Source organism: Micromonospora andamanensis (genome assembly GCF_016863495.1).
Classification (GTDB): domain Bacteria; phylum Actinomycetota; class Actinomycetes; order Mycobacteriales; family Micromonosporaceae; genus Micromonospora; species Micromonospora andamanensis.
The window spans coordinates 1-57,671 of the sequence record NZ_BOOZ01000023.1 but is presented as its reverse complement, the minus strand read 5'-3'; the positions used below and the strand labels follow the sequence as shown (position 1 = coordinate 57,671).

Below are 57,671 nucleotides of genomic sequence, written 5' to 3'. Positions count from 1 at the left end.
CTACCTGCGTACCCGCCGGGTGATGCCGCTGATCGTGGCACACGCCCTGCTCGACATCGTCGCCTTCCTCGGCTACGCCCTGCTCCCTCGCGAATGGTTCACCTGGCTCTGACCTCCCGCCGTCGCCGGCCTCCGCCGGCCCCGCCCGTCGGCGTTGATCAAGAAGCTCGCGTCTGCCCCACAGGCGTGTCGTGACGCGAACCTCTTGGTCAACCGGCTCTGGTCAGGCGCTGGGGGCGGTAGCGGGTGACGGCTCGGGCGGCCAGGCGCTCGGCCGCTGCCGAATCGCCGGCCGCCGCGGTCAACGCCGCCATTCCCGGCAGCAGCCGGGACGCCAGCCGCAGTGCCAGCCAACCACCCGCCTGCGCGGCGAGCGGGGCCGCCAGTCGCCAGGCCGCCTCCATCGCCCGCAGCCCGGGCTCCTCTGCCGGCCCCTGAGCCGCTCGCGCCGCCGCCACCGCTGATCCGGCGCTTGCGACGTCCGGGTGCACCTGGGTCAACGTCAGCAACTCGGCCGCCCGATCCGGATGTGCCGGATCATGGCCGTACGCCGCCGCCAGGTGCAGCACCAGGTTCGCCTGCGACCAGAGCACCGCCGCCAGCTCGACCACCGGCGCGAAGACCCCGGTCAACGCGGCGCCCGCCCCACCGACCCCCGCCTGCCGGACGAAGCGCCGCGTGGCCAGCCGGGCCAGCCCGTCCGCACCCGCCCCCGGATACAACTCCCGCAGCCGCCGGACCCACTGGGCCGCACCGGGCCCGAGGACCTCCACAGCGGTCAGGGCCAGCAGCTCCGGAGCGAAGCCCGGGTGGTCGAGCATCCGCGCAACGTGCACCCGCACATCCGATTCCGGTGTACGCCCCGAGATGTCGCGCCCGGTGCCGACGTCGAGCGGTACGCCCCCGGCCGCCGACACCACGTCGGCACTGTCCGACGCCCCGAATTCGGACCCGCCCGCCGCGCCCGTGGCCGTTCTACTCGTGCCGGCTCCGCCCACAGCCACCACGTCCGTGGCCGCCGTGCTCGTGCTGGTGTCACTGGTGGCTGGGTCGCTGGTGGTGGTGTGGTCGGTGGTGTCACTGGTGGCTGCGTCGCTGGTGGCTGGGTCGCTGGTGGTGGTGTGGTCGGTGGTGTCACTGGTGGCTGCGTCGCTGGTGGCTGGGTCGCTCGTGGCCACGTTGCTGGTGGTCGTTCTGCGGGCAGCCTTCTTCGTGGCCTTCCGGGTCGCCTGGACAGGAGCTGTCCCGGTAGCGGTCGCCGCCTCCCCGGTAGTGGTCGCCGCCGGAGCAGCCGCGTCCGGGGTGGTAGCCGCGTCGGGCACCGCTCGCCGCCTGGCCTTCCTCGGCTTCTCGACGCTTGCCGGCTCGGGTGCCTGCTCGTCGCTCGCCCGAACCCTTCTCCGCGCTGACGTCGCCTTCGCCGCCTTCCGTGCCGGGGCCGTCCCGTCGCCGGCCACTGCGCTGTCGGCCGTTTCGCCGCCCACCTGTCCGGCGTTCGTGCCGGTGTCCGTCGTCCCGGTTTCGACGGGCCGGACGCCGTCTGTCCGGGCGACTGTCGCGCTGTCGGTGCTTCCCGGGTCAACCTCCGGGGTGTCGACGGCGCGGGAGTCGGTGGTCGGGACGTCGGCGCCGGAACCGGCAGCTCCGCCCCCGGCGTCGGCAGGTCCGGTCACCGCCGGCACGGTCCTGCTCGCAGCCGCCTTCCTGCGGGCGGTTCGAGCGGCGGCCGGAGTGGCGTCCGAGCCAGCGACGTCCGCCGCTGCCGCCGGCTTCCCGGGACCACGACGACGCGCCGCAGGCACCGGCGTCGCGGCTTCGATCTTCCCGCCGGCCGGCGACGCGGTGTGCTCGCTTCGGCCACCGACCCCGGTTCCGGTGGTAAAGGGCGGCACCGGCGTGCCCGGAGGCCCGGGCACGGCCGGCCCGGACTGGCGCGGCAGCGGTTGCTCCGGTACCGGTGGCGGCTGGAAGACCACGCTCGGCGCCGCCTTCGCTCGCCGAGGGCGGGCCCCGGCGGAGTCCTCCCGCTCCTCGGAAGGTGGCGGTGCCGGCGCTGGAGGCGGCGTGAAGGTCGCCTTCGGGGAGCGTCGACGGGCTCCCTCAGCAGGCTCACGGCGGTTCTGCTCGCTGGGCGGCTGCTCCTGCATGTCGATGGAGCGTAGTCCTGATCACAGCAACGCACAGCGGGAGACGTCCCGGACCCTGGCTGCGGCTCGTTCCGGTAGTCGCTTTGCTCCCGGCCGGGCGCGGCCTGTATCCTCGGGCGCGGTGGTCTGCGGGCCACCTGGGAGACTTCGCCTAGTCTGGTCTATGGCGCCGCACTGCTAATGCGGTTGGGGTCTTAAAGCCCCTCCCGGGTTCGAATCCCGGAGTCTCCGCGCGAAGGCCGGGTGTGTAGACTGGCCGAGCACCAGCGCCCGTAGCTCAACGGATAGAGCATCTGACTACGGATCAGAAGGTTAGGGGTTCGAGTCCCTTCGGGCGCGCAAGATCATAAGGGGTCCGAGCTGCGGGAACGCGGTTCGGGCCTTTTCTGTTGTTGGACCTGTTTGGACGGTGGGTGTCACGTGGGCGCCATTCGGGTGTCATCACGTTCCGTGACGATGGGTTCCGTCGGGGGTTGGTGACCTGTGGCTTCTTTTCCTTGGCGGATGCCTTGCGGGCTGGAGTATGTGCCGCCGATCGCGGCTGGGGTCGGTTGCGGCGGCCCTTCTTGCGGATCTTGGCGCGGGTGCGGTGGGCGGCGGCGAGGACCAGGTGGGCGGTGGCGTCGGCGCAGCGGCGTTGGGCGTGGGGTAGGACGCTGGTGTAGGTGTCGGCGGTGATGACGATGCTGGAGTGTCCGAGCATGTCCTGCAGGGTCTTCAGATCAGCGCCGGCTTCGTGGGCCAGCGAGGCGGCGCCGTGGCGCAGGTCGTGCAGCCGGACCGGCGGGATGCCGGCGCGTTTGACCAAAAGCCGAAACCGACCGCTGGCATAGCCGGGGTGCAGGGGAGTGCCGTCCTTGCGGACGAACACGTAACCGGACTCGACCCATGTCTTCCCGCCCGCCTTCCGGCGGGCTTGCTGGTCTCGTTGGCGTTCTCGGTGGTCGCGCAGAACCTTGACGGTGCGCTTATCGAGGGCGACCGGGCGGCGTCCAGCGGCGGTCTTGGGGTCGCCTTCGATGACCTGGTAGCCGGCGGTGGTGCGGTTGCGTTCGACGTACAGCACCCCGCGGTCGAGGTCGATCTCGGTCCACCGCAGTCCGCACATCTCACCGCGGCGCAGGCCGCGTAGGGCGGTGAGCCACCAGAACGCGAACAGTGGGTCGTCGACCACGGTGTCGAGGAACGCGCCGAGCTGCGGGGCGGTCCACACCGCGACGGTGGGGTGTTCGCCGGTGGCCTGCCAGGCGTGGACACGGTCGTCGGTCCACACCTGGGCGTGGGGTTTGCGGTAGCCGACGACGGTGATGTGCCGGGCCGGGTTCGCGGCGATCAGGCCGTGTTTGACGGCGAGGTTGAGCGCGGCGCGCAGGGTGGTGCGCAGGTGCTGCATCGCCGAGGCTGACTGTGGCAGTCCTTTGGTGTTGGTGGTGCGGGCGATCTGGTCGAAGACGGTGCGCAGTAGTCGGGCGTCGAGGTCGGCGAGCCGGTACGGGCCGAGGTGGGGGATCAGCACGCGTTCGACGTCTCGGGTGTAGTGCAGGCGGGTGGTCGGCCGGATCCGGGTGTGCTGCTCCAGCCAGTGCCGCAGCCACCGCTGCACGGACCAGCCGCCGGCGGTGCGCTGCTCCTCGGTCGCGGCCAGCCACTCGTCGCGCGCCCGGCGGGCCGCCGCCTGCGACGGGTAGCCGCCTCGGCGGACGCGTTCGGATCGGCCGAGCGCGTTGCGGGCGGAGCAGTGGAAGTACCAGGTGCCGTGGTTGCGGTCGCCCAGGTTCGGGCAGCGCTGTTCCAGCCGTCGGCCGCTGTCGTTGCGGCACCCGCACCGTTTGAAGATCACACCTGACGTCGCCATGACGGCACCTTCCTCGTGGAGTCACCTCTTTACCGATGCCGGTCTGCCGGCTGGTACGGGTCCGTCAGCCGATAGTCGCCAGCTTCCGACCATCAGCGCGCCCTGCCCGCGGGATGAGCCGTCGCTCGGCCGGCAGAGCGGCGGGTTGCGGCACTGGTGTGCTCCGGTGTCGAGGGCCGGTTCGCCGCCGCCTGCGCTGATGGTGGTGTGTGCCGCTGCTGACACCGGGTCGTCAACCATCGGCCGCCCTGCTGGCAGTGTGTTGTTCAACCCGGACCGGCAGGCCACGCCGACGGCGATCGCGTTCGCCGCGGCGGTGCTGGTGCTGCCGTATTCGCTGGTGGGGCCGTTCGCGGGGGTGTTGCTGGACCGGTGGAGCCGCCGGACGGGGACCGTGGTGACCAATCTGGTCCGGGCGGGTGTCGTGCTGCCGATCGCCGCGATGATCTTCTTCGGGTCGGAAGGGCCGCTGTTCTTCGTCTCGACGCTGGTGGTGATCGGTTTGGGCAGGCTGCTGCTGTCGGGACTGTCGGCGGCGACTCCGCATGTGGTGCCCGGCCAGGGGTTGGTCACCGCCAACGCCGGTCGGCGGTACGGCGGGGTCGGTGGCGTACTCGCTCGGGTTGGGCTGCGCCCTGCTTCTGCTGCAGACCGCCTTCCCGGCTGGCGACGCCGGTTACGCCGCCATCGCGCTGCTCGCGCCAGTCGGCTACCTGGCGTCGGCCGCGCTGGCTCGGTTCTCCTTCGCCCGGCTCGAGCTAGGTCCTGACGGTTCCCTGCCGCATCGCCCGGGCCTCGCGGGAGAGGCGGTTGCGGTGGTCCGCGGCATGGCCGACGGGATACGCCACCTGGGGCGGGCGCGCGGCGCCGCGTACGCGATGGGGGCTCAGGCGGGGTTCCGGCTGTTGTTCGGGGTTCTGGCTTTGGCGATGCTGCTGCTTTACCGCAACCGGTTCGCCGGCGATGATCTCGACGGCGTACCGGCGCAGTTGGGTCTGGTCTTCGCCGCGGGCGCGGGCGGGGTGTTGCTGGCGGCGGCGGTGACTCCGGCGGTGGCCCGCCGGGTCGGGGGGTGGCGGTGGGTGGTCGGGCTGCTCGCGGCGGTGGCGGTGGCGTTGCCGGTGTTCGGGTTGCCGTTCGAACCGCTGCTGCTGGTGGCCGTCGTCCTCGTCGTCAACGTCGCCGGGCACGGCATCACTATCGTGGTGGACACGAGTGCAGCACGAGTGTGCCGACGCGTTCCGGGGGCGGGTGTTCGCGGTCAGCGACACGACGTTCAATCTCGCCTACGTGCTCGGCATGGTGGCCGCGTCCCGGTTCATCCCGGACGACGCGCGTTCACCGGTGCTGCTCGGTGTCGCCGCGGCCGGCTACGGGTGCCTCGCGGGTCGGGTACGCAATTGCCGCCGGCCGGTGGGCTCGCGAAGCAGGGGCGACATCGCCCTGTCAGCCACGGGGATGCCGGGCGCCAAGCGGTAGCCCGTCGGCCGCGCCTGCCGCCGGTAAAGACGACGGCCACGGCGGAAGGTGCCGCCGTGGCCGTCGTCTGTCGTCTCACCCGTGCCGCGCCCTGCGCGGGGCGGGTCAGCTCTTGAAGGCGTCCTTGATCTTCTCGCCGGCTTGCTTGACGTTGGCGCTGGTCTGGTCGCCGCGGCCCTCGGCTTCGAGCTGCTCGTCGTCGGTGGCCCGGCCGGCGCCTTCTTTCAGCTTGCCGGTGGCCTCTTCGGAGGCGTTGCTGATCTTGTCGTCGATACCCATGGAGCCTCCCGCGTCTCGTGGTGGCGCTACACCGGCGTCAGTACCCTCGGCGCCGGGCCTGAACCACCGTCGGCAGGTCAGGTGTTGAGGCCGTGCGCCTGGTGGGTGCGGCTGCCGGTCGATGTCGGGTTCGAGGTAGATCGCTGTGGCGGTGGGCAGGACCCGGCGGATGCGGGCCTCGGCGTCGTCGATGGTGGCGGCGACGTCGGCTCCCGGTCGGCGGTGCCGATGGCGATCTTCGCCGCGACGAGGAGTTCGTCCGGGCCGAGGTGCAGGGTGCGCAGGTGGATGACGCGGTCGACGCCGGGGTGGAGATCAGCTCGGTGTGGATCGCGGTGACCTCTTCGGGCAGGGCGGCCTCACCGATGAGCAGGCTCTTGGTCTCGACGGCGAGGATGACGGCGATGGGCGACCAGCAGGACGCCGATGCACAGGGTGGCGATGCCGTCGAAGAAGGCGTTGCCGGTGAGCACGCTCAGGCCGATGCCGGACAGGGCGAAGAGCAGGCCGAGGAGGGCGCCGGCGTACTCGAGGAGGATCACCGGCAGTTCCGGGCTGAGGGCGTGATGGCCCTGGCCGCGATCGACCGGGTCGGCCTGTCGCACCGCTCCGGGCACCATCCGCACCAGCTTTCCGGCGGGGAACGGCAGCGGGTGGCGATCGCCCGCGCGCTGGCCAACGAGCCGGCGCTGGTGCTGGCCGGCGAACCGACCGGCGCGCTGGACACGAAGAACGGTCAGGCGGTGCTGCAACGGCTGCACCCGGAAGGCACCACCATCGCGGTCATCATCCACGACCGGCAGACCGCCGCGTCGATGCCGCTCTGCGTGGAGATCGTGTGGACCCGGACGGCCGCGGATCGCCTACGCAGCACCGCCGAGTTCGCCCAGGCCGACAAAGACCAGGACGCGTGCGAGCGCGAGGCGTTCCGCGAGGCCATCGCCGGCTACGGCAACGACTGACCGAAACGCTACGGATCAGAACATCAGGGGTTGGAGTCCCTTCGGGCGCACTTCACGGTCAAGGCGGTGACCAGCGTAAACGCGGGCTGCGGCCGTGATCGCCGTGATGCGGGCGTGCGGTGCGGGGTCGACCCTGCCGAGTTGTCCGCGACGGACAATCAGGGCTTCAGCGCATCGTCCATCGGGTTCGGCCGTTCCCGGTGGAGTCCAGGGATCGGGTCACCAGGTGCAGACACTTCAACGCGCCTACTCGTTGGGGAAGTGGCTGCGGCTCTGTGACCAGGCTGGCGAGAAAAGGGACCAGGAGCCGGCCAGGAGCGGAATTGTCAGGTTGCTACCAGAAAGCCATGCCACACTTCGATCACCGCTGGCACGAGGAGGAGTACGACCCGATGGGCGACGGCAAACGTCCGAGACCATTGGCCCGCCGCTGCGGGCCTGATTCGCCCGGCTTCACCCGCATCAGGTGCGTAGCCCCGTGTGGGTGCTGAGTCTCCTCCTGGGGCTGCTGGTGGTGTTGGCGATCACCGCGGCCACCGGTTACTTCGTGGCGCAGGAATTCGCGTACATGGCCGTCGACCGGTCGCGGCTCAAGGCCCGCGACGCGGCGGGTGATCTTGCCGCCAGGCGGGCGTTGGACGTGACCCGACGGACCTCGTTCATGCTGTCCGGTGCCCAGCTCGGGATTACCGTGACCGCTCTGCTGGTCGGCTACGTCGCCGAACCGTTGATCGGCGAGTCGGTCGGTGTCGCCCTCGGCGGGGTCGGCGTCCCGACCGGCGTCGGCGTCGCCATCGGTACGGTGGCCGCGCTGCTGCTCTCGACCTTCGTGCAGATGCTGTTCGGTGAGCTGTTCCCCAAGAATCTCGCCATCTCGCGGCCCGAGCCGGTGGCCCTCTGGCTTGCCAGATCGACCCAGATCTACCTCCGGGTGTTCGGATGGCTGATCGCCTTCTTCGACAAGTCCTCCAATGCCCTGCTGCGCCTGTTCGGCATGGAACCGGTGCACGACGTGGAGCACGCCGCCAGTCGCCGCGACCTCGAACACATCGTCAGCGATTCCCGCGACTCCGGGGACCTTCCCGCCGAGCTGTGGATGCTGCTCGACCGGGTGCTCGACTTCCCTGACCGCGACGCTGCCCACGCGATGGTCCCGCGGGCCCGGGTGGACGTCGTGGAGCCCGGCCTGACCCCCAAGGAACTGTGGACCAAGATGGCCGGCGGCCACTCGCGCTACCCGGTGCTCGACGACCGCGACGGCGTGATCGGGGTGGTGCACCTCGCCGACCTGCTCGCCGTCGACCGGGGCGGTGCCGGCACGGTGGCCGACATCATGCGGCCGCCGGTGCTGGTCCCGACCTCGATGCCACTGCCCCGGGTCGTGCAGATCCTGGCCGAGCGGAAGGCCCAGCTCGCCTGTGTGCTCGACGAGCACGGCGGGTTGGCCGGCGTGGTGACCGTGGAGGACCTTGCCGAGGAACTGGTGGGGGAGATCGAGGACGAGCACGACGACGCCACGGCACCCATGTCGCCGGCCCGGCCGGCCGCGGCGGACGGCACCTGGGAACTGGTCGGCACCCTGCCGCTGGACGAGGTCGAGCGCACCATCGGGCATGACCTGCCCGAATCGGACAGCGAGACCCTCGCCGGTCTGGTCATCGAACTGCTCGGTGAGTTGCCCGCTCCCGGCGCCGTGGCTCGGCTCAGCCTCGGCGAGGTCAAACTGGCACTTGAGGTGGTGGAGTTGGAGCGGCACGTCCCGTCGCTGGTTCTGCTGCGGACGGAGGAGAACCGCTGATGGGTAACCCGTGGGTGGTGGTGGCTGTCACCGTCCTGCTGATCGTGCTCAGCGCCTTCTTCGTGGCCGCCGAGTTCGCGTTGCTGGCGGTCCGTCGGCACCGCCTCGACGCGCGTTCCGCGCACAGTCGGTCGGCCCGGGCGGCGGTGCGCAGCTTCGACGAGCTGACCGTGCTGCTGGCTGGCTGCCAACTCGGTATTACCGCCTGCGCGCTCGGGCTCGGCGCGGTCACCAAACCGGCCGTCAACTACGCGCTGACTCCGCTGTTCCTGTCCTGGGGCGCACCCGGTTGGACGGCCGACGCGGCCGGTTTCGCACTGGCGTTGCTGGTCGTGACCTTCCTGCACCTGGTCATCGGGGAAATGGCCCCCAAGTCGTACGCCATCGCCCACCCGGAGAGAACCGCCATCGCCCTGGCGATGCCGATGCGTGCCTTCATGTGGTTCACCCGTCCGGTGCTGCGTGCCCTCAACGCCAGCGCCAACTGGTGCCTGCGCCGGGTCGGCGTCGAACCCCGGGATACCATCGCCACCGGCCAGAACGCCGCCGATCTGCGCCACCTGGTCGAGCACTCAGCCAACGTCGGCGCGCTCGACGCGTCATACTCCGCGCAGCTGACCGATGCCCTCGACCTCGACCAACTCACCCTGGCCGACCTCACCAACCCGGAACGTGAGCTGACCGCGGTGAGAGCGGACGACACTGTGCTGACGGTCCGCACGGTGGCCCGCGACACCGGGCACCTGCGGGTAGTCGTCCTGCGCGACGGCGCGGCCGTCGGCGTGGTCCACGTCCGCGACACGATGGACCAGCCGGACAACCAAACCGCCGGCGAGGTGATGCGCAACGTCCTCGTGCTCGACGGCTCGACGCTCGCCTACGAGGCCCTGGCCATCATGCGGACCACCCGCCACCACCTCGTGGTGGTCACCACCCCGAACGGACCGGCGGTGGCCACCCTGACCGACGTGGTCGAGCGGCTGCTCCGAACCCCTGCCGCGGCCCGCTGACCCTCCCACCCGTCCGGTGGCCGGGCCGGTAGCGCACACCACAGCGTGCGGCGTGGCGCCGGAAGCCCGGCGGCACCACGCCGCGAGGGAGCTACTTGCCCCCGGCGAGGGCGACCAGGGCGTTGGCGGTGCGGAAGTACGGGTTGCGGCCGAGGTCGCCGACGGTGGTGACGTTGAAGGCGTCCTTGAGCAGCTTGGCGTCGCCGTCGCTGACCCCGGCGAGGGCGGACACCGGGGCGTCGACGATCTCGGTGAGGGTCTTGTCCTGGTAGGCCTTGTCGACCAGCTTGGTGAGGTCGGCGGTGACGGGCATGCACACTCCTTCGAAGTCCCGATCGGGCAATCCGACCGGTCATGGACAAACCTGCCGAATTAGATCATGGAGCGAGTGCAGGGATCCACTGTGGATCCCGATCGGTTCACGCCTCTTCGTCGCCGCCCTCGTCGTCACCGAAGGAGTCGAAGACCTCCTCGGCGACCATGCCGCCGGCGAAGCCGAGTGCGGCGCCGCCGACCACCCCGGCGGCGACGGCGCCCATGCCGGGGCCGCCGTGCCGCTCGTGGTGCTCCTCCTTGTAGTGCCCGCCGGGGTGGCCGTACCCGGCGTGGCCGTAACCGGGAGCGCCGTAGGCGGGTTGCCCGTAGCCGGGCGGCGGGGGCGGGGGCGGGTAGCCGGGGGTGCCGTAGCCCTGGGCGGGCGGGGCGTAGCCGTGGCCGGCGTGCAGGCGCTGGTATCCGTCGAGGGCCTGACGGACCCAGCCGTCGACCTGCGCGGCCCAGTCGACGCGGTCGGCGTCGGCGTGCGCGGCGTGGTAGCGGCCGAAGGAGTCGTGGCCGCCGGTGAACAGGCCGCCGCGCTTGTCGAACTCCAGCACGACGTCGACGCCGTGCTCGTTGGCGACGAAGGTCAACTCGACCTCGTTGACGGTGTGGGCGTACTGCGGGGCGGCGTAGTACTCGATCTCCTGGTAGAACGGCAGGCTCTGGTGCAGCCCTGAGATGTGCCCGCGCTCCAGGTCGGCGCCCTTGAACGGGAAGCCGAGCCTGCCGAAGGCATCCAGGATGCGCTCCTGCACCGGCAGCGGGTGCACGTAAACCGGGTCGAGGTCGCCCTTGTCGACCGCGCCGCGGATCGCCACCTCGGTGCGCAGGCCCATGGTCATCCCGTGCAGGTGCTGCCCGCACAGGTCGGTCACCGGGGTCTCCCACGGCATCGCCACCTGCAACGGCAGCGACAACTGCTGGCCCTCGCGCAGATGCAGGCCACCCGCGACCTGAACACGGTGGAACTCGACGAGCGCGTCGTAGTCCTCCTCCGCGCCGTCGACCTCCACCCGGGTGACCAGCCCGACGGTGATGTGGTCGATCTCCACATCGTGGCTTCCGCCGGTGAGGTTCATCTGCCCACCCAGCATCAGCCCCGGGCGGGTGCTCGGATTCGACAGGACGGTATCGACGCTGGGGCCGCCGACCCCGAACGCGCCCAGCATCTTCTTGAACACCACGAACCTCTCTCTCGACGCACACCGAACGCGCGACACCCGGATCCGATCGAACTTCCACGCGAAACCGTTATGCCGCAACGAGATCAACGACGTCCATAATGGAAGTCGCCGCGCCGGGAAGCTACCAACGCCGCCTGAGAAGTAGCTGAGTGTATTCGTTAGGTTACCGTCGGGAAGGGTTTAGGAACTCGTCTCGTCCTCGCCGGCCTCATGCCTGTTGCCGGGCGTCGGTGTGGCGCGCAGTCGTACCCGGGTGATGGCCCGCCCGGTCACCTCCGCCACCTCGGCCGTCAGGCCGGGTAGTTCGATCACCTCGCCGTGCGTCTTCGGGATGTGGCCGAGGTAGGCCAGGACCAGGCCCGCCACGGTCGTGTAGTCCCCGGTCTCGAGTGTGTCCTCGTCGAGGTCGATGCCGATGTCGGTCAGGTCGTGCAGCGGGAAGCCGCCGGGCAGCAGCAGCGCCCCGTCCGGCTCTCGTACGACGGCCTGCACGTCCCGGTCGGTCTCGTCGTAGATCTCCCCGACGATTTCCTCGACCAGGTCCTCCATCGTCACGATCCCGTCGATGGAGCCCCGCTCGTCCACGACGAGGGCGAACTGCTGCCGCTGGGCACGCATTTCCCGGATCGCCTCGGTCACCTTCAACGTCTCCGGCAGATACACCGCCGGGCTGGCGTACTGGGCGACCGGGCCTTCCTGGTCGAGCAGGTCCCGCAGGTGCACCACCCCGACGGTGTCGTCCAGGCCGCCGCGACCCACGACCGGGGCTCGGGTCTGTCCCGACTTACCCAGCTCGCGCAGCGCCTGCGGTGCCGTCAGCGACGCGGAGAGGGTGACCACCTCGCGACGCGGGACGAGGATCTCCCGCAAAATCCGTTCGGCGACCTCGAAGGCGCCAGAAATGATCATCCGGTGTTCGGGAGTGAGGTTGCGCTGCGCGGCGACCATGTCCCGCAACTCCTCGGTGGTGACCTCCTCCCGCCGCGCGCGGGGGTCACCGCCGCTCAGGCGTACGACCGCGTCGCTGGCCTTGCTCAGCAGCCAGACCGCCGGCCGGGAGAACGCCGACAACGCATCGAGGGGGCGGGCGACGAGCAGCGCCCAACCTTCGGCGCGCTGCATGGCGATCCGCTTCGGTGCCAGCTCACCCAGCACCAGCGTGACGAACGTCAGCAGGACGGTCACCACGACGATGGACACCGGCTCCGCCGCGCCACCGAAAAACCCCAAGGGGCCCACGAGCGGCTGGGCCAGGGACACCGCCGCCGCGGCCGACGCCAGGAAACCCGCCAGGGTGATGCCGATCTGAATCGTGGCCAGGAAGCGATTCGGGTCCCGCGCCAACTTCGCCAGCACCCGCCCGCCCCGGGAGGTCCGCTCCAGGCGCTGTAGCTGGCTTTCCCGCAGCGACACCAGCGCCATCTCGCTGCCCGCGAACACCGCGTTCACCAACACCAACACGAACACGAGCGTGACCTGCACGCCATAGCCACCCACGGCCTGTTCGACGCCTCCTCCAGCGGACCCTCCGGAGCATCAACCGTAGCCGCCGCGCACATCCCGCCCACCCGGGGCCGGCAAACACGAGGGGCATTTTCGCCACCCATCGGTGGGTTCGCCACCGGTGCCCGACCTGACCGGCCGCGTCGCCGCAGTCCTCGGCGGCAACATCCTCGACGTGCTCACCCTCGTCGCCGGCGACCCCGCGTACCGGCACGGAGCCGCATGCCACACCGCCGGCAGCCAGGAGCTGCTCGCCACCACCGGCCTGTTCATGATCGCCACCCTGCTCGGCGGCCTGCTCATCCGCCAGACCTGCGGCTGAGGGCGCCTCGGCTTCGCATGGGTCGTGGTGAGATGCATCCGCAATCGTGACGTGCCACCGTACGGACACCTGTCGTTGAAGGCCGGAGGTAGCGCGTGCCGTGCGGCAGCGGCACCGCCAGAGACTGGCTCCGGCGATCTTGATTCCGGCGCGCCGAGTGTCCTGGCGAAGCGCGACCACAGCTGTGCCACGTATCCGGCGGTCAAGTCCCGCCCTGCGCGTTCAAGCCGCTCGGGCTGGCCGCGCCTCGACAAGCCGCCGGTGCCAGTCCGCTGCGTGTTTGAACCGCCCCGGATCTTGTAGATCCATCGCCGAGCCCGGCGTCTTGTGTCATCGTTGCCGGACATTCTTGCTGCCGTCAGTAGGCGGACCAGTCATGTGGCTTCCTTGAGGCACTCGAGGATTGCGGTCTGTGCCTGCGGGGAGAGGTTGGCCTCGGTGGTGGCGTCAACACCGTCCGCGCCGTCGAGCAGCGCTGCCAGTTGGTCGTCGGGGGCGTAAGTGAGGTACCAGTCCGCCACGCACTCGGCCGCCGGGTGGGGCACGTCGGCCGTGCGTGGGTCCCGCTTCAGCGCGGCGATGACCTCGGCCCGGTCCGGCCGGTCCGGGCCCGCCGTGAGGACCGAGCCGAGTACGGCCGTACCGGCGGCAGAGGCGACCACGGCAGCGGCGAGGATGATGGTCCACCGTGGAATCCTGGCCATGGTCGTCACGGTAGCGGCCGTCCGCATCGCGCGCTGCCCGCCTGCCTGCGCGCGGCCGCTGCGGCCTCCACATGGCCAAGCGACCCCCACCGAGGGATGACAGATCGCGTTGATGTCGCTACGGTGGGTTCGCACGCGGCGATCGATGAGCTTCATCGTAATGAGCGTCGACGTCGCCGTTGACAATTGATCTAACGGGGGATCAATGAGCGCTACGCGTGGCTTCCGTCTGCGTATCCGTCTGTCGGCGCTGGTCGTCGTCACGCTCGGCCTTGGCTTCGCGCAGGCCCCGACGCCTGCGTTGGCTGCCGTCCCGGAGCCGGGTGCCCGGCTTGCAGCCGGGCAGGCCGGGCCACTAGAGCACTTTTACGATGCCGCAGGCCAACTCGTTGCGACTAGCGACGGTACCGATGCGGCCGTCAACCGGTATGACGAAGCCGGCAACCTGTTGCGCACCGATCGGGTACCGGCGTCTCGTGTCACGATCTTCGCACTGGTGCCGGCGCGTGGCCCAGTCGGCACGAGGGTGGAGATTCAGGGCACGGGATTCGCTCCGGCGGCGGCCGACAACGACGTCACCGTCGATGGCATTCCCGCGACGGTTACCACGGCCAACGCCAACCGGCTGACCATTGAGATCCCTGCCGGCGTCACCGACGGTGTGGTGCGGGTGGCGACCGGCGGCGAGGCGGCGACGAGCCCGACGCCGTTCACGCTGGCGCGTGGGGTGACCAAGCCGCAGATCACCGAGGTGTCCACGGACCACGGCAACCGCAACGAGATTGTCACCATCACCGGAACCGGCTTTGACCCGGTGGCGAGCCGCAACGTTGTCCAGTTCCACCGGACGGTCGCGCGGGTGGAGCAGGCGAGTGCGACGAGCCTGCGGATACGGGTGCCCGACGCGGCGTCCGCGGGACGAATCAGCGTGCGTACCCCCGGTGGCGTGGCGGTCAGTTCGGAAGATTTCCTCGTCTCACCGCGCGGGTTCGTCATGCGTGACCTGGTTTACGCGGGCCGGCTGGCCAAGGACGGTCCGGCGATCGCCGCCACCATCCCGGCCGGCAAGGCGGCACTCCTGCTGATCGACGGGACCGCCGGCGAGCGACTCAACCTACAGACCTCGAACAACACCATTCCTGTTCGTTCGGCGCTATGGATGTTCACCCCGTACGGCGGCAACTTCGCCCGCGGAGCGCTGGGCGACCCGCTCGACATCTGGGCCGGTGCGCCGCTGAGCCAGGACCTGCCGGCCATGCCTACCACCGGCACGTACGCGATGGTGATCAAGCCGAACGACGGCGCGGCGGGGCAGGTCGCGATCGCGGCGTCCACGACGCTCGCCGGTACGAACCTGACGAAGAATGGCGCGGGCGTGCCGTTCCAGATCACCGTGCCGCAGCAGGCGACCGAGTTTCCGTTCACGGCGGCGGCTAACGAGTGGATCAGTCTCGGCCTGACCGAGCTGAGTGAGCCGTCCAACCGCTTCGTTGTCACCATCACCGCGCCCGATGGCACGGCGAACACCTGGAACTACGCCCTAGCCGACTACATCCCGACGATGGTCTACCGGACCCGGGGCGCCGGAACGTACCGGCTGGCGGTCACGTTCGGGCCGAACGAGTTGGGCTTCGGTAAGATCTGGCTGTCCTCGGTGATCAACGGGTCGACGCTCGGCGTCAACGGTGCCGAGGCCAGCCTGCGTATCGAGCGGCCGGGCCAGTCGGTGCGGCTGCCGTTCGAGGGCATCGCCGGGCAGGATCTCCAGCTCGGGTTTTCGGAGAACCTGCTCCAGCAAAATGACCGCCCGTACTATCCGGGCGCGTTGCTGATCGAGCCGGACGAGGTGCAGCGCGAACTGCCACGGGGATGGCCCGAGGCACGTTCCCTACCGACCCTGCGCAAGACGGGCACGCACCACCTGCTCATCACCGGGTGGCAGGCGGTGGGCACGGTCAAGGCGTGGCTGTCGACGTCGATCGACGGCGGCACGCTGGCTTCTAACACCCGCTCGTCCGTGACGATCGACCGACCGGGCCGGGATGCCGAGTTCTTCTTTGACGGTACCGCTGGTCGGCCGATCTCTATGGGCACGATCAACAACGCGATACCGGGCGAGGTGACGCTACGGCTGTTCCGGCCCAACGGCAGCCAGGTCAGCCTGGGCAGTGGGCGCAGCTTCGACATCGCCGCGTTGCCGGACACGGGCCGGTACCGGCTCCAAGTGGATCCGGAGTCACCAGGCACCGGGCGGGTCAACGTGTACGCGGCCGAGGCGATCGACGTCGGCGAGATGGCGCTGGACACGGCGATCCCGGCTCCGGTGGAGCTGCCCGGGCAGAGGGTGGTGGGCCGGTTTGCCGGGCAGGTTGGTCAGCGGCTGAGCCTCGGAACCCGAACCCCCATGGCGAACCTCACGGTTCGGGTGTACCGGCCGGACAACTCGCTGCTCACCAGCGCCAACATCGACACCCGGTTCGGTCTGGACTTGCCGGCGCTGACGGTTTCCGGTGAGCACCGAATCGAGATCACCACGTTCAACCGGGAGACCGGTGATCTCACGCTCTTTCTGTCGACCGAAGCCGACGCGGGCGACTTCACCGTGGACGGCGCGAACAAGACGATCACCATCGCGCGGCCGGCGCAGAATGCACGGCTGACGTTCACCGCCAACGCCGGTGACCGAATCGACATGAACATCGTCGCGCTCGGACTCGAGGGCGGCGGCGCCTTTTACTACACTCTCGTCGGCCCGGACGGGCGGGTGCTGGCCAACCACTGGTGGCCGGTCCGGTTCCGAGAACAGTTGCCCACGCTGACCGCCACGGGCGTGCACACGCTGATCCTCGACCCGGGCACGGGCGCCACCGGCACTATCGAGCTGGGTCTGAAGAACCGCACGACGCCGTTGATGCCCAGGACTGCTGACAGGAAGGCGCTCACCGAGCCGCGACCGGTCACCCCGGTATGCGACACGGAGCCGGAGACCGCACTCGTTCCGTCGGCGCCAGCGCCCGGGCAGGCGGACGCGGCGCCGAAGCCAAAGCCTGCGGCCAGCGCCTGTCAGGTCGCCACCGGCTGGAAGCCGGACGCCCGACACCTCGACGGCGGCGATTGGGTCACCGGGGAGTGGACTCCGCCGCACCGTGATCGCGCATTGCAGTTCCCGGTCGGGATGACCGGCGTGGTCGGCAAGGTGCTCGACACCCGGGGCCAGCCGCTGGCAAAGGTCACCGTCAGCGCGGCCGGCAAGCGCGCCGTCACCGACGCTAAGGGACGCTTCGCCCTGGCCGACGTGCCCGGAGGCCATCTGTCGGTGCGCGTGGACGGCCGCACCGCGGAGGGCGAGTACGGCGTGTTCGACATCGGTGTTGAGGTCGAGCGCGGCCAGGTGCTCGTCCTGCCGCACACGATCTACCTGCCGGAGATCGACCCTGCCGACACGGTCCAGGTGCCCAGCCCAACCACGACGGAGGTCGTGCTCACCACCAAGGCGATCCCCGGCTTGGAGGTACGCATCCCGGCCGGCACGGTGATCCGCGACGCGGACGGCAACGTTGTCCGGGAACTGAGTCTCACCCCCGTGCCCATCGACCGGCCACCATTCCCGCTTCCGCCGACGAAGGTGCCGGTCTACTTCAGCGTCCAACCCGGCGGCGGGGTGCTGTTCCCCGAGGGTGCCACGATCGTCTACCCGAACTACACCAAGGAAGCTCCGGGCACCCGGACCCAGTTCTGGAACTACGACCCGGACGGCCGCGGCTGGCACATCTACGGACACGGCACGGTCTCCCGGGACGGCAAGCGGATTGTGCCCGACAAGGACGTCAGGTTCTACCGTCTGACCGGTGCGATGACTGCTGTGCCGGGGATGAATCCCCCGCCGCGCGCCCCGGTGGCCAACGGCGTGCGGGTCGCGGATCCGGTGGACCCGGCCACAGGCCTGCTCGTTGACGAAAGCGTCGACCTGGTCATCGACGACATCCTGCCAATCGAGATTAAACGGACGTACCAGCAGGGCGACCAGGACGCCCGAGTCTTCGGCACGGGAATGAACTTCAACTACGGCATCTTCCCGTGGTCACCCGGTAGCATCGGCAACTTCGACTTTCAGACGTTCGACCTGATCCAGCCGGACGGCTCGAAGATTCACTACACGAGGACAACGCCGGGCACCGACTACGCCGGTGCTGTCTTCCGGGCCGCACCGACTCCCACAAAGTACGACGGGTCTACCGTGGCGTGGAACGGCGACGGCTGGGACGTCACGCTCCGGGACGGCACCGTGATCGTCCTCGGCGACGAGGCACCCGTCCAGGCGATCCGCGACAAGTATGGCAACACCACCACCATCACCCGGGCCACGGCCGGTCCGGGTACCGACGGCAAAGTCCGGCAGAACGGCGCCATCACCCAAATCACCTCCCCGAGCGGCCGCTGGGTGCGGTTCAGCTACGACTCTGCCAACCCGCCGCGCATCAGCGCCATCGAGGACAACATCGGGCGCCGGGTCAGTTACACGTACCACGGAACCGGCCACCTGAAGACGGTGACGAATCCAGACGGCGGGGTCACCGAGTACTCCTGGGATACGGCCGGCCGAATGAAGACCGCCCGCGACCCACGCGGCACCGAGTTCATGGTCAACGAGTACGACGACCAGGGCCGGGTCGAGTCGCAGCGGGCCGCAGATGGCGGACTGACCGAGTTCGAGTACACCACCGCTGGCGGCGCCATCACCGAAACGCGGATGACCGACCCCCGCGGCCACGTGCGTCGGTTCACGTTCAACGCCCACGGTGCGGTCCTCACGGACACCCGCGCCTTCGGCACCGGCAGGGCGCAAACTGTCCGGACCGAGTACGACGACAGTGGCGTGCGTCCCGTAGCCACGGTGGACGCCCTCGACCGCCGAACCACCTACGACTACGACGACGCGGGTCAGGTCCAGGAGATCACGTACCTCGCCGGCACGCCGCAGGCCCGCTCCGAGGTGTTTGAACGAAACGGCCCGCACGGTGAGCTGACCAACTTTACTGACACGTTCGGCAACAGTACGAGCGTGGACCTGGACGGGCGCGGCGCCACCAGGAGCGTCACCGACGCGACCAACCGCCGTACCACGTACGAGGTCAACGCAGCCGGACTGATCACCAAGGAAATCGATCCGGGGCAGCGCGAGACGACGTACGTGTACGCCGACGCGGACCCGGTGACCATCACCGATCCAGATGGGCGGAGCCTGCGGGCCGGCTTCGACGCGATTGGCCGACCGGTGTACGAGGTCGACGGCCGCGGTGCCGCCACCGAAACCGCCTGGGCGCACCACGGCAAGGCGCGTTCGGTCACCGACCCGCTCGGACACACGACTGTTTTCGAATACAACGCGAACGGCATGCTCCACATCGTGACCGACCCGCGGGGCGGCGAGACGGTCTACGACTACAACGAGATGGATCTGCTCGAGAAGATCACCGACCCACTCGGCAGGGCCGAGACCTTTGGGTACGACCGAAACGGCAACCTGACCCGGCACACCAGCCGGCGGCAAATCGTCACCGAGCACGACTATGACGAGCTGAACCGCCCCGGGCAGACTCGCGTCGGCGGGACCACGGTCGACTACACCTTCGACCTGGCCGACCGGCTACGCGGCACCACCGACTCACAGGCCGGCACGACCACGCTCGAGTACGACGACTTCGACCGGGTACGCAGCGAGATAACGCCGCAAGGCACCGTCAACTACAGCTACGGCACGACCGTGCGAGACCGCACCATGACGCTGCCAGACGGCGCCACCCGGCATGTTTACGACGCCAACGGCGCCCTCAGCGAGATCCATCGCAACGGTACGCAGGTCACCGCCATCACCCGGGACGCCGTGGGCCGGCCGGAGCGGGTAGGGGCGCCCGGCGAGGGCGTGCACCAGGTCTACAACTACAACCACGCGGGCCAAGTGAAGTCGATTACCTACCAGGCCGGAACGACCGTGCTGGGCGAGCTGGTGTACGACTACGACGCTGCCGGCCTGCCGATCCGGACCTCCGGTAGCTACTCTCGTCCAGTCCTACCCGCGCCGTTCGGGCCCGCGACCTATGACGCGGCCAACCGGATCGACACCTTGGACGACGTCGATGTCACCTACGACGCCGACGGCAACCTCACCTCCGATGGCGAGACCACGTACACGTGGAGCCCGCGTGGCGAACTATCCTCACTGAGCCGCCCGGGGTTGTCCGCCACCTTCGGATACGCCACTGACGGCCGCCGCACCGCCCGCACCATCGGCGCAGCTACCACGAACTATCTGTACGACGGGGCCAACCCGGTGCAGGAAAAGGTGGCTGGGGCGGTCACGGCGACGATGACTGGTGCCGGGTTCGACGGCTGGCACCTGCGCGAGTCGGGCGGTACGACCAAGCGGTTCCTCACCGACGGCGTGGGTAGTACCGTGGCGTTGGTCGACGACGCCGGGGCGGGGGCGCAGTACGCGTACGACCCGTTCGGCACCACCAGTGTTACCGGTGACGACGGTGGCAACCCCTACCGCTACACCGGCCGCGAAGACGACGGCACCGGGCTCTACTACTACCGGTCCCGCTACTACAGCCCGGTCCTGCAGCGTTTCATCAGCGAAGATCCGATCGGCATCACATCGGGCGAGTCCAACCCGTACACGTACGCCCTGAACCGGCCGACCGCGCTGAACGACCCACTGGGCACCAAGCCGGCGCGTCCCGGCGGCGGGCGAAGCTGTTCGACACCGAACAGCTTCACCCCGGAGACGTTGGTGCAGATGGCCGACGGTTCGCGCAAGCGGATCGCCGACGTGCGGTTGGGTGACAGGGTGTTGGCCGGCGATCCCGAGACCGGCCAAACGGCGGCCCGCACGGTCACCGGTGTGATCACCGGGGACGGCGTCAAGCGCCTGGTGGACATCGCCGTGGACACCGACGGCGACGGCGCCGCCGACGGCACGCTCACCGCGACCGACGGCCACCCATTTTGGATGCCCGAACCGGGTGAGTGGCGTGAGGCGAAGGACCTGCGGACGGGCGACCTGCTCCAAACCGGGGCCGGCACCCACGTCCAGATCACCGCGATCCAGCACCGCACCGACGTGCAGCGGGTCCACAACCTCACCGTCGACGACCTGCACACGTACCACGTGGTGGTCGGTGGCGAGCCGGTCCTCGTCCATAACACCAACGCGCCGCGCATCTTCGCGGTGGGATGCAACGGAGACACCGAGGTCCTGCCGGTGCATGAGATCAACCGCAATCGGTACCCGGATGTGGCCGACAACTTCGAAAACGCTATCCGCAACGGGCACAGCCCGATCGTCACCCGACAGACCGGCCGGTCGAATGTCCGGGCGAACCGCAACGCTGCCCAGGCCGGCGAGCCGCGGCCGGACTCGCTTGGCCGCAACCTGTCCTGGGAGGAGTACCCGTTCGCGTCGACCCGCGAGGGGGGAGCCGGAGCGCAGCTGCGTCTCATCGACCGGACACAGAACACCTCGCACGGCCGAGATTCGCTGTGGCCGTTCCTTCGAGACAACGGCGTTGCCAATGGTGATCGTTACTATGTGCGCGTCAATTGACGAACGGGAGCGCACATGCTGATCGACCGTCTAGACGAACTGGTGACGATCGTCCGTGAGCTAGGTCGTCCAGTCGCCTCGTTGCTCGTGCCGGGTATTTCCCGCCGGGAGGTGGAGCGCGCGTACGGTGCGCCCGTGCCCGAGGACGTGGCCACCTGGTTCGGCTGGTGTAACGGAGTTCGCTCCGAGCCCGGGCAGATCCAGGACACCGTGAACCTGGTGCCCGGCTACCGGCCGCTGTCGGCGGCTGAGGCCGCTGCCCTTCGGCCAGCGTATGAGGACGATCCGGTGCTTGGTACGCGGTGGATGCCGCTGCTCGGCGGACCGAGTGGTGACCTCTACGCGGCGGTGTGGTCCGGGAACGAGCGGCCCGGCATCGCCGGAGTGCTGATTGGTGAACCGACCGAGATTGAGTTTGCCGATACCGAACGGCTGGTGGACTTTTTCGTCCGCTGCTATCGGCAGGGCGCGTTCACCGTCGGAAGCGACGGGCTGCTAACGATGGACACCGACCGGTACGACGCGATATACGCCGACATCGCGGGCGGCTGAGCCGGCCACACACGGGGGAGGAATGGGTATGGCAAAGGATTCTTCGTGGCGCTGGTGCGGGCGGGTCGCGGCGGCCATGCTGGTCGTCGCGCCGCTGGCGGCAGGTGGATCCGGCGCGGCCGCGGCACCGCCCGACGGCCACATCGTCGTTCCGCACGGCGCCGAGGTGGTCGAAGGGCAGTACATCGTAGCGCTGCGACCGGAGGCTGGCCGGTCGCCCGCCTCGCTGGCCGGCGCGGTGGCGCGCCGGTATGGCGGCACCGTGGTGCGGACGTACGAGGCGGCGCTGGACGGATTCGTGGTGAGAACCACCGAGGAGAGGGCGCGCCGGCTGGCCGCCGACCCGTCGGTGGCGCTGGTCGAGGCCGACACGCTGGTCTACCCGGCGGAGACCCGGCCGTACCCGATCTGGAGCCTCGACCGAATCGACCAGCGCACATCGGTGCTGAACGACGAGTACATCTACCCAGACTCGGCCGGTGCCGGCGTGCACGCGTACGTCTTGGATACCGGGATCCGTACCGATCACCGTGAGTTCGGCGGTCGCGCCAGCGTGGGCTTCGACGCCATCCAGGATGGCTGGGACGGTGAGGACTGCAGCGTGAACGGGCACGGCACGCACGTGGCCGGCACCGTCGGCGGTGCGACGTACGGGCTGGCGAGCAACGTGTCGCTGGTGTCGGTTCGCGTGCTGAGCTGCGCCGGACCCGGCACGCAAAGCCAGGTCATCGCGGGCGTCGACTGGGTCACCGCCAACGCCCAGCACCCGGCGGTGGCGAACATGAGCCTCGGCGGTGGCTTCTCCACCCTGCAGAACCAGGCCGTCTCCGCCTCGGTCGCCAGCGGTGTCACGTACGTCATCGCCGCCGGCAACAAGGACGCGAACGCGTGCAACTACAGCCCCGCCTCCGAGCCGTCCGCAATCACGGTTGGTGCCAGCAACTCCTCCGACGAGCGGGCGCGCGGATGGGGCGGCACCGACCCGGGTTCCAACCACGGCACCTGCCTGGACCTGTTTGCCCCCGGCGAGAACATCCGCTCAGCCAGCCACGCCACCGCCAGCGCCTCCAGTTCCCAGCGCGGCACCTCAATGGCTGCGCCGCACGTCGCCGGCGCCGTGGCGCTACTGCTGGCGGAGGAGCCGACGCTGACCCCGACCCAGGTGGCACAGCGAGTCATTGCCGCATCGACCGTGAACACGCTGCGACTGGCGAGCACCGACACCTCACCGAACCGGCTGCTGTACGTCGGACCGGAACTGTTCGGCCGGACCGGCGATGCCTGACGGCGACGGTCGGGAGCCGCACCGGCCGCACATCCCGCACCGTGGCATGCGCCGTCGGGCAGTCCTAACCGGCCTGGTCGCCGCAGGCACCGCCGCCAGCGCGGCGGCTGGCTGCCGCCGGCCTGACTCGTCGAACAACGCCGACCGGGCCACGCCGCCCGGCACCGGACGACCAGCCATCGACCGCGCCGCCCCGGTCGTCCACCCGGCCGGTGTCGTCTCACCGCCGCTGCCCGCCTGCACCATGACCGCATACGACGTGACCGCCACGAATCGTGTCGGACTCGCAGCGGCCCTGCGTGCGCTGGGCCAGCCCGTGCGCGACGCCATCGTTTCCGTCGCGGTCGGCGGCTCACTCTTTGACGACCGGTTCGGGCTGAGCCCGCCACGACTACTGACGGCCATGCCGGAGTTCCCCAGCGACGTGCTCGATCTCGACTGGTGCCACGGTGACCTGCTCGTGCAGATCACCGCCACCGACCCGACTATCGCCAAACGGGCGTCGCGCCGGTCGCTACCAGGCCTGCGGCCTCGCTGGCGGCTGGATGGCTTTCACCCGCGTAACCGGGGGCCCGGGGTGCGCAACCTGTTCGGCTTCCGGGAGGGGGCCGGCAACCCGGAGGCGTCAGACGCTCAACTGATGGACGACCTGGTCTGGGTGAAGCCGGGCGACGGCGAGCCGGCCTGGTGCGTCGGCGGTACTTACCAGGTGGTGCGGCTGATCCGCCTGGCCATGTCGAGCTGGGACGTGGAGTCCACAACTGAGCAAGAAAAGGTCTTCGGTCGACGCAAGGACACGGGGGCACCGCTGGGGCAGGACACTGAGACCGCCGACCCGGACTATGCTGCCGACCCCGACGGCCGCACCATCGCACTGAACGCGCATATCCGCCGGGCGAACCCGCGCACCCCGGACGCGTTGGCGCACCAGATCCTGCGCCGTGGCTGGTCGTACCGGCGCCGTGACGACGCGGCGGGGGAACACCTAGGGCAGATCTTTGTCTGCTACCAGCGGGACGTGGAGAAGGGATTCGCCACCATCCAGCAGCGGCTGGCCGGCGAGGCGCTGGAGCGGTACCTGCTGCCGTACGGCGGCGGCTACTACTTCATCCCACCTGTCGGTGGCGAGTACCCCGGACAGGCCATGTTCACGATGTGACGCCGCACGAAAGGTCGAGTGAGCTCCTTGCATAACGCGCCGGGCCAAAGAGGTCCTAACGAAATGACGTTGGGCGCGTCCTCGGGAATTGAGGGTCGTTCTGTCTGAACGTAAGGAGGGGTGAGCAGCCTGTACCGTTCGAAAACTCGGCCACGGGCGTTGACGTGCGACTTTGTCCGCCATGGGATCGATGAGTGGCGTCATGCTGCCGGTCATGATCCTGTCGATCGGCTACCTGATTCTTCGTCAGGCACTGCAGTTGATCATCCTGTTGGCCCGCGGCGGTGACACTAACGCGGTCGTGCTGCGGCACCAGGTCGCGGTCCTGCGTCGGCAGGTGCGCCGGCTGGATCTGGAACCGGCCGACCGGGCAGTGCTCGCCAGCTTGTCGAGGCTATTGCCGCGGACCCGGTAGGAGGCGTTTTTCATCACCCCGGCCACGTTGTTGCGCTGGCACCGCAATCTGATCACAAGGCGGTGGACCTACCCGAGACGCCGACGCGGTCGACCACCGGTCACAACCGAGGTCCGCCAGATGGTGCTACGGCTGGCCCAGGACAACCCCACCTGGATGCCGGCGTATTCAGGGCGAGTTAACTGGCCTGGGCTACCGGCTCGCCGCCAGCACGATCTGGGCGGTCCTGACCAAGGCCGGTGCCGGGCCGGCTCCACGACGGGCGGGACCGGCCTGGACCGAGTTCCTCACCACCCAGGCCAAAGGCATCCTGTGCTGCGACTTTCTGCACGTCGACACCATCAGACTGACCCGCATCTACGTCCTGTTCCTGATAGAGGTCGCTACCCGGCGAGTCCACCTGCTGGGCGCCACCACGAACCCGACCGGCGACTGGGTGGCACAGCAAATGCGCAACCTCATGATCGACCTGGGCGATCACGCGAACCAGTTCCGGTTCCTGATCCGGGACCGGGACGCCAAGTACACCACCGCGTTCGACACCGTGTTCCAAGCCGAGGGTGTCGAGGTGCTCCGAACGCCACCACAGGCGCCCAGGGCTAACGCGTTCGCGGAACGCTGGGTACGCACCGTACGGCGAGAGTGCCTGGACCGGATCTTGATCTACAACACCCGATACCTGCTCGCCGTGCTCGGCGAGTACCCCGCGCACTACAACGGGCATCGGCCACATCAGGGCCGCGGGCAACGCCCACCTGACCGGGACACCGTCCCAGTGCCGGCGACCAACCTGGATGCCCTCCGAGTACAGCGCAGGAAGGTCGTCCACGGGTTGATCAACGAGTATGAGCAGGCCGCGTAGCCGAAACCGACCCTACGGATCAGAAGGTTAGGGGTTCGAGTCCCTTCGGGCGCGCAAGCTCTACCAGGCGATATTCATGATCGTCGTCGACTTTCGGGTCGGTGTGGGTCGCATGTGGGTCACGTCTGTGACCCACATGCCGTACCTGGTGGAGCCGTGTTGACCTGGGCTTTCTGGGTTGATGCGCAGCGGATTCGCGGACGGACGATGCGGATCCGCCCTTTTCGTGTGCGCTGTTGACCCCATCGGTCGATGATCATCATGGGTCCGCTGTCTAGCCTGTCCGGGTGTCTTGGGGGATGGGTGGCTAGGGCCAACGAGGCGGGCCTGGTGTACCGGCGGTGCGGCTGTCGGCGCGAGCGGACCGGTCGCCAGCTTGGCGTGCGGTGCGAGCGTCTCGCCGAGTTCGACCACGGCCGTTGGTACTTCGCGGTGCAGTTGACCGGTGTTGATGAGCGGCGTGTGCGGGTGCGTCGCGGCGGTTTCGCCAATCGGGCGGAGGCTGAGCGGGCCTGCTGGGCGCTGCGGCAGGTGCCGGGGCACGAGGCGGCCGGGATGTGGACGCTGAAGCGCTGGCTGGAGTTCTGGTTGTCGGAGAACGAGGGGCGGTTGCGTCCCTCGACCATGGTCACCTACCGCAGCCTGGTGAACGACTACCTCATTCCCCAGTTGGGTCACGTGCGGATGCGGAAGTTGCGTACCCGGGATGCCCAGCGAGCGATGGACCGGATCTCGCACCGCCACGTCCGGGGCGGAAGGCTTATTTCTCCGGGCACGCTGAACGGTATCCGCGCGGTGCTGCGCAGCGCGCTGTCCGCGGCACGGCGGCAGGGGGTGATCGACCGGAATCCCGGCCGGGGGCTGCGGCTGCCGAACGGGGCGCGCCCACGGGCGGTGGTGTGGGACGCGGAGCGGGAGAAGGCGTGGAACAACACCGGAGTGCGGCCTCGGGTGGCGGTGTGGGGGCTGCACCAGGTCGGCCGGTTCCTGGAGTCCGTGCAGGCCGATCCGCTGTTCGCGCTGTGGTGGTTGGTGGCGTTGCGGGGGCCGCGCCGGGGCGAGATCGCCGGGTTGCGGTGGGAGGACATCAACCTGGTGGATGGCGAGTTGACCATCCGGGAACAGGTGGTCATGGTGCGCGGGGTGGAGCAGTTGGGCCCGCCGAAGTCGGCGGCCGGGGTCCGGACCTTGGCGTTGGACGAGTTCAGTGTGCGATTGCTGACGGATCTGTGGCATCGGCAACGTCGGCGGTTCGGTCGCGTCGATGCGAAGCAGCGGGTGTTCCTGCGCGAGGATGGGCGGCCTGTACGTCCGGACTGGCTTACCCGCCGCTTCGCGAAGCTGGTCAAGAACCTGGATTTGCCGCCGGTCCGGTTGCATGACCTGCGGCACGGCGCCGCGGGGATCGCCTCGGCGGCCGGGGTGGACCTAAAGCAGATCCAGCAGGACATGGGCCATCACACTCCGCTGACGACCATCGAGACCTACATCTGCGTGTTTCAGCAGATGGCCAAGAAGGCGGTACGGGCGTCGGCCGAGCTTCTCCTGCAGCATGTGAGGGTCAGGGCGTCCCTGGCCGGCGCCTACCAGGCCTGATCTTCCGGGTGGGCGTGGGCCTGCCCGGAAGCAGGCGAAGCGTTCCTGTCTTCCGGGCAAGCCGTCCGATCGGCGGCGGGTCGATCAGCGAGTTCTGCGTCTGCAGCGGTCCGAGAGCTCCGGCTGCATGCCGATTTTGTCCTCGGCCCGATGCGGCATCTGCTGGTCTCGATCCGGGAAGGACTCCGTCCTCGCGGGTGTTGGCGGGCGTCGCGTTCCGTGATTGCGACGCTTGGTGGGTGGTCTCATCTCGGCGCCGGGCTTGCCGGCGCCCAGGACGAGGCGGGCGGTTGCTTCGGCGGCCTTGTGCTGGGTGGCAGGCAGGCTCGTGGTGTAGGTGTCCGCGGTGATCCGGATCGTGGCGTGGCCGAGCTGGTGCTGGATGGTCTTGAGGTCCGCGCCGGCGGTGTGGGCGAGGGTGGCGGCGCCGTGGCGGAGGTCATGCAGCCGGATCGGGGGTAGCCCGGCCCGGTCTACCAGGAGGCGCAGGCGTTGGGTGAGGTAGCCAGGGTGCACGGGTAGTCCGTCGGGGTTGGTGAAGACGTAGCCGCTGTCGTGGCAGACCTTCCCGCCGCCGATGCGGCGGGTGCGGTGGTGGCGTTGCCGTTCTGCGTGCCGACGCAGGATGCGTACGGTGTGGCGGTCGAGGGCTATGGTGCGGCGGCTGGTGGCGGACTTGGGTGGGCCTTCGTGGACGTCGTAGCCGGCGGTGGTGCGTTGCCGCACGACGCAAAGCTGACGGGCCTGGAAGTCGATCTCGCTCCAGCGCAGGCCGGCGGCTTCGCCGCGGCGCAGGCCGCGTAGGGCGATCAGCCACCACAGGGCGAACAGGTTGTCGTCGCGGACGTAGTCGAGGAACGCGGCGAGCTGGACCGGTGTCCAGACCGCGACGGACGGCCGCTCGCCGGTGGCTTCCCACTCGGTGACCCTGTTCTCGGTCCACAGCCGGGCGAGGGGACGTTCCTGGGCGGGCAACTGGACCCTGCGGGCGGGGTTGTCGACGATGAGGCCCTCGCGGATGGCGGCGTTGAGCGCGGCCCGCAGAGTGGTGTGAACGTGCCGCAGCGTGCACGGCGTTTGTGGTTGGCCGGACCGGTTGCGGGTCGCGGCGATCTGCGCGAACGCCGCGTTGAGCTGCCGGGAGGTCAGATCACCGAGGATCAGGTGCCCGACGTGGGGGATGAGGAAGCGCTCGACGTCGTGGGTGTAGTGCATCTTGGTCGTGGGTCGGAGTCGGGTTCTGGTCGAAAGCCAGTACCGCAACCACCGGGTGACCGTCCATGACCGTCCGGCCAGCTGCTCGCGGGAGAGGATCAGGAGTTCGTCGCGAGCCTTTGGACGCGGCAGCTTCCGACGCGTACCCGCCGCGGCGTACCCGCTCGGTCTGTCCGAGCAGATTCCGCGTGGAGCAGTGGAAGTACCAGCTTCCGTGGTCAGGCTCCGGCAGCTTTGGGCAGCTCCTGCCCAGCGTCCGCCTGGTCGCTGGGTCCAGGCAGCCGCACCGCTTCACAATCGCACCCTGGCTTTTCATCGTTTTCTCCCTCTGTTGGTGGTGGCCACACCTTCACCCAGGGAGATTGGGTAAAAATCGGTTTCCGGATTGGTTCACGATTTCCGTCGACTACGAGCCGTCCGGCGCGCGTAAGAGCTTCAGTTCAGTCCGTTATCCGGGATTCGATCTTGGTTCGGGATTCGGACTGGAGGAGGTAACGGGGTAGGCAAGCGGCTCTGTCGCATTAGCGGATCGGTGGGCACGCGCCGGGACGGGTCAGGCCACGCCTACGCGATTGGCGAACTCGCGTACGCCTGGGAGGTTGTGGCCGCGGGTCAGCAAGTCGGTGGTGAGCTGCTGCGCCCACGGGCGGAAGCGGACCTCCTGTGGAGTGTCGCGTTCGGCGGCCAGCAGCGCTTGGAAAGTCGCCCGCGGGCGACCCCGACCGTGCAGTGCCAGGGCGGTGTCCTGGCCAGTACCTGGCGCGGCGCTCGGGGGAGACGATGCGGGCGCGGTAGTTGCCACTCTCTCTTCTGTGGCTCTGGAACTCTTTGGAAGATTTTGGAACTTGTGATACGGTCCCCGTCATGCCTGAAACCATGGACGAGCTCGAGGAGCGGATCTCGCAGCTTCGCAGTCGCATCCGCCAGGCTCTTGCCGCAGGCGATCGTGCCGTCGTCCCGAGTCTGCGCGCGGAGCTGCGGGCGGCGGAGCTGAGTTGGGATTCGGCGTTGCTGGAATCCGACGATTCCGAGCCGGCGCCGTTGCTGGAGACGCTCCCCGCAGGCATGTCGTTGTTTCCCGTCCGCGAGCAGGTCCATCAGGTTCTCACGGTGTTGGGAGTCGCGGCGGCGCCGCGGTTGATCGTCGCGACGCACGAGGCGTTGTTCGCTGGCGGGTTGGTAGCAACCAAGCTAGCCAGCCTTCGGCGCGACGAGGAGCGGTCCTTCCGTGCGACACCGTACTCGCGGCCGTATTACGTATGCGCTGCTCTAACAGCCGACCAGTTGGTGGCCGTGCGCGGACTGTTGGCGATATCCACGTGGCCGCTTGATCGCCGCATCATGGGCCCGCTGTCGCCCAGGGTCGACTTTTTGACGGCCGCGATACGCCTGGTTCGCCATCTGCAGACGACCGGCGAGCTAGGACGGCAGTCGATCCGACTCTTGTGGCCGTTCACCAACAACATTCCAGGCGCAAGCACTTCCACCGGGGAGTTCGAGCCGTCAAGGCTCATTGCTGCAGCACAAGCGGAGCTGAAGCTTCACGAGGGGTCCGACCGTCAGCAGCGCGAGGCTGCGGCCGAGCGCGCGCGGCGCCTCTCCGACGCGGAACAACTGTTCGGGGGCGAACAACTCAAGGCAGTCCGATCCGTCACGAAAAGGTAGCGCTACCCCTTCCCCCATCCGGCGGCCCGGTTCCCGCGAAGATCCGGACCCGTCCTTCAGAGGATGACATGTCCGTCGACGAACGTTTGAACGCTCTGCGGGGTACGGCACCGCGAAAGCCGCACAACGCTCGCACACTCGCCGCGCTCGCGGCGAACCCAGGCTGCCGGCGGCGCACACTGCTCGATGCCGCCGGCATCGACAAAGGGCAGATTGCGCAAGGGCTGGGCGTGCGCATTTCCATCGGCCAGATGTCAAGTATCGCCATCGCCCGCGGCAAGGGTTTCGAGGCGAAGGTGAAGGCGGACGGATGCGCTGAGCTACTCCGCTTGCTACGCGAACACATCGGCCTGCCCGTCGCCGAGGTTCACTACCACGACCTCAACCCGGCCGACACCGACGACAGGATCACGTCGCGGCTGCGTCGCTCCCAGCGCGCCTTGCAGGCGTCTGCGGAGTCGAACGAGCCGACCGGCACGCTGTTCGACCATCCGATTCTGCAGCTCACCGTGAACGGCGTGCAGGTCCGCATCGAACCGGACCTGATCGCGTTCAAGCTCGGCAACCAGTTCTTCATCGTGGAGATCAAGTCCTTCGCCATCCTGGACGGTACCGCGAACTCCGGCAAGGTGGCGGGTGCCGCGCAACAGTCCGCGGTCTACGTGCTCGCCATGCGGGAGATGCTGCAGACGGCCGGGCTCGACCCCGACATGGTGTCGGACCAGGTCGTGCTCGTGTGCCCGAAAGACTTCAGCAACCACCCGGTCGCGGAACTGCTCGACGTCCGCAAGCAGTTGGCCACGTTGAAACGGCAGCTCGACCGGATGGAAAGCGTGGAGAGCCTGCTGCGGCTCCTGCCACCGGACCTGTCATTCGACCCGCGGTTGGACGCCGCCGGCCGGCCGACCCGCGATCCCCAGGAGCTCGCGGCGGCGGTCTACCAGGTCACCGCCCGGTACTCGCCGGAGTGCCTGGACGCCTGCGAGCTGGGTGGGGTATGCCGGGCGGAGGCGAGCGGCATGGTGCCAGTGCTGGGTCGGGTGGTGCGCGAAGACCTGGGCGGCATCGACTCGATCAAGGAAGCGGTCGAACTGGCAACCGGCCTGCGGGAGCCAGACGCCGGCCAGCAGCAGGTGGCTGACCTACTCCGCAGGGCCTACGGCATGCGCGAGACGGCCCTGGGGGCTGTCCGGTGACCATACTGACCTCCCTGGCCAAGGCGCTGGCGGCGTACTCGATGACACCGCAGCAGCTGACCGTCTACCGGCACCTGCACATCTCGTCGAAGCCGATCGTCATCGTGCCGCTCACGTTGGCCGGGGAGACCAACGCACCGCTCGCCGCGATGGTCGGCCCCGACCGTGCCCGGCCAACCCTGATCGTGACCCGCCAGCCACGCAACCGCGCGGAGCGAATCGAGTTCGCCGGCAGGCTCGCCAGCGAACTGCTGTTCCCCATCGAAACTGCCGCACAGCAGACCCAGGCCACCGGTCCGGGGCCGAATGCGCGGCTGCGGGTCGTCGACGCCCCGCAGCTCTGGGTACCGAACCCGGCAGGGATCGAGTTCATCCGCACGCTGGGCCGAATGACGAGGCTACGTTTCATCGAGGGTCCGTGGGCGGTGCCGAAGAAGGTACGCGACCTCGGCATCTGGCTGACTTGGTTCGCCGAGCAGGCCGAGTTTGCCGACACCGGCGCGCTGATCGCGGCGACCCAGGCGATCGCTGCCGTCTGGGCGACCGGCCAAAGCGATCTCGAAGACGGCAACCTCGCCGCCCAGATGGCCTGGCTCGCCCCGCCCGAAGGGATGGACGTCGCCGCAGCAGTCAGCCGAGCGGAGAACCCGCAACTGTGCCCACCGGCCGGTCCGTCCACCGATCCGACCTTCGACCGGCTCTTCCTAGAACCCGCGCTTCGGGACCTGGCCACCGCGCGGAACCCAGCGGCACACAACGCCGTTCACCGGCGGCTGACCGCGATGCTGGAAGAGCAGATGCGCCCGACCTGGGAGCTGACGTGGACGGCAATCGACCTGCTGCGCGACGTGCCCGAGGCGCCGCGGGTCCCGAAACGGTGGGAGCAGCAACGCGACCGATTCACCTCGTTCCACCGGTACGTCGCGGACGGTGGCAGACCGCAGGCCAAACGCGACAGCGCCGGCCGCAGCGCCCAACGACTCGCCGAGCTGGAACAGCGCATGGCCGCGTTCGAGGCGCAACGCGCCTACGACGACCCGCTCGTCATCGCGGATCATCGTCTCACTGGTGAGGCGTTCGCCGGGCAGGTCGTCGACGTCGACCCGGCTCGCCGCGTGCCCGGGCTGCGCCGCAATATGCTGCGTCCGCTGGTCACGGTGGCGACCGGCGACCAGACTCATCTCGACGTCGGGCAGCACGTGTACGACCCGGCCCGCAACGGCCAGCAGGCGGTCATCGAATCGGTCACCGAGACCGAAGACGGCTGGCGTATCGAGCTCGAGCTGCACAACCAGATGGGCAGCGGCCTCACCGCAAAGCCCGGCTCGGTGCCCACGCTCGGCGAGGACGTCACCTACACGAGCGTCACCGAGACATTCGTCCGGCGCCGGCCGTGGCCGACACGCGACGAGACCCCCTGGACACACGGCGGCCCGCCACCGGACTCTACGCCCGTTGTCGAGGACGCAGCGGAGGACTGGTCATGACCACGCCGCACGACCGCGCAGAGATCAAGACCGCGCAGATCCTCACCGCGTTCACCGACGGCGGACACCGAGGGGTCGTCGTCGACTCTCCGCCCGGCGCCGGCAAGTCGACCCTGGTAGGCCGCGTCGGGACCGAGATCGCCGCAGCCGGTGACCCCGTTGCGGTGGTCGCCCAGACCAACGCGCAGGTCGACGACCTCGTCGTCAAGATCGCGAACCGGTTACCCGGCCTGCCCGTCGGACGGCTGTCCCGCGACGGTTACCAGCCGCCGCCGACCGTGCTTCTGCCCAACGTCCAGGTCGCCTCCCGCGTCGATGACCTGCCGGATTGCCGAGTCGTGGTCGGCACCGCCGCCAAATGGGCGCAGGTGCAGACCGCCCGGACATGGCCCTGGGCCATCGTCGACGAGGCATACCAGATGCGCTCGGACATGCTGCTGCTGATCGTGCCGCTGTTCGAACAGATGCTGCTCGTCGGTGACCCCGGACAGCTCGACCCGTTCTCCCCGATCGACGGGGAACGGTGGGCCGGTCTGCCCTGGGACCCGATGCAGAGCGCCGTGGCGGTGCTGCTGCGCAACAACCCCCACATCGTCCCGCACGAACTCCCGGTGACCTGGAGGCTGCCAGCCAGTGCCACACGCCTGGTCCAGACGGCCTTCTACCCCTTCTCGCAGTTCGCTCCCGGCACCCACGACGGCGAACGCGCGACACATGTGCCAACCGTCGGAATCCGACGCACGGCAGTCGACGAAGTGATCGACCTCGCCGCAGGCAGCGGATGGGGCTTCCTCGAGCTACCGCACCGCAACACCCTGCGGACCGACGCCGAGACGGTCGCCGCGACCGCTGACGTCGCCGTCCGGCTCCTGCAACGCGGCACCGAAACGAGGTGTGAACAAGCCCCTGGCGGCCGGCGGCTCACCGCCGCGCGGATCGCCGTCGGCGCCGCGCACCGCGACCAGGTCGCCGCCATCACCCGAGCCCTGCGGGCCCGCGGCGAGATAGCGGACGGGATCCGGGTCGACACCGCGAACCGGCTGCAAGGCGCCGAATTCGACATCACCGTGATCCTGCACCCGCTGTCCGGACGGATCGACGCCACGCCGTTCCATCTGACCCCCGGACGACTGTGCGTGCTGACATCCCGACACCGTCACGCCTGCATCGTGGTCGGCCGCCGCGGCATCCCCGAGCTCCTGGACGCCCACCCCGGCACCGAACCCGTACACCTCAAGGGCTTCATCAAGTTCCCGGACGGGTGGGAGGCCAACCAGGCCGTCCTCGCCCACCTGGCCAACCACCGCGTCAGCGCCCCGCACTGACCGCCCTCGGACTCCTCAGGCTGCGCCGCGACGTAGCCGATGAAAGGCGACCTCGCCATGCTCTTTCTGCACACCTCCGACTGGCACGCCGGCCGGACCACCTACAACGAACCCCGGATGTCCGACCTCGCCGACGCCATGGCCGAAATCATCGACATCGCCAAGCAACACCGGCCCGACGGCATCCTGCACTCCGGGGACCTGATCGACCACTCCAGGGTCAGCCACACCGACATCGAACGCGTCGTCGGCTGGCTCGCCGAACTGGCCGCGATCGCCCCCACGATCGTCGTCACGGGCAACCACGACAACATCGCCCTGCACCGCTACCTCGACAAACTCGGCCGCCTGCACCAACTGCACTTCGTCAGCCAGCCGCGCGGCGCGAACGGTGACTATCTCATCGTGCCGGGCCGCGACGGGACCCGAGCCCGGATTGGGGTCCTGCCGTTCATCTACCCCCAACGCATGACTATCGTCCCCGGCGCCCAGTCCTGGTCGAGCACCTACCGCGAACAGCTCGCCGACCTGCAAGCCCGCATCGCCGCCGGCCTGGCGGACGGGCTGGACCCACGGTCCGAGGTCACCCTGTTCACCGCCCACATGCACGTCACCGGCGCCGGACTCGCCGGTAGCGAGCGGGCCCGTCACACCACCGAAGAGTTCGCCGTCGACCCCAACGCAATCCCCGCCGTGGACTACGCCGCCTTCGGCCACATCCACCAGCCGCAGCCGCTGCCCGGCCGGGCCGTCGGACGCTACGCGGGCTCACCGATCCCGCTGGACTTCGGCGAGGCCGGACAACAAAAGAGCGTGACCCTCGTGACCGTCGAGCCCGGCAAGCCAGCCGTGTGCGAGGAGGTCCCGCTGCGCGGCGGCCGGGCACTGATCGAGTTCGACGGGACCTGGGACGAACTGCAGAAGCAGGCCGGCACCATCGGCGACGCGCTGTGCCTGGTCACGCTGCACACACCTGTGTTTGAACCCGCCCTCGCCCAACGCGTTCATACCCTGCTGGCGAAGGCGCGGGTGCTGGACGTGCAGCAGCGCGTCGCAGGGGCACAACCCCGCAACGACGTCGTGGAACCCGGGCAGATCCCGTCGCAGCGCACCCTGCTCGAATCGTTCGAGCAGTACGTGCAGGAGCACGGGGCGGGCATTGCGTCGATCGACACGGTCACCAGCCTCATGTCCGAGTTCCTTGCCGCGGCGCAGGACGACCGCGACCCGCACTTTCCGGTCGAGGCGCAGCTCAGCACCCCGATCGGAGGTGCCGCATGAAGCCGCTACAGCTCACCTTCTCCGGATTCCGCTCCTACATCGGCCAGCAGTACATCGACTTCCGTGGCCACGACCTCGTCGGGATCATCGGCGACACCGGCGCGGGCAAGTCGACCATCCTGATGGCGATCAACTTCGCGCTCTACGGCACCCCAACCTGGGACGCACCGTCCCCGAAGGTGTTGATCGCAGACGGCGGCGAGGGCACCCTGGTCGCGATCCTGGAGTTCGAGGCCCGTGGGCGCCCATGGCGGGTGACCCGGCAACTGTCGCGGAAAACGACCGGAACGTTCCACAAGCTCGAATCGCTCGACGGCGGCGAGGTCGTGCACGGCAGGTCCGTCACCCAACGCGTCGTTGACCTCGTTGGCATGGACAACAAGACGTTCCTCCGCTCGGTCCTCCTGCCCCAAGGCAAGTTCGAGCAACTGCTGCACGCCAGCGACGGTGAACGAGCCAAGATCCTCAAGGGCCTGCTCGGCCTCGACATCCTCGACACGGTTGCGGTCCGTGCCCGCCAACACCGCGACGCGCTCACCCCCGCCATCGCCGACCTGCGCGCCTGCATAACGGCACTCGGAGACCCCCGAACGACCGCCCGTACTGCCGCCGAGGATGCGAAAACGATCAGCGTGGAACTCGGGCAGCTCAGGGCAGCGCAGACAGCCGTCGCCGGTCTCCTTGACGAGGAAAAGGCCGCGGCCGAACAGCACGCCGCCCTCACCAAACTACGAGCGGTCCTCTCGAAAGCCGTCCAGACCGACGCGGCACAACGACTGCGTCAGTTGGCCGCCCTCGACCGCGAGGTCACCGGCGAGGAGCACCAGCTCACCGCCCGAGCCGAGCCGCTGCGCGTCCGACGAGAAGAACTGCTCGCAGAACTGGGCGACTTCCGGCCCGGCGGCTCGCAGGCCGAAGCCCTCACAACCGCAGTGCGGCAACTGTCGCGACTGCACGAACGCATCACCAACGAGACGCAACGCCGCGAACGCCACCAAACAGACGTGCAGGCCCTCGAAGCCCTGCGGGCAGAAGCTGCAGCGGCCACCGCCGAAGTCACACGGCAAGAGCCGCTCCTCACACAGGCAGAAGGTACCCTCGCCGACCACGCCGACGTCGTGGACGGGCTCAAGGACGATCTGGCGAAGCTTCGCGCCGCCCTCGCCGACGCCCGCCGTCTTGCCGAGCAACGCCAGGAGCTCGCCGCCACCGAGCAGCGTCTCGCCGCCGAAGCGACTGAGACGGCCGCGGACCTGGAAAAGAAGCAGGAAGCCGCCGCTGACCTCGACCGTGAGGTCGATGCCGCCGAGGAGGAGCTGCAGGGGCAGCGGCGTGCCAATGCCGCCGCCCACGCCGGTGAAGGCTTAGCACCCGGCGACGCATGCCCGGTGTGCGAGCACCCGTTGCCCGACGGGTTCACCCCACCCCACGCACCGGACCTCAAGGCCGCGCAACGTGCCCTCGCCGCCGCGCAGCGGAAGGCCAAGAAGGCCGGCGAGGCGGCCACCGAGGCGGTCGCCACTCACAGCAAGGCCCAGGCACTCGCTGATCGGGCAACGCAGGATCTCACGGAGCAGACCACGCGGGCCCAAGTTGCCCTCGACGCCCTTACTGTGCAGCTCGGCCCGTTCGTGCTCGATTCCGAGGACGACGTGATCCTCGCCGCCCGCCTGTCCGCCCTGCGACAGGCCGCCGAGGAACATGCCGCCCTTGCCGAAACTGCAGCGACGCTGCGCAAGAGCAAGACGGAGGCCGCAGCCAAGGCCAAAGCCGTCGGCGACCAGGTCGAGCGCGATGCCGCTGCGGTGGAACGTGAAGAACGTGACCTTGGGAAGCTCCATGCCGGAATCGCCGAACTCATCAAGCAGGTGCCGCAACGGTACCGGCCCGATGATCCCACCGCCGCCGCCGTCCTGGCGCGACAGGAGTCCGCCGGCCGGGAGCAGGAAGAACTCGCTGGACGGTGGAAGTCGATCGACGGCATCGACGACGAACTCAAGCAATTGAGCGTCCTGCGCGAGGAACTCGTCCAGCGCCGCGCCGAACACGTCACCAAGCCGGCCAAGACCGCCAGCCATGCCGTGCTGAAGCTCCGAGCCACACAGGTCGCGATCGCGGCCACGCTGTCGCTGCCGGAGGCGCCTGACATCGACGTCACCGCCGAGGTCAACGTCCACTCCGAGTGGGCCGCCACCGTCGCCGCGAAGTCGCTGGACGCGATCACGTCCGCCGACCGCCAGCTCATCCAGCTTGACCAGGTTCGACGCCGATGCGCCCATCAGAGCGCCGTGATCATCGCGGAAGCGCCGACCAGCGGTAAGCCTCTCGAAGAGGCACTCAACGATGCGATCGGGCGCAAAGCCGTCGCCGAGAGCACGTACCAGGACGCGACCGCCAAGACCGTCGAATACGACAACCTCGTCGCCCGTCTCAAGATCGCGCAACCGCACGTGGACGGGCTCGATGCCCTGGTGAAGCTCCTGGGCGACGGGAAGTTCGTGGCCGATGTCGTGCACCAGCGACAGCAGACCCTGCTGGGTACCGCCACCGGGCTCCTGCGCGGCATGTCCCTCGGGCGGTTCGCGTTCGGCGCCGATTTCCAGGTGTGGGATGAGCACACCTGCCGCCTGAGGGACGTGAAGACCCTCTCCGGCGGAGAGACGTTCCAGGCCAGCTTGGCATTGGCCCTGGCGCTTGTTGAACACGCGAGCAGCAGCAGCGGCGGCCGAGCCGAGGCGCTCTTCCTCGACGAAGGCTTCGGCACACTCGACCAGACCGCCTTGGTCGATGCCCTCGACGCGTTGTCCACCCAGGCAAGCGCCGGACGGCTGGTCGTGGTCATCAGCCACATGTTGGCCGTCGCCCAGCATGTGACATCGCTGATCCGGGTCACCAAATCACCTGTCGGCAGCAGCCTTCGGTGGGCGACCGAGGCGGAGCTGGGTGCCCTCGCTGACGCAGCCGATGCCGAAGGGCTGCACTCATGAACACGTACTGAAAGCGGGCTACGCGGCGGCTGGACGCCGCGGCAGGACCCGCCTACCGCGCGTCGATCGATCGTACTCATGTGCTATTGGCGGTTTCGTCGTACCCGCCTGGCATCATCTATGCGTGTTGGGGAGGTCGACGGGATGTCACATGCGAAGTCATCGCGGGCGGTGCACGACGACCACAGTGGGGACGTTTCCTGGCGGCCGGTTGCCCGAGGCGGGTCGAATGCCAGGCCCACTGTAGTCGCAGGGCTCGGCGAAGGGAGGTGCAGCGTCCGGTGAGCGATATCGTCGGTGAGCTGGCGCGGGTGGCCGGTGCGTTCGACCAGCCGACCCTGACCCTGCTCTACCGGAGCCACGCGCGGGTGGTCATCGCGATGCTTCGCGGCGCGTTCAGCCGGGACAACCGCAGCATCCCGGCCGCGCGGCTGCACGCCCAGGTCGACAACTATCTCGATCGCCTGCGAGTCGCTGGTGTGACAGATGTGCCGGCGGGTTCAGGCCGGGAATTGTGTCTGCGGTGGATGCGGGGGCAGTGGCTGGTCCGCAGCGTCGACGACGACGGCACCGAGGTCTACACCCTGACCAGTCACGCTCAGGACGCGCTCAACCTGGTGACGAGCCTGACCCGCGAGCGAGCGACCCTGAGCGAGCATCGAATCGCGACAATCGTCAACGCGGTCCGACGGTTCAATACGGAAGCGAACCCGGATCGCGGCGCCCGAGTCGACATCCTCAACAGCGAGATCGCGCGGCTGACCCGGGAACGGGACCGCCTCTTTGAAGGCGGCGAGCTGCCGCAAGTGTCCGCCGACTACATGCTGGAAGGGTTCGGGGAGCTGCTGCAGCTGGTCGCGGCGCTGCCAAGTGACTTCGCCCGGGTGGAGGAGGCGTTCATGGCGTTACGGGCGCAGATCTTGGGCTCGTTCCGGGCAGAGGACCGACACGCCGGCGACGTGATCGACGACTATCTGCGGCGGATCGACTCGCTGATGACCGCGACCGCAGAGGGTCGGGCGTTCGAAGGAGCGTTCACCTTGTTGCGCGACGACGAGCTGCTGCTGCAGCTACGGGAGGATCTGTCGGCGCTGCTGAACCATCCGACGGCGACCGAGATCCTCAACGACGCCGACCGTCGTGACCTGCGCGGCACGGTGGGTCTGATCCGACGCGGTATCGACGCCGTCCTGGCGCAGCGCAACCGGGTCACCGCGACCCTGCGTGAGTACATCCAAACCCACAACACCGTTCGGGACCGAGAATTGGACAGCACGCTGCGGCGCCTCGACGCGGAACTGGCCCGGTGGATGACGACCGCCGGCCCGCGTAGCGCGGTACCGGTGCCGATGCTGCCGGCCCGCATCGAGGTGCACCACCTGCGCGAGCGCTTCCACAACCCCGAGGAGGACGCCGGGCCGCCAGCGCTGCGGGACATGGCCGAGCAACAACCCGACGGGCTATCCCTGGCAGACCTGCTGGCGCAGGGCGGCCCGTCCCTGGAGCAGCTGCGCACCACGGTGGAGGAGGCCCTGACATCGCCGCAGCCGCTGGTGTCACTGGGGCGGCTGTTCGACACGTTGGATCCGTCGCTGCGCCGACCGGTCGAGGTCTTTGGCCTGCTACATCTGGTCACCAACATGGACGGGCTTTCCCGCGACGACGAACACCGCGAGGTTTACCACGCAGTGCGCCTGGACGGGTCGCGCCGAGACCTGGCCGTTCCGATGATCACATCCATGGCGCGTCGTGCGAACACGACGAACGCCCCCACCGGATCGGAGCCTCCATGAGCATCGACGGTGTCGGCCCTTCCCACGGTCCGGCCGCCGGCTGGGATGATCCCGAACGTGAGCTGACCAGCAGTGTCGCGCTGTTCGAAGGCGACGACGGGACCCTGGAGCTGCCGCAGCGACGGGTCCTGGTGGCGCTGCTCAAACAGCGATTCATCACCGCGCGCAGCCACCCCACCGAGTGGCGGACCCTCACCACCAATCCACGACCTGTCCGGTCCCGGCTCAACGACCTGTTCCTCGACCTGCATCTCGACCCGGTGCGTGAGGTCGCCTACAAGCGGCAAGTGGTCCCCGAGGGCGGCGGCAGGTTCCCGACCCTGCTGCACGACACCGCGTGGACCCGCGAGGAGACGATCCTCATGGTGTACCTGCGAACCCGCAGCCGCTCGGAAGAGGTCGCCGGCACCGCCCGCACCTATGTCGACCGCCAGGACATGCTGGAACACGTCGCTGGGGTCCGCCCGGCGCATGCCACCGACCACGCCGGCGACGGTCGGCGCGCGGTGAAGGCCATCGAAAGTCTCAACCGGGCCGGGCTGCTGATCGGGGCGAGCACCGCCGACCGGTTTGAGGTCAGCCCGGCCATTGACGTAGTCCTGCCGCTGGAGCGGCTGCAGGAACTGCTGCGGTGGATCACCGCCCAGCAGCACTCCGCCGCCGGCGCACCCGCCCCGACCGACAACGACCCCGACCTCGGCAGCAGTGCCGGGACCGCTTCCGGCTTCAGCGGTGAGGAAACGCAGTGACCATCGACAGCCCGGACCAGCCCGCGCTCGTGCCCATGCCGCTGGTTTCGCCGCCAACGAGTCAACCGCCCGCGCCCCTGTTCTACCTACCGGGTGCCACGGACGGCACGCTGCAGTGCAAGGCCGAGTCTTTCCAACTCGTGAACTGGGGCGGGTTCGAGGGCCGAGCCAGGTTCGACTTCCATCCTGGCGCGACGCTGATCTCGGGGGCATCGGGCACCGGCAAGAGCACCCTGCTCGACGCGTACATCGCGTTGATGATGCCGTCGGATACCCCGTTCAACGGTGCGTCCAACGACGCGGTCGCCGGACGTGCACGCAGCGCCGAGCAGCGCAACCTGTTGTCCTACCTGCGGGGACAGACCGACACGACCACCGACGACCACGGCCGGGAACGGCCAAAGGTGCTGCGCGGCGACCAGCGCTCCACCTGGGGCGCGGTGGCAATGACGTTCATCGACGACCGCGGCCGGCGGTTCACCGCGATGCGGGTCTACTACGTTCCCGCGCGAGCGACCCAGGTCGGCGACATCACCATGCGCATGGCCACGTACGAAGGACACCTGGACCTGGTCGATCTCGCCGGGCACGCCGACGGGCTATTCGCGCCGAAAGCTCTCAAGGAGGCGTTCCCCGGGCTGGAGACCCACAACAGTTACACCGCGTTCGCCGCCCGGCTGCACACCAGGCTGGGCATCGGCGCGAACGGTGACGGGGAAAAGGCGCTACGGCTGTTGGTGCGGATCCAGTCCGGACACCAAATCCGCACCGTCGACGAGCTGTACAAGGAGATGGTGCTGGAACGGCCCGCGACGTATGAGGCAGCCGACCGGGCGATCGGCCACTTCGACGACCTCGAAGCCGCCTACCTCGCCATGCAGACCGAACAGCAGAAAGCCGAACTGCTCGGCCCCATCACCGGCAAACACGCCGAACTCACCTCGGCACAGGCCACCATGGCAGAGATCGAGAGCTTCGGCCTCGCCGCCACCGGCGACAGCCCCATCTCGCGGTGGCGGCTGGGCCGGGAGGCGGCGATGCTCGACGCCGCGATCGCCAACTGCCGGCAACAACAGCAGCACAATGCCACCGATCTGAGCCAAGCCGTCAGCACGGTGACATCGCTGGAGCAGGAGCTGGCCACGACCGAGGCTGCCCATCGCGACGCCGGCGGCGGTGAACTGCAACGCCTCGCCGAACAGGTCACCCAGCAACGCCAACGCCGCGACGAGCGGCTGGACCGCCGTGGCGGACTCGCCGCGCGCACTACCGCGCTGGCCGCACCGCTGGACGACCGGGACACCTTCGAACGGCTGCAGGCGACCGCCGCAGTGTTCCTCGCCGAACATCCTACCGCCGCAACAACGCTGCTGGAGCGCCACGACGGCCTCCGCGACCGCGAGTTTCCGCTGTTCGAACGCCGCAAACACCTGACCGCTGAACGTACCTCCCTCGCCGGGCGCACCGGCCGCGTGCCGAAGTTTCTTGACGACCTACGACACCAGGTGGCTGCCGCCGCCGGCATCGAGGTCGAGGAACTGCCCTTCCTCGCGGAGTTGATCGACGTCGCCGCGGACCAGCAACGGTGGCGTACGGCGGTGGAGACCGTCCTTGGTGCCAGCGCACGCCTGCTTCTGATACCTCACGACCGGTTCGAGGCGTTCTCCGCTGCCATCGACCCGCTGCGGTTGCGGGGCCGGCTGACGTTCGAAGGCGTTCCGCTTGGCCCGGACCGTCCCGGCGAACCCGACCAAGACAAGATCATCGGCAAGCTGCTGTTCAAGGACTCCTTGTTCACTGGCTGGGTCCGCCGCCACGTCGGCGACCCCGCCCGCAACGCCTTGTGCGTGGAAACACCGGACCAACTGACCGGGCCGGGGTTGCGGGTCACGCTCGCCGGCCAGACTCGCATCGGCACCCGCGGTACCCATGGCCGTACCGAGCAGGCGAGCATCATCGGGTTCAGCAACGAAGAAGCCCTCGCCGAGATCGACCGCGAACTCGCCACCATCACCACCGCGCTCGATGCGATCGCCACCGAACGCACCACGCTCGACGGCGAACGGGCCGCCCTGGACACCCAGCGCAGTGCCTACGAGGCAATTGCCGCGGCCACCTGGGACGACATCGACGTCGCCAGCGTCGAGGCGAGAATCGGACAACTAGAGCGCGCCCGCGAGGCGATCCTCAATGCCGACGACCAACTCCAGCACCTGCAGGGCCGCATCGACGAGCTCGCCGACCAACTCGACCAGGCCCGGGCTGATCGCTTCCGGTTCGCCGAACGCGCCACAGCGCTGCAAAGCCGCATGTCAACCATGACCGAGCAGCAGAAGATGGTCGCCGCCGACCTGGACCGCAACAGCCAGGAAGAACGGGTCGCGCTCACCGACCAGCAGGCGACCGCACTCGACCAGCACTTCACCGACGCGGTCGCGCCCGGCGATCCCGAAGACCTGGATCAGTTCCCGGCCAACCTTGCCCGGTTGCGACAACGGCTGTCCACCGTCGCCGAATCGGCCCGCACCCAGGCCCGTAACGCCGAAGCTGAACTCGAACGGATTTTCAGCGCCTACCAGCTGAAGTTCGAGGACCCCAACCTCGGCCGCACCGCGGCGTCCTACCCCGACTACGCGACGATCCTCGACACCATCCTCACCACCGGCCTGCACGAACGCCGCGACGCGTGGCGGCAACGGCTGATGAAATGGAGCGGCGAAGATCTCGTCCCGCTCGCCGGCGCCATGGAGTCGTCCATCGACGAGATCGAGGAACGCCTCGACCCGATCAACGCCATCCTGCGCGATCTTCCATTCGGTGCCAACCGCGACCGGCTGCGGATCAAACTGCGGCGCCTCGCTCCCGAGGCCGTCGTCCAGTTCCGTCGCCAACTTCGAGCACTGTCCTCCGGTGCTACCCGCGAACTGCCCGAACAGCAGATGCAGCAACGGTTCCACGAACTGCAACAGTTCATGCGCCGCATCCGCCGCCGCAACGACCCACGCGCGGTCGCCGACCTCAGCGACCGCGACCGCCTCCTCGACGTACGCCGGCACGTCGAGATCACCGCAGAACGTTACGACAGCGCTGGACAACTCCTCAGCACCCACTCCTCCCTCGGCGGCAAAAGCGGCGGCGAAAGCCAGGAACTGGTCGCGTTCATCGTCGGCGCCGCACTACGGTTCCGCCTCGGCGACGAACTCAGAACCCGACCCCGGTTCGCACCCGTCTTCCTCGACGAAGGCTTCGTCAAGTCCGACGCCGAATTCGCTGGCCGCGCCGTGCAGGCATGGAAGGGACTTGGATTCCAGCTGATCGTCGGTGCGCCACTGGACAAGGTGACCGCGCTCGAACCACACATGGACCATCTCCTGGCGATCACCAAGAACACCATCACCCACTACTCCTTCGTCACCGGCATCAGCGATGCCAGAACGGCGCAGGACGACCGACCACCCGCCATCCCCGGTGCCCGCAACCCGATCAACGGCACCGCGGCACAGCACACCGCGCCGGAGAGCCACCCAGCGCGATGAAAACCGTCGACCAGGTTCTTACCGACATCGAACGCCGGCTCAGCACCACCTGGGCGGTCAGCGTCACCACTCCCTCCACCATGGCCGACCAGCAGCCGTCACAGGCTCCGCAACCGGACCCGCCGACTGCACCCTGGCCACACGCGTTCCCACTTGGCCAACGCGCGACCGCCGACCTCGCGAAAGACTTCGCCGCCGCAGCGGCATGGGCCGCCACCTGGCGAACCTGGAGCGAAGCCAACGACACGACACTGCGAACGCGCACCCGCCTCGTGCACGGCACCGACCAGCAGATCCCGACACACCTCCTCATCGCCGATGTCGATCACGCCGCCCGGCTTTGCGGCCCCACCTGGACACGGCGGCTGGAACAAGGCCGCCGTCGTGCAGCCGTCCTCACCGACCGATTCCCGCACCTCACCGACTCCGGTCTCCTCCCCGCGACCGTCGCCGCGGTGGACAACCTCAACGACGTCGACTTCGACCTGCTCTGCCGCGCCGGTGCCTGGTTCGCCACACACGACGCCACCGGCCTCACCCCGCGACAGGTACCGATCGAAGGCATGCACGCCAAATGGCTCAACCACCGTCACGCACTGGTGCGTCGACTGTCGGCCAGAGACGACTTGGGTCTGCTGCCGCCCCATCCGCCACGGGTTCACTTCACCTACCTCGACCCCAACCACCGCGCTGCAGGAGGCCGCCGGCACGACTCGGCGACTATCGGTGACCGGACGGATCCGGCGTACCAACCCCAGATCGTGATGATCTCCGAGAACAAAGACACGGCGATCCACTTCCCCGAATTGCACGGCGGCATCAGCATCGAGGGCGTCGGCCGCGGCGGATCCACCATCGCAGCCCTGCCATGGCTGGCCGCCGCCGACCACATCATCTACTGGGGCGACATGGACGCCGACGGGCTGGAGATCCTCGACGAGTTCCGCGCCGTAGGCGTTCCCGCTGTCTCACTCTTCATGGACCTAACCGCCTACACCGAGTGGGAACGCTACGGCACCAATGTCGACTCGCGCGGACGGCCCTTACAAGCCCGACCGCCACGACCAGTCCCACATTTGACCTCAGCCGAGGCCGAGCTCTACCGGTGCCTTGTCGCCGAAGAATGGACCCGCCACCGACGAGTGGAGCAGGAACGGATCCCACTCGAGGTAGCCGTAGCCGCCGTCCGCCGGATCGTCAACCCTTCGGCGCAACGCTGATGTTGCCGCCACATGGTCCCGACGTGTCGCCGCTGAAGCCGACAGTTGGTCCGCTGCTGCCAGTGAAGGTCCCCGCCGCGCCGCGCCACGCGGCTCGGTGGTGACACCTTGTGGTTCCACCGGCTGCTGGCCATGGCACACACGGCCCAACTCGCCGACAAACACTTGGGCGGCCCAGACTGGGAGCAGATCACCTGCTACTGGTTCAGCCGGTCGCGGTCCCGATCGGCGGGGTCGCGGACTGCCGCGGTGAACGCGGCAACCGCTGCGGCACCCATCCCGTCGGACTCGTCATCGTAGTCGCCGCCGCCGTCCTCGTCGCAGTCGGGAGGGGCAGCCGAGGCGTCGATTGCTTCTTCCCGGTAGACCAGCAGGCAGGCTCGTACCCCGCTGAGCAGGTGCTCAAGCAGGTCATGTGCCGGGCGTTGCGGATCCAGCGGGGTCAGCCGCTCCAGCAGCGCCGACAGCGTCTGTTCGCGGTGGCCGACGTCGATGCGGCGGATCTGTTCGCGGGCGGCGTCGACCCGCTGCAGCAGCCCGGTCGGGTCGGGAACGCGGCCGTGGCGGATCGCGTCGGCCTCGGCGAGGAGCCCGAGGACGACCTCCCGCGGCGTGCCCGAGCCGTCGACGACCACGTCGACGGTGTAGGAGGGCACCTCCAGCGAAACCGCCTCGATGCCGTCGGCGACGCTGAACACCGCGGCCGGGCTCGATGTCGGCGACCTCGGCGGTGGCCTGCGCTGCGGCGACCAGCCAGTGGGTGGCGGCCACGCAGGCCGCGGCCGGGTCGACGGTGCTGTGGAGCTCGTCGCAGCCCAGCGGGTGGTCGTACAGGAGCCGGTCCGCGGCGGCCACCTGCACCGGTGACGGGTCGAGGCGGTCCAGCGCGACGGCCTGGACCGCGCGGCCGGACAGGTCCCCGAGGGCGGCCCGGGCGACCGCGTCAATCTCGGCCTGCACGTCGGTGACCACCGCCGCAGTCGCCTCGGCGTCGGCGATCGTATGCAGAGCGCGGCCGGCGGTGTGCGCGTACTCCAACAGGGGGTCGTAGGAGACCATCAGCAGCCCGTGCCGGTCCGGCAGGTGCGGCGTGGTGATCGCAGTGACGACCCCGGAGAAGCCGTCGCCGCGTTCGCGTTCGAGGAGGGCACGCTCATCGGCGTCGTCCTCGTCGTGCGGGGCGGGCCGTTGGTAGGTGTCCCACAGCTCAGCGGAGAGCCGGGTCAACGCCTCACACAATCTCGCCGCCTGCTCCGGCTCCTCCGCGCCGAGCCGGCACACCACCGTGGCGTGATGACCTACTCCAGCTGCCCAGACCGCGAGCAACGATCCCGCCTGCGGGTCGAGCGCGTACGTCGTCACCACACCTCCACGTAAGCCGAAGCACTTCGCCAGAGGGCCCGCCCGACGCGACATCCATCGTCGCATCCGGCACCCCTGGCGACGGTAAGGCTCGGTGCTTCGCGTTCAGGAAAGCGGGGGCTGCGGTGCGGCGGTGTGCCCGGGATCCGTACGACAGCGCCAGTGACCAGGAAGGTACTGGTCGCCGCCGGCGACGGGGATCCGGTCGATCACCGCGTCGTGTCCGCACGCCGGGCATATGAGCGGCTCGAGGGCGTCAAGGTCGGCGTCGGTGTATAGCCGGTTGCTGTCCAGGCCCGTCAGCCGCTAGGTCAGCGGGTCGATGCGGACCGCGTCACCTATCTGGGTTACCCCGTCCGTATTGAAAGTGACCATCGCTCGGTTCTGTCCCGTCAAACGACGCCGCAGCCGGACGGTGATGCCCGCCGAAGTCCGAGATCGCGGTCTTGTGTGCTGGCGAGAATGTGGCCTGCCAGCGTTCCTGCCGGGCTCTGTGTGAGGCCACCGCCGGCGAGTTCATCCGCGAGGAGGTTCTGTCGTACTGGTAGGAGATGATGGGTCTCGGCGGCTCTGCCGTGGGCGAGCACGGGATGGGTGGGAAGGGGTGGCCTGAGCTGGTGACAGCGACCGGCGGCGGGTTCGCCAGCCCGTACTCCACGGGCGGGGGTGGGACCACTCTGGAGCACGCGTACGGTGCGGTGCTGCTCGCTGCGCTGTTGTCCCGGCGTCCCGTTCTTGGGCTGGGCGATGAGTTCACCGTCCGCGAGGTCCGGTTCCAGCAGGCGGCCACGAGCCAGGTCGACGATCTCGTCGTTGTCGGTGACTGCCCACCGGTCTCCCGCACCTTGTACATCGGGGTGCGGCGCGCGCCGACCATCGCCGGCGGCAACGCCTCGTTCGTCGCGCTGCTGGTCGACTACCTGCGGATGGTCCTTACCCGCCAGGCTAAACTCGACATTGACCGGGAACGGCTGGGCCTGGCTGTCGCAGCACCGCACACCGGCGCGAACGAGGTGGCGCAGCTGGCAGCGTTGGCCCGCAAGCAGCCCGACGATCCGGCGTTCCGCCGGGCGGTCGTCGCGCCCCGGGCGACGAACGGCAAGGTCCGGGCCCGGCTGCAGCATCTCGACGACGCGGTCAAGGCGGCAGCCGCCCAGGGTGGCATCACCCTCGTCGACACCTCCGCGCAGGAAGCGTTGACCTGGCGGCTGCTCAAAGCGCTGCGGATCATCGAACTGCGGCTGGAAGGCGACGACCAGGCCGACCGCACCAATGTGGTCGGCGTGCTGGTGTCGTTGGCCGGGGACGCGGGTCGGGCCACCGCACTGTGGCGCCGGCTTCGGGAGCTGGCCGCCGAGTACGCGCAGCACGCCGCGATCGTCACCTACGCCATGCTGGTGCGCGACGTCGAGCCGGTGCTGCACATCGCCGCCTCCTCGCCAGTGTCCGCTCCGGCCGCGGCGGGCGTCACCGACAACCAGATGTACGAGCGGCTCCGGCAGTTGCCGGCGGTGTGCGGCCCTCGGCTACTTGCGGCGTGGCGCGACGACCAGGCGCTGGTATGGCGGCTGATCAGCGCCGTCACCACGATTGACGACCGACCCGCAGGCGTGCTACTGCAGTGGCAAGCCCACCGGCCGGGTTGGCTCGGCACCGCGTCGTGGCAGGTCCAGCTCGCCGCCGCTGAGCTGGCCGCGGCCTACGGGGCCGGCATCCTGGCAGCGGACCTGTTCGCCACCGCGGCAGCCGACGGTGCGCCTAGGCGCGACTTCTGGCTGGCCCGCGCCGCCATGATCTACGACGAGAACGGCAACGACGACAGACGGGATACAGCGCTCGCGGCGCTGACGGTCACGGCGGCCGACGATGAACCGTACACCGCCGCGGTGGTGGCGTTGCTCGGCGGTGACCGGGACACCGCGACCCGTATCGCCCACGCCTGGTCCCCGGACGAACCCAGCGATCGCAGCCTTCGGGCCGTCCTTCGCCTGCGGCTCACGGCTCCGGCAGACCCGAACGCGGACCTCGACCGAGAGATCCTCGACCGTGGGCTGCGAGTGCTGGCCGAGGCGCTGCGCGAGCAGTGGGCGGCAGGTCTGGCTGTCGCCCGCGCCCGACTGCTGATCACCCGGGCGCGGCGCGGAGAGTCACCGAACTGGGACGCCGACCTGCGCGAAGCCCGCACGCTCGCGATCCGTGCCCGTGACGAGCGGCGCACCTACCGCGCCGACAGTGCCGAGGCAGTCGCGGTAGCCTGCCACGCCAGCATGCTGCTGATGGACCTGCGCCGGGTCCTGGAACTGGGTGCCCCCAGCGGTGAAGCGACCGTCGAGGAGGCTACCGCGCCAGAGGTCTGCCTCTGTGTCGCACTCGCCGCGATCCAGTGCGGTCAGCTCGACCTGGCTCGCCAACGTGCTGCTCTGGTGTCCGACGGGCGTGCTCGGGCGCGCATCGACGCCTACCTGGCCGAGGCCACAGGTGGCGACCCGCAGCCGCACTGGTGGCGTGCGGCCGAGCTGGCCGGTGACGACGACGAGCAGCTCGCCCAGGCGCTCCTTGGTCTCGCACAGATCGGTGTCGACGGGCTGGCCCGGTACCCCGATTTCGCGCACCGCCACCCGGGCGAGGCCGCTGAGCTGCACGCCATCACCGAGCTGGGGGCCGGCCGGGCCGGAGCCGCGATCGTACGGCTGCGTGAGCGGCGGCGCTCCTCGGTCGCTGCAGCACTCAGCCTCGCCCAGGCGTACCAGACCGTCGGACAGATCGACGACCAAGTTCAGACACTGCGCGACGCCGCCGACCACTTCGGCGACCGGTCACTGCGTCACAACGCCGCCGAAGTCCTTGCCCGCGCCGGCCGCGCCGCCGAAGCCGTCCGAGAGCTCGACGACCTGCTCGCCACGGCGGAGCCGGACTGGAGCGGCCGGGCCGATGCCCTGCGGCTGGCGGCACACCTCGCCGACGCCGGCGGTCGGCTCGACCGGGTCAGTCACCTGCTGCGCACCGTGCTGCAGATCCGGCCTGAGGACACCACCTCCCGCTGGGCGCTCATCCGGACCTTGCTCAACCGCGGCGACGTCAACGAAGCCTGGCGGGTGCTGCACGAAGCGCCCGAGCCGCTCGACCCGTCCAACACCGCTGACGCCCGCGCCTGGATCCACCTGCACCGCAGACGGGGTCAACCGGTGGAAACCGTCGCCGGGTGCCTACGCCTGCTGCGCCGGTTCAACGACGACGAACAGTTCGTCGCGATGGCCCTGATGAACCTGATGCTGCCCTGGCCCGAACCCCTGGAGCTGCCCGAACAACTACGGATGCAACTCGCCGCAGAGTCCGAACAGTTCTTCCAGCGGTGGCCGGACAGCAGCCACCTGCGACGTCTGCGAGCCGACGACCTCGACCAGCTCCGAGCCGACATGATCACCATGATGCGGCGCAGCGACGATGAACGAGAAGCGTGGCGGCGCATCGCGCACGGCCTGGCCCGCGGCCACCTTCCGCTTGGACTGCTCGCCGCGATAGCCCGACGCAGTTACACGGAGATTTGCCTGCGTCGCGGCGACGGTGTGCTTGCCGCACACGTTCCTGAACAAGGCGAGTTCGACGCATGCCGGGAGGCCGGGACAGCGGCCGAGGACCGCGACATCATCATCGACACGCCGGCGGTCGCGGTCCTGCTCACGCTGCCGGACAACATGCGCCACGCCGCGATGAGCCGCTTCGCCCGCGTCGTCACCACCGACGACGTGATGCTCGACGCCCTCGCCGCCAAAGACACGCTCGCGTTCCGGACCACCGGGTCCATGCGCTACGACGACCAGCACGGCCACCTGTCGTTCGACGAGACCACCGAAGCCGAGGCGGACCGACTCGCCGACGAGGCGGACCGCCTCCATGCCGCAGTCGAGGCCCTCACCCGCCGCAGCGCCCCTGCCGAGCGGACCTTCGACAGGTCCAAGGATAAGGTCTGGACCTCGGCTCTCGATCTCGCCCGTGCCGAGGGTGCCGTGCTCTGGAGCGATGACCCGGTCGTTCGGATCCTCGCCCGTGGCACCGGCGTCCGCGCCACCTCCACCCTGGCTGTCATGCACCGGCTTCACGCCGTCGGTGCCATTACCGACGACCAGCACGAAGACTGCATCAGACGGCTGATCAAGGCCCGCGTCGGTAATCTGCCGCTCAACGAGCGCCGCCTCCTCGAACTCGCCGAAGACGACAACTGGCGTCCCGCCGCGGTCGCCGCCGCGCTTGCCCGACCAGCCGTCTGGGCCGATCCGCACCGTGCCCTGGCGTTCTACCGGCGCCTGACCGCGCAGGCGCGCGCGCACGCGCCGACCACCCTGCCGGACTGGCTGTACGCGGCTGTCCGCGGTGCCACGATCCTCCTGGCCAGACCCGACGCCGCCGCCGGCGTCGCCGCATGTCTCCTGGCCACCGCCATCGAAACCGCCGCCGCGCACGGCGAACAGGTCGCCCACCTGGTAGCCGCGACCCGACAGGCCCTGACCGACACCGACGACCCCGACCAACCGCCTGCCGCCGACCCGCTACCGATCGCCGCCATTCTCCTCCGCGACGCCTACGCCAAGGCGTCATCCCACGAACTCGCCGCCCGCTTCATCCTCGCCGCCTTCGCCGAACTTGCCGACAACGACAAGGCCACCATCCTTCGGATCGTCCTCGAGTAGTCACATGAACCACGCTCGCTGACAGCCTCGCTCAACCCGTACTTCCGACCACCAATTCAGGACTGCTGCCAGCAGTCAGGCTGCGGGCGGCGACTGCGCCAGGGGAGCCGCGCTAGCTACTCAGGCCGCTTCGGTCATCGCACAGTTCGAATCGGATCCCACCGACGAGAGCGCAGGGGCACGGTCCGTGTCGACGCCGATCGAATCGTCGTACCCCGCCGATAGGCTCTCCGACGATGGAAATCGGTGGAGCCCGCCAGGCACCCTCAACCCCCGCTGCTCCACGTTCGGTGCGGGGTGCTCGCTTCGCGCGCGGGACACTGCTGCGGGACGCTTATCCGCACCTGCTGCCGTTGTTGGACCAGGACAGGAATCCGGGCGTGGATCTGGCGACGTTGACGGCAGGGAGCGGAAGCAAGTTGTGGTGGACGTGCGCGGAGGGCAACGACCACCAGTGGCACGCGGTCGTGTCGAACATGACTCGGCCGAACAGCCGCTGCCCGTTCTGCAGCGGACGCCGGGTATCCACGACCAATTCTCTGGCCACCTGTTACCCCCACGTCGCCGCCGAATGGCACCCGACCGCCAATGGCCCCCGCCGGCCGGACCAGGTCGTCTTCGGTAGCAACGAGCGCGCCTGGTGGCAGTGCTCCGTCGACCCGCGTCACCAGTGGGAAACAATGATCTGGTCCCGCACCACCGACGCGAACCGCTGCCCCTACTGCACGAACAAGCGGGCCTCGCCGACGAACAACCTCGCCATCTTGTACCCGGAGGTCGCCGCGCAATGGCATCCGGTCCTCAACGGCCAGCTGACACCGGCGACCGTGCCCGCCCGCAGCGGTACCAAGGTGTGGTGGACGTGCCCGGCCGGTCCAGACCATGAATGGTCGACGCGCGTCGTCGGCCGGACGACCGGCGGCCTGGGCTGCCCGTTCTGCGCGAACCAGAAGGCGTCGGTCACGAACTCGCTCGCCATGCGCTTCCCCGCCGTAGCCGCACAGTTGGATTCCGAACTGAACGAGGGTGTCACCGCCGATCAGGTGATTGCTGGAAGCAACAAACGGCGCTGGTGGCGGTGTCCAGCAGGTCCCGACCACGTGTGGGAGACGATGCCGCGGGACCGGACGTTCGGGGGGACTGCCTGTCCGGCGTGCTCAGGCAACCAGGTGTCGGTCACCAACTCCCTCGCCACCCTGTTCCCGGCCGCCGCCGCCGAGTGGCATCCGACCCTGAACGGGGACCGGCGCGCCGACGATGTGACCGCCTTCAGCAACAAGCCCGCCTGGTGGCGATGCCAGCAAGATCCCGACCATGAATGGGAAGTGTCGCCGAAGAACCGCAACAGCGGCAGCACCGGCTGCCCGTTCTGCGCCAACAAACGGGTCTCTCCGACGAACAACCTCGCGGTATTGCATCCCGAGCTGGCGGCCCAGTTCGATCCGGCGCTCAACGGCGGAGTCACCGCCGACCAGATCGTCGCCGGCAGCGGTCGACCCGCGAACTGGCGCTGCCCAGCCGGGCCGGATCATGTATGGACGTTGCCGGTCGCTGCCCGGACGACCTTGGACGCTGGTTGCCCGGCCTGCCACAGCAGGCAACTGTCTGTCACCAACTCGTTGTCCACGCGGTTCCCAGACGTGGCCGCCCATTGGCACCCGATCCGCAACGGTGACCGCACCCCGGACCACGTCATCGGTACAAGCAGCACGGTCCGCGCGTGGTGGATCTGTGATCATGGCCCAGATCACGAATGGGAGACCCAAGTTCATCAGCGGACCGTCGTCGGCACCGGATGCCCATGTTGCGCAGGGTCGCAGCTGTCGGTGACGAACTCGCTCGCCGCCCGGTTTCCGGCCCTCGCCAAACAGTGGCACCGCTCCCGGAACGGCGACCTGACCCCGGATCGCATCCTCGCGGGGAGCAGAAGTTCCGCCTGGTGGCAGTGTCCGAAAGGGCCTGATCACGAATGGGCGGCCACGCTCGACAAGCGAACCGGCCGGGAGGCGACCGGTTGCCCGGCCTGCGCAGGCATCCAACTGTCCGTGACGAACTCGCTGGCCACTCGGTTCCCTGCCGTTGCCGTGCAGCTCGACCCGCTGCTCAACGACGGTCGTACCCCAGACCGGGTCCTGGCCGGAAGCCAGGACAAACTCTGGTGGCGGTGCCCGGCCGGGCCCGACCATGTATGGCTGGCGGTCGTGTCCAGCAGGACTAGCGGCGGGAGCGGCTGCCCCTGCTGCGCCGGCATGCGGCTGTCAGTCACGAACTCCTTGGCCACACGGTTTCCGGAGATCGCTGCCGAACTTGACCCTGACCTCAACGACGGCGTGACGGCCGACCAGGTCACCGCCGGCACCCACACGCTGCTCGTGTGGCGCTGCCACAAGGTCCCCGACCACACGTGGACCACGAAGGTCTCCGCCCGCACCGCCGGAGAAACCAACTGCCCGACCTGCTCAGTCACCGGCTACAGCCCGGCGAGACCGGGATACCTCTACCTGCTCCGCCGCACCTTCGACGGCTGCGAGCAGCGCAAGATCGGCATCACCAATGTCCCCAAGGACCGGTTCGCGAAACTCCGCCGGTTCGGGTGGCAGCCGATCGAAGTTTCGCAGGCATTGGATGGGGTCGTCGCACGCGAACAGGAGCAGGCGTTCCTCAAGGTTCTGGTCGCCCGCGGCCTGCGCAACGGCCGCAAGCGAATGCACTCGACCCGCGAGGATGGCTACACCGAGACCTGGGACTACGCGAATCTACCCGTAGACTCTCTCGCGGGAGCCACGGCATTGTGGGCGGCGGTCGGCGATGCGGCGATATAGGCGGTTGGCTATGGCGTGGCATGGTAGGGCGTCGGCCGCCCGTTCCAAAGGCCACGGGGCGGCCCGTCTCACAGCGCACGTATAACCTCTAGTCATTATGTAACGACGCCAAGGCCCTGGCTTGCTACGAAGCAAATCCGGCAGTAAGCCTCAACACGAGCCGAGGCGGAGTCGAAGCAGAGTCGATCTCGATTTCGAGGTCCATTCCGGTTTCGAGGATTGAGTGTACGTCGGCTTGTTCCTGTGGTGTGACGTGACCATGGAGGACGCCGTCGGCATACACGCCGGTGGAAGCCGGTGCGGGTTCGCCATCGACAGCATGCAGAGCTAACGCCTGCGAGGGGTCGGGCGGGTCCTCGGTGGTCCAGTGGACGACAACGGCGACGCTGCCAGTCTCAAGGAGGGAGCGCAGGAGACTCCGACCCCGATCCCGGGTGAGATCGAGAAGGTCCAGAATCTCCGGGTTCGTCGCGGCGAATCTAGATCGCCATTCGGTCAGCGACATGCCGTTGAGCCACTTCTGAAGCTCGCTGATCTCAGACGGTAGGCCGGGAGGCAACTGGGCCACGATCCGGTTGGCGAGACCACGGGAACGCACACCGGATGTCATCATTATGAGCGCGTGTGGAGCGGCGACGCCGTAACGCACATAGGTGCCGAGATCTGTGCACAGTCGGACAACTTCGTCCGCATCTGAAAGTCGAGTGTTGACCATTTCGGTTAGTGCGCCGAGCGTCCAAGCGAGGTAATGCTCAAAGTGCATCGAGACGCTGTCAACGAGCCTTTCGATGCGCCATGCCGGCTGCGATGCGGCGGCAAGATGAGTATTCGCCATCTCGGTCAGTGTTTTGCCGCTGATCCAGTCGGTGAGTAGGTTTTCCGCGGAGACCGGGATGAGGGCGCCGTTCAAACTGGTGCGGAATTGCCACGGTGTCTCATTTTCGGGTAGGGAAAGAAGCCTGTCGATGATTCCGAGTTGGGCCAGGAGATAGATAGCGGCTTGTGGCGTTGCAAGGTCGGGTGCATCGCTGGCGGTGATGCGAGCGTACACTTCGTTGGCCATGACATAGAGTTGCCGTGCGGTACCGATGGACGTACCTGCGCGGGCCCAGCTCCGGCGTTGGGCAGGGTCCGTTCGCTGGTAAGCCTGACGGACTGACTCGGCGACGGCTTCTAGCTGCGCGCGTTGGGGTGCGGTGAGCTGGTGTGCAGCGAGCGTGCTGTCGATGAGGCGATGCAGATCGGTATCCTCAGGAGGCGTTCCTGTCGCCTCGCCGGCGGCGAGGACGAACCAGATGAAGCCAATGAAGCCGGCGGCGATGCCTACGGCCTCCGAGAAGAGGGCGTCCTGGTTGTCCCGCTGGGCTGCCTCGAGCGCAGCGAATACTTCGAGGGCGTTGTCTGTTGCCAAGGTCGATGTGATCGTCAGCTGGTCCTGCGACGGGTTCAGGTCGTCGAAAGTCACCTCGCTGGCCGCCGCGCGGACGAGAATGATCCATCCCTCGGTCTCCTTGCCTGCTCGACCGGCTCGGCCCATGGCATTGACCAGGCGGGCACCTTGGAGGCGTAGGTCTTCTGGCATCCCCTCATAGGTCTCGTCGTAGATGACGACCGTGCGAACGGGTAGGTTAACGCCATCCGTCAACGTGGATGTGCAGGTGAGGAACCGAAGCAGGTCCAGACGGACAGCTTCCTCAATGGCTTCGAGCACCTCGATGGGCAGCCCGGCGTGGTGGAACCCGACGCCGTGTCGAAGCACGTCGACGAGAGGGTGATCGTCGCCGAGTTGGCCTCGCACGAACTCGACGATCGGCGCCGTCGCCGGATTCTCGTCCAGCTGGCCAGCGAGGGCCTGCGCCAGCCGCTGGGCTGACGTTCTCGTGGGCGCCACGACCAGGACCGACCCGGCATGGCCGAGCATCGCGATCATCGCTGAGGCGATCTCGTAGTTCTTGGTGGACTTCGTGCTGTCCTTCTTAAGCCCCTTTGCGTCCAATGTGCCGGTCGGCGCCTTCAGGACGAGCGCTCCGATCGGCTGCGTTGTCTCCAGGGCGACCACTGGACGGCCATCGGAGAGGCGAAGCCGAACGCTGCCGTGAAGGGGGATACCGAGCCGGTAGGGAAACTCCTGCTTCCTGGCCTGTTTGGTCGAGGTTGCCCCGGTCCATCGGGGGGTTGTTCCGTACAACGCATGGAGGCGCCGCGGGCCACGCCACTGCGATTCGAATAGTTGCGCGTCGCCGCTGGGATCGAGCCATTGGGCGACCTGGCCGGCGTTTCCCATCGCAGCAGAGATGAGAACGATGCGGTGATCGGAGCCCTGCGTGCGGAAATGCAGATAGGAGATGACGGACTCAAGGGTGAACCCGCGACCGCGCTCCTTGATCAGTTGCGCTTCGTCGAAGATGAACAGGCCAAATCGAGCCAGGACGGCGTCGGCATCGTGCCGCAGGAGGTTCGCGAGTCGTTCCGGCGTCATGACATCGACGTCCGGAGGGCGCTCATCGAACACCGGTGCGCTGAAGAGGCGGAGGAAGTCGAACGGATCCGATCCGGACATTGCAGGATGGTCCGGTTGCTCGGTGCCGACCTCCTTCTGCAGGATCCGGAGTCGGCTGGCCATCGCTCGCCGCACTTCGCGACCAAGCGTCCGGGTCGGTGAGACATAGCAGACGCTGGTTGACGCGGCTGCGAGGTGCGCGACCGACAGGAGTTGGGCGACGAGAGTCTTGCCCCCGCTGGTCGGGACGGATAGTGCGAGCCGGCGAACCTCGGCGGCAAATGGCGATGGTGTCCTCGTCAGCAACTCACGCTGGGGTTCCCACAGCGTGAGCACCGGTGGGCTGGCCATCGTAAACGAGTGCCGGACGGCGTCCGGCAGATCAGGTGGCAGGAGCAAGGGATTCCATACCGAGCCTGCGATCGCCTCGCCCGAGAGGGTCAGGAGGTGCGCTGCTACCCAACGTGCGTCGGGTTCACCCGGTCCGGATTCACCGAGGGCTGCCGCGAGTAGGAGCGCTTCTGCTCGGCTCCGCCGGGCGGCTGAGCCTCTTGCGAGGTAGTGGAGGAGATCGTCGGCCCCGCGAACCACGGCATGGGTTGTGCCGTACGCAGTCGTCGTCAGAGTATCGAGCTGGACCAGTTCGGCGAGGGACCCCAATTGCCTTCGCCATGCCCCAAACCACGAGAACAGGGTTCTTGTCTCGAAGCTGAGGAACGCGAGGCCCGCTTCAACGGCGAGCATATCGATGTGGCCCAGAACGGGTGGCTCGACCGTGACGTCGTTTCGCAGGTTGTTGAACACTG

Annotated in this window: 38 protein-coding genes and 2 tRNA genes (1 of these 40 running past the window's edge); 29 read left to right on the top strand and 11 right to left on the bottom strand. The window is 68.7% G+C overall.

All coding sequences use genetic code 11. The features are described 5' to 3' along the window. On the top strand, positions 1-112 hold the end of the coding sequence (locus Van01_RS19030; protein ID WP_204009024.1) for a CPBP family intramembrane glutamic endopeptidase. Its footprint begins 659 nt before the window's first position; 112 of the gene's 771 nt are visible here — the last part of the coding sequence; the start codon falls outside the window, past its left edge; the stop codon is at positions 110-112. A gap of 97 nt (positions 113-209) precedes the next feature. Here the strand turns inward: Van01_RS19030 and Van01_RS33125 are convergent, their stop codons facing one another. Beyond that, a complete protein-coding gene (locus Van01_RS33125) occupies positions 210-1,673 on the bottom strand; it encodes a hypothetical protein (protein WP_239099167.1) in 1,464 nt (487 codons plus the stop codon). Positions 1,674-2,287: 614 nt separating this feature from the next. Here Van01_RS33125 and Van01_RS19020 point away from each other — a divergent pair. Both Van01_RS19020 and Van01_RS19015 read left to right on the top strand, forming a co-directional pair. After that, positions 2,288-2,378, top strand: a tRNA-Ser gene (locus Van01_RS19020). A gap of 35 nt (positions 2,379-2,413) precedes the next feature. Beyond that, positions 2,414-2,486: transfer RNA gene (locus Van01_RS19015), tRNA-Arg, on the top strand. On the opposite strand, the gene Van01_RS19010 is transcribed toward Van01_RS19015, so the two are convergent. Then, positions 2,452-4,002, bottom strand: coding sequence for a tyrosine-type recombinase/integrase (locus Van01_RS19010; protein ID WP_239099166.1), 1,551 nt, complete (start codon positions 4,000-4,002; stop codon positions 2,452-2,454). The two genes, Van01_RS19015 and Van01_RS19010, sit on opposite strands and share 35 nt — an antisense overlap. Positions 4,003-4,261: 259 nt before the next feature. Between Van01_RS19010 and Van01_RS19005 the strand changes: the two genes are divergently transcribed. Further along, complete coding sequence (locus tag Van01_RS19005) at positions 4,262-4,771, top strand: MFS transporter (protein WP_204009022.1); 510 nt, start codon at positions 4,262-4,264, stop codon at positions 4,769-4,771. Positions 4,772-4,942: 171 nt separating this feature from the next. On the opposite strand, the gene Van01_RS19000 is transcribed toward Van01_RS19005, so the two are convergent. Further along, positions 4,943-5,215, bottom strand: coding sequence for a hypothetical protein (locus Van01_RS19000; protein WP_204009020.1), 273 nt, complete (start codon positions 5,213-5,215; stop codon positions 4,943-4,945). Between the two features lie 2 nt (positions 5,216-5,217). Here Van01_RS19000 and Van01_RS18995 point away from each other — a divergent pair, with 2 nt between their 5' ends. Beyond that, on the top strand, positions 5,218-5,481 hold the full coding sequence (locus tag Van01_RS18995) for a hypothetical protein (RefSeq protein WP_204009018.1): 264 nt from the start codon (positions 5,218-5,220) through the stop codon (positions 5,479-5,481). A 105-nt stretch (positions 5,482-5,586) separates the two neighbouring features. Here the strand turns inward: Van01_RS18995 and Van01_RS18990 are convergent, their stop codons facing one another. Continuing rightward, positions 5,587-5,760, bottom strand: a complete 174-nt coding sequence (locus Van01_RS18990) for a CsbD family protein (RefSeq protein WP_204009015.1) — start codon at positions 5,758-5,760, stop codon at positions 5,587-5,589. A 284-nt stretch (positions 5,761-6,044) separates the two neighbouring features. Here Van01_RS18990 and Van01_RS18985 point away from each other — a divergent pair, with 284 nt between their 5' ends. From Van01_RS18985 to Van01_RS18975, 3 genes are all read left to right on the top strand, one after another. Beyond that, positions 6,045-6,722: an ATP-binding cassette domain-containing protein gene (locus Van01_RS18985; RefSeq protein WP_239099165.1), complete on the top strand. Its 678-nt coding sequence runs from the start codon at positions 6,045-6,047 to the stop codon at positions 6,720-6,722. 484 nt (positions 6,723-7,206) lie between these two features. Further along, complete coding sequence (locus tag Van01_RS18980) at positions 7,207-8,520, top strand: hemolysin family protein (protein ID WP_239099164.1); 1,314 nt, start codon at positions 7,207-7,209, stop codon at positions 8,518-8,520. Next, positions 8,520-9,530 carry a hemolysin family protein gene (locus Van01_RS18975; protein WP_204009013.1) on the top strand — a complete coding sequence of 337 codons (1,011 nt, stop codon included), beginning with the start codon at positions 8,520-8,522 and terminating at the stop codon, positions 9,528-9,530. Before Van01_RS18980 ends, Van01_RS18975 begins: the two co-directional genes overlap by 1 nt. A 91-nt stretch (positions 9,531-9,621) precedes the next feature. On the opposite strand, the gene Van01_RS18970 is transcribed toward Van01_RS18975, so the two are convergent. The 3 genes from Van01_RS18970 to Van01_RS18960 form a co-directional block, all read right to left on the bottom strand. Then, positions 9,622-9,843: a hypothetical protein gene (locus Van01_RS18970; protein ID WP_204009011.1), complete on the bottom strand. Its 222-nt coding sequence runs from the start codon at positions 9,841-9,843 to the stop codon at positions 9,622-9,624. Positions 9,844-9,949: 106 nt separating this feature from the next. Continuing rightward, positions 9,950-11,035: a sporulation protein gene (locus Van01_RS18965; protein WP_204009008.1), complete on the bottom strand. Its 1,086-nt coding sequence runs from the start codon at positions 11,033-11,035 to the stop codon at positions 9,950-9,952. 180 nt (positions 11,036-11,215) lie between these two features. Continuing rightward, the gene (locus Van01_RS18960; protein ID WP_204009006.1) at positions 11,216-12,532 is read right to left on the bottom strand and encodes a hemolysin family protein; all 1,317 of its coding nucleotides are present in this window, start codon (positions 12,530-12,532) and stop codon (positions 11,216-11,218) included. A 127-nt stretch (positions 12,533-12,659) separates the two neighbouring features. Between Van01_RS18960 and Van01_RS18955 the strand changes: the two genes are divergently transcribed. Further along, a complete protein-coding gene (locus Van01_RS18955; RefSeq protein ID WP_204009004.1) occupies positions 12,660-12,860 on the top strand; it encodes a hypothetical protein in 201 nt (66 codons plus the stop codon). Between the two features lie 374 nt (positions 12,861-13,234). On the opposite strand, the gene Van01_RS18950 is transcribed toward Van01_RS18955, so the two are convergent. Continuing rightward, positions 13,235-13,564 (bottom strand): hypothetical protein, encoded by a 330-nt coding sequence (locus tag Van01_RS18950; protein ID WP_204009002.1) that lies wholly within the window; start codon positions 13,562-13,564, stop codon positions 13,235-13,237. Between the two features lie 496 nt (positions 13,565-14,060). On the opposite strand from Van01_RS18950, the gene Van01_RS18945 reads away from it, so the two are divergent. The 7 genes from Van01_RS18945 to Van01_RS18915 all read left to right on the top strand — a co-directional run bounded on the left by Van01_RS18945 (position 14,061) and on the right by Van01_RS18915 (position 27,039). Then, positions 14,061-21,170, top strand: coding sequence for an RHS repeat-associated core domain-containing protein (locus Van01_RS18945; protein ID WP_204009000.1), 7,110 nt, complete (start codon positions 14,061-14,063; stop codon positions 21,168-21,170). A 15-nt stretch (positions 21,171-21,185) separates the two neighbouring features. Next, positions 21,186-21,722: a hypothetical protein gene (locus Van01_RS18940; RefSeq protein ID WP_204008999.1), complete on the top strand. Its 537-nt coding sequence runs from the start codon at positions 21,186-21,188 to the stop codon at positions 21,720-21,722. 28 nt (positions 21,723-21,750) lie between these two features. Then, positions 21,751-23,007, top strand: a complete 1,257-nt coding sequence (locus Van01_RS18935; protein ID WP_204008996.1) for a S8 family peptidase — start codon at positions 21,751-21,753, stop codon at positions 23,005-23,007. Beyond that, positions 23,000-24,166 carry a Dyp-type peroxidase gene (locus Van01_RS18930; protein WP_204008993.1) on the top strand — a complete coding sequence of 389 codons (1,167 nt, stop codon included), beginning with the start codon at positions 23,000-23,002 and terminating at the stop codon, positions 24,164-24,166. The genes Van01_RS18935 and Van01_RS18930 overlap by 8 nt, the downstream gene beginning before the upstream one ends. A 214-nt stretch (positions 24,167-24,380) precedes the next feature. Beyond that, entirely contained in the window at positions 24,381-24,581 is a 201-nt protein-coding gene (locus tag Van01_RS18925) for a hypothetical protein (RefSeq protein ID WP_204008991.1), read from the top strand. A gap of 448 nt (positions 24,582-25,029) precedes the next feature. Beyond that, positions 25,030-25,443, top strand: coding sequence for an integrase core domain-containing protein (locus Van01_RS18920; RefSeq protein WP_239099163.1), 414 nt, complete (start codon positions 25,030-25,032; stop codon positions 25,441-25,443). Between the two features lie 381 nt (positions 25,444-25,824). Beyond that, a complete protein-coding gene (locus Van01_RS18915; protein WP_239099162.1) occupies positions 25,825-27,039 on the top strand; it encodes a tyrosine-type recombinase/integrase in 1,215 nt (404 codons plus the stop codon). An 84-nt stretch (positions 27,040-27,123) separates the two neighbouring features. On the opposite strand, the gene Van01_RS18910 is transcribed toward Van01_RS18915, so the two are convergent. Next, positions 27,124-28,254 (bottom strand): tyrosine-type recombinase/integrase, encoded by a 1,131-nt coding sequence (locus tag Van01_RS18910; RefSeq protein WP_239099161.1) that lies wholly within the window; start codon positions 28,252-28,254, stop codon positions 27,124-27,126. An 864-nt stretch (positions 28,255-29,118) separates the two neighbouring features. On the opposite strand from Van01_RS18910, the gene Van01_RS18905 reads away from it, so the two are divergent. The 10 genes from Van01_RS18905 (at position 29,119) to Van01_RS18860 (ending at position 45,493) form a co-directional block, all read left to right on the top strand. Next, positions 29,119-29,919: a hypothetical protein gene (locus Van01_RS18905; protein ID WP_204008989.1), complete on the top strand. Its 801-nt coding sequence runs from the start codon at positions 29,119-29,121 to the stop codon at positions 29,917-29,919. A gap of 68 nt (positions 29,920-29,987) precedes the next feature. Further along, complete coding sequence (locus Van01_RS18900) at positions 29,988-31,115, top strand: hypothetical protein (protein ID WP_204008987.1); 1,128 nt, start codon at positions 29,988-29,990, stop codon at positions 31,113-31,115. Next, positions 31,112-32,602, top strand: a complete 1,491-nt coding sequence (locus Van01_RS18895; RefSeq protein ID WP_204008985.1) for a hypothetical protein — start codon at positions 31,112-31,114, stop codon at positions 32,600-32,602. The genes Van01_RS18900 and Van01_RS18895 overlap by 4 nt, the downstream gene beginning before the upstream one ends. After that, positions 32,599-33,927 carry an AAA family ATPase gene (locus tag Van01_RS18890; RefSeq protein ID WP_204008982.1) on the top strand — a complete coding sequence of 443 codons (1,329 nt, stop codon included), beginning with the start codon at positions 32,599-32,601 and terminating at the stop codon, positions 33,925-33,927. Before Van01_RS18895 ends, Van01_RS18890 begins: the two co-directional genes overlap by 4 nt. Positions 33,928-33,984: 57 nt before the next feature. Continuing rightward, positions 33,985-35,208: a metallophosphoesterase family protein gene (locus Van01_RS18885; protein WP_204008979.1), complete on the top strand. Its 1,224-nt coding sequence runs from the start codon at positions 33,985-33,987 to the stop codon at positions 35,206-35,208. Beyond that, positions 35,205-38,195: an AAA family ATPase gene (locus Van01_RS18880; protein WP_204008977.1), complete on the top strand. Its 2,991-nt coding sequence runs from the start codon at positions 35,205-35,207 to the stop codon at positions 38,193-38,195. The genes Van01_RS18885 and Van01_RS18880 overlap by 4 nt, the downstream gene beginning before the upstream one ends. A gap of 281 nt (positions 38,196-38,476) precedes the next feature. Beyond that, positions 38,477-39,988: a DUF3375 domain-containing protein gene (locus tag Van01_RS18875; protein ID WP_204008975.1), complete on the top strand. Its 1,512-nt coding sequence runs from the start codon at positions 38,477-38,479 to the stop codon at positions 39,986-39,988. Next, the gene (locus Van01_RS18870) at positions 39,985-40,737 is read left to right on the top strand and encodes a DUF4194 domain-containing protein (RefSeq protein ID WP_204008973.1); all 753 of its coding nucleotides are present in this window, start codon (positions 39,985-39,987) and stop codon (positions 40,735-40,737) included. Before Van01_RS18875 ends, Van01_RS18870 begins: the two co-directional genes overlap by 4 nt. Further along, positions 40,734-44,273 (top strand): ATP-binding protein, encoded by a 3,540-nt coding sequence (locus Van01_RS18865; protein WP_204008971.1) that lies wholly within the window; start codon positions 40,734-40,736, stop codon positions 44,271-44,273. Before Van01_RS18870 ends, Van01_RS18865 begins: the two co-directional genes overlap by 4 nt. Beyond that, positions 44,270-45,493 (top strand): DUF3322 and DUF2220 domain-containing protein, encoded by a 1,224-nt coding sequence (locus tag Van01_RS18860; protein ID WP_204008969.1) that lies wholly within the window; start codon positions 44,270-44,272, stop codon positions 45,491-45,493. The genes Van01_RS18865 and Van01_RS18860 overlap by 4 nt, the downstream gene beginning before the upstream one ends. 197 nt (positions 45,494-45,690) lie before the next feature. Here the strand turns inward: Van01_RS18860 and Van01_RS18855 are convergent, their stop codons facing one another. Then, a complete protein-coding gene (locus Van01_RS18855) occupies positions 45,691-46,191 on the bottom strand; it encodes a hypothetical protein (protein ID WP_204008967.1) in 501 nt (166 codons plus the stop codon). Positions 46,192-47,472: 1,281 nt separating this feature from the next. Here Van01_RS18855 and Van01_RS18850 point away from each other — a divergent pair. Both Van01_RS18850 and Van01_RS18845 read left to right on the top strand, forming a co-directional pair. Next, positions 47,473-51,543, top strand: a complete 4,071-nt coding sequence (locus Van01_RS18850) for a PIN domain-containing protein (protein ID WP_204008964.1) — start codon at positions 47,473-47,475, stop codon at positions 51,541-51,543. Between the two features lie 236 nt (positions 51,544-51,779). Next, positions 51,780-54,365, top strand: a complete 2,586-nt coding sequence (locus Van01_RS18845) for a zinc-ribbon domain-containing protein (RefSeq protein ID WP_204008962.1) — start codon at positions 51,780-51,782, stop codon at positions 54,363-54,365. 124 nt (positions 54,366-54,489) lie between these two features. On the opposite strand, the gene Van01_RS18840 is transcribed toward Van01_RS18845, so the two are convergent. After that, on the bottom strand, positions 54,490-57,201 hold the full coding sequence (locus Van01_RS18840) for a DEAD/DEAH box helicase (protein ID WP_239099160.1): 2,712 nt from the start codon (positions 57,199-57,201) through the stop codon (positions 54,490-54,492). 225 nt (positions 57,202-57,426) lie between these two features. Between Van01_RS18840 and Van01_RS33120 the strand changes: the two genes are divergently transcribed. Further along, positions 57,427-57,671 (top strand): hypothetical protein (locus tag Van01_RS33120; RefSeq protein ID WP_239099159.1); only part of this gene is annotated, 245 nt, incomplete at its 3' end.

What these genes read in the sequence shown, in the direction of transcription:
- Van01_RS18970 (WP_204009011.1), bottom strand. Translation starts at nt 9,843, where the DNA reads ATGCCCGTCACCGCCGACCTCACCAAGCTGGTCGACAAGGCCTACCAG.
- Van01_RS18870 (WP_204008973.1), top strand. Translation starts at nt 39,985, where the DNA reads ATGAGCATCGACGGTGTCGGCCCTTCCCACGGTCCGGCCGCCGGCTGG.
- Van01_RS18925 (WP_204008991.1), top strand. Translation starts at nt 24,381, where the DNA reads ATGATCCTGTCGATCGGCTACCTGATTCTTCGTCAGGCACTGCAGTTG.
- Van01_RS18920 (WP_239099163.1), top strand. Translation starts at nt 25,030, where the DNA reads ATGCGCAACCTCATGATCGACCTGGGCGATCACGCGAACCAGTTCCGG.
- Van01_RS18990 (WP_204009015.1), bottom strand. Translation starts at nt 5,760, where the DNA reads ATGGGTATCGACGACAAGATCAGCAACGCCTCCGAAGAGGCCACCGGC.
- Van01_RS18910 (WP_239099161.1), bottom strand. Translation starts at nt 28,254, where the DNA reads ATGCACTACACCCACGACGTCGAGCGCTTCCTCATCCCCCACGTCGGG.
- Van01_RS18935 (WP_204008996.1), top strand. Translation starts at nt 21,751, where the DNA reads ATGGCAAAGGATTCTTCGTGGCGCTGGTGCGGGCGGGTCGCGGCGGCC.
- Van01_RS18905 (WP_204008989.1), top strand. Translation starts at nt 29,119, where the DNA reads ATGCCTGAAACCATGGACGAGCTCGAGGAGCGGATCTCGCAGCTTCGC.
- Van01_RS18975 (WP_204009013.1), top strand. Translation starts at nt 8,520, where the DNA reads ATGGGTAACCCGTGGGTGGTGGTGGCTGTCACCGTCCTGCTGATCGTG.
- Van01_RS18845 (WP_204008962.1), top strand. Translation starts at nt 51,780, where the DNA reads ATGGAAATCGGTGGAGCCCGCCAGGCACCCTCAACCCCCGCTGCTCCA.
- Van01_RS18950 (WP_204009002.1), bottom strand. Translation starts at nt 13,564, where the DNA reads ATGGCCAGGATTCCACGGTGGACCATCATCCTCGCCGCTGCCGTGGTC.
- Van01_RS18890 (WP_204008982.1), top strand. Translation starts at nt 32,599, where the DNA reads ATGACCACGCCGCACGACCGCGCAGAGATCAAGACCGCGCAGATCCTC.
- Van01_RS19010 (WP_239099166.1), bottom strand. Translation starts at nt 4,002, where the DNA reads ATGGCGACGTCAGGTGTGATCTTCAAACGGTGCGGGTGCCGCAACGAC.
- Van01_RS18860 (WP_204008969.1), top strand. Translation starts at nt 44,270, where the DNA reads ATGAAAACCGTCGACCAGGTTCTTACCGACATCGAACGCCGGCTCAGC.
- Van01_RS18900 (WP_204008987.1), top strand. Translation starts at nt 29,988, where the DNA reads ATGTCCGTCGACGAACGTTTGAACGCTCTGCGGGGTACGGCACCGCGA.
- Van01_RS18885 (WP_204008979.1), top strand. Translation starts at nt 33,985, where the DNA reads ATGCTCTTTCTGCACACCTCCGACTGGCACGCCGGCCGGACCACCTAC.
- Van01_RS18880 (WP_204008977.1), top strand. Translation starts at nt 35,205, where the DNA reads ATGAAGCCGCTACAGCTCACCTTCTCCGGATTCCGCTCCTACATCGGC.
- Van01_RS18940 (WP_204008999.1), top strand. Translation starts at nt 21,186, where the DNA reads ATGCTGATCGACCGTCTAGACGAACTGGTGACGATCGTCCGTGAGCTA.
- Van01_RS18930 (WP_204008993.1), top strand. Translation starts at nt 23,000, where the DNA reads ATGCCTGACGGCGACGGTCGGGAGCCGCACCGGCCGCACATCCCGCAC.